This is a genomic window from Reinekea marina, assembly GCF_030409715.1.
Classification (GTDB): domain Bacteria; phylum Pseudomonadota; class Gammaproteobacteria; order Pseudomonadales; family Natronospirillaceae; genus Reinekea; species Reinekea marina.
Map to the genome: position 1 here is coordinate 2,029,681 of NZ_JAUFQI010000001.1, position 57,671 is coordinate 2,087,351.

Below are 57,671 nucleotides of genomic sequence, written 5' to 3' on the forward strand. Positions count from 1 at the left end.
AACCTACCAACCATTTAGATATAAAAATGGTGGAATGGCTTGAAGACTTGTTGCTTTCATTCAAAGGTACGGTGTTATTTGTATCGCATGACCGAGCCTTTATAGATCGTATTGCAACTCGCGTTATCGATTTAGATCGTGGCAAGGTAAGCTCTTTTCCCGCGCCCTATGATACTTATCTAGAGTTTAAGGAAAAAGCGCTAGAGGATGAAGCCAAGCAAAGAGCCCAAGAAGATAAAGTACTTGCCCAAGAAGAAGCGTGGATCAGGCAAGGAATAAAAGCTCGTAGAACGCGCAACGAAGGTCGAGTGCGAGCCCTAAAAGCGATGCGTGCAGAATTATCCCAGCGGCGCTTTCAACAAGGGTCGGCCAACTTTAAAATTGAGATGGACGATAGTTCTGGCAAACGTGTGGTTGAGCTAAAAGATGTCGTTTTTGGCTTTGATGCGTACCCGATCATTAATGGGTTTAGCTCGACTGTTTTGCGTGGTGACAAAATTGCCTTGTTAGGCCCTAATGGCATTGGCAAGACCACCGCGTTGAAACTGTTGCTTGGAGATTTAACCCCAAGCTCAGGAGAAGTTAAAGCTGGGACTCGCTTGCAAGTCGCGTATTTTGACCAAGCTCGAGAAGCGTTAGATCCAGAAAAACAAATTGTAGATGTGGTATCTGAAGGGCGAGATTTTCTTGAGATACAAGGTAAACGAAGGCATGTTATTAGCTACTTAGAAGACTTCTTGTTCGCGCCAGAGCGATTGCGTATGAAAGTTAGGCAGTTAAGTGGCGGAGAAATAAACCGTTTGTTGCTGGCAAAAATGTTTTCGCAGGCCGCGAATGTGTTGGTGCTCGATGAGCCAACCAACGACCTTGACATGGATACATTAGATTTATTGATCGATCGACTCAGTGATTTTGAAGGAACGGTATTGCTTGTGAGCCATGACCGATACTTTATTGACCAATTGGCAACTAAGAGTTGGGCATTTGAAGGTAATGGCGTGGTTCGGGAGTATGCTGGTGGCTATGGCGATTGGAAAGTGCAAGGCGGTAAGTGGCCCGACCTAGACGATAAAGATGCTGTAAAAAAGGCGCAGACAGAAGTAGAAAGCTCCGGCCAAGCTGAAAAAACTAAAGCTCAACCTAAAACGACTAAAAAGAAGCTAAGCTATAAGGAACAGCGAGAATTTGATCAAATGCCAGCCAAGATTGAAGCATTGGAGTTACAAATTGAGACATTGGAAGCAGAAGTCGCTGAGCCAGGGTTCTACAATCAATCACCAGATGTTACAACAACCCGGTTAGGTCAACTAGAGTCCGTTCAGAGTGAATTGAACGAGGCTTATGATCGTTGGGCAGAATTAGAAGGCATGATTAATTAAAATGCTCAAACTTATATTGGAGCCGTAAATGAGTATCACCTATATTTTTAAATTTTTGGAAAACGACTCTGAACTTAAATTCGAAACAGCTGGGGTAAACGAAGAGCGTGTTGAGCGCATCCCAACCGAACCCGCTGAGTGGACAAAGTTAGATTATTGCCAGTGTACAAACTGTCCACTTAAGGCTTCTGAAACCGAGCATTGCCCAGCAGCGCTCGATATTCAGCCTATTGTGGAGGGCTTTAGAGAATTGCCCGGGTTTACTAAAGTCGATGTCACCGTTGTCACTAGTAATCGCGAGTACCATAAAATAACAGGCTTAGAAGAAGGTTTGCGTTCATTAATGGGGCTTGTTATGGCGAACAGTGAGTGCCCAATTTTAAAAAACTTAAAACCGATGGCTTTTACGCACTTGCCGTTTTCCAACCAAGATGAATTTATTATTCGCAGTGTCGGAACCTACTTGTTGCGTCAATATTATAATATGAAAGATCATGAGGAGCCTGATTGGAATTTGGATGGGCTGGTGTCTTTAAATAAAGAGTTGCAACTTGTTAACCAGGCTGTTTGGCAACGTGTGCATTCAGCGTGTGAAGGGGATTCAAACTTAAAAGCATTGCTCAGTTTTTTCACCTTGTCTTCAAGCGTTTCTTACTCTTTAGAATCTCAGCTTTTAAAGCTTAAAAGTAAGTTTTTAGATGAGACAGACCCTTTTAAAGAGTTTGAGCTGCAGCAGGGTGCTAAATAGTCCATGGGTATCGTCGTAATCATCGTTTCTATGCTGGTGGTGGTCGGTTCATTTATGTGGATGCGACCGTCACCAAGAGATCAATACCTTTCGAAAATACGTTCAAAGGCTTTAATGACTGGGTTTCGCATCGGCAGCATGAAAGTGCCCGATACCAGTGAAGAGGGCCGGATTAGTGAGATCAAGCGTATTGTCACCACCTATGCAAAAAACCTTGAAGTAATTAAAGGTCGTTCTTTAGGTTATACCGTTATCCGTACTTCTGGTGAAGCGGGTATCTACCTCCCCGATGGTTGGCAATGGCATGAGCGAGAAGACATGCCGCAAGCTCTCATGGAGCAAGCGGCCTTGTTAGTTAAACCGTTACCCTTATCCATTACATTGATCACGGTCAGTGATTCTCAGGCTGCACTCTCGTGGGATGAAAAAGACCCACAAGTGACCTTTGACACGTTAAGCCAAATCCTATCCCACGCCGCTTCGCTGGTGAACCGAAAAATACAGGGCGAATAATCCGCCCTAACTTAGCCTCTCAAACTGTTGACTTAAAGCTTTGTTGGAGTATTGTGTTAATCAAATCAAACAGTCGTTTGAAACTTGCGTTTGATTTTGTCGCAGACAATGAATTATTCGTCTATAACTGTATAGATTAATGCAATAAAGTTGAAAATAGCGATAACCTAATTCGCAGCCAAACAAAGATAAAATGGAGACAGTTCATGATCTACCAAGGCAATAGTATTTCCGTTAAAGAGCTTGACGGTGGGCTTGCTGAGTTGGTATTTGACTTGAAAAACGAATCGGTCAATAAATTCGACAAAGCCACATTAAGTGAGCTAAACGATGCCACTCAAGCAATTGAAAACTCATCCGCGAAAGGTGTTCTGGTTAGCAGTGCTAAAGACAGTTTCATTGTTGGCGCTGATATCACCGAGTTTTTACAATGGTTTGAGCAAAGCGAAGAAGAAGTGGTTGCTTCGGTACTTCAAGCTAATGAAATATTCAGTCGCTTTGAAGATCTTTCGATTCCAACCGTTGCTGCAATCAACGGCATTGCTCTTGGCGGTGGCATGGAAATGTGTCTGGCTTGTGATTATCGAGTGATGTCTACAGCGGCTAAAGTTGGCTTACCAGAAGTTAAATTAGGCTTGTACCCTGGCTTTGGTGGTACCGTTCGATTGTCTCGTGTTATTGGTGCAGACAATGCGATTGAATGGATTTCTGGCGGTGCTGAAAAACGCCCTGACGCCGCATTAAAAGACGGTGCAGTTGATGCTGTGTTTGCCCCTGAGCAATTGAAAGAAGAAGCGTTGAAGTTGCTGCAGCGCATTGTTGCTGGCGAGTTAGACTTCGAAAACCGTAAAACTGCGAAGAAAGGCAAGCTAGGTTTAAACGCCATTGAATCTATGATGGTTTTTGAAACTGCAAAAGGTTTTGTCGCTGGTAAAGCCGGTAAGCATTACCCTGCGCCTGTAGATGCTATAAAAACCATTCAAAAGCATGCGAATTTTGAACGTGATCAAGCGATTGCTATAGAAGCTAAAGGCTTCGCAAAACTTGCTAAAACGCCTGTTGCTCGGAATCTAATTGGATTGTTCTTAAATGATCAGTCGATTAAGAAAATAGCTAAAGACCACACGGCACTTGCCGGTGATGTGTCCCAAGCCGCCGTATTAGGTGCAGGTATTATGGGCGGTGGTATTGCTTATCAAAGTGCTTATAAAGGCACGCCAATTTTGATGAAAGATATCAACGAACAAGGTATTCAATTGGGCCTTGATGAAGCAACGAATTTGTTAACTAAAGCCGTTCAGCGTAAGCGAATGGACGTAGGCAAAATGGCGCAAACCTTGACGCGCATTCGCCCGACATTGTCTTATGGCGATTTCGGCAACGTAGATGTTGTAGTTGAAGCGGTTGTTGAAAACCCAAAAGTTAAAAAAGCCGTACTGGCCGAAGCTGAATCTCACCTAAAAGAGGGTGCTGTTTTAGCTTCAAACACCTCTACTATTTCAATTACCGATTTAGCAACGGCATTGAAAAAGCCGGAAGATTTCTGTGGTATGCATTTTTTCAATCCAGTGCATAGAATGCCTTTGGTTGAAGTTATTCGTGGCGAGAAAACGTCTGATAAAACTATTGCAACCGTAGTTAAATACGCTCAGAAAATGGGCAAAACGCCTATCGTAGTGAATGACTGCCCAGGCTTTTTGGTTAACCGAGTATTATTTCCTTACTTCGGTGGTTTCGCCATGATGTTGCGAGATGGTGCTGACTTTGAGCACGTAGACAAAGTTATGGAGAAGTTCGGTTGGCCAATGGGTCCGGCTTACTTGCTTGACGTTGTTGGAATTGATACCGGTGTTCACGCTCAAGCGGTTATGGCAGAAGGGTTCCCTGATCGAATGGCGCAAGACTTCCGTTCAGCAATGGCGGTTATGTTCGATGAGAACCGTTATGGCCAGAAAAATAGCCAAGGCTTCTATAAGTACGAGCTAGACAAAAAAGGTAAGCAAAAGAAAGTTTCTGACGAAGTTGCTCATAAACTTGTCGACAGCGTTGTTGAAAGTAAGCAAGAGATGTCCGATGAAGACATCATTAATCGCTTAATGATTCCAATGTGTTTAGAAACTGTACGATGCCTAGAAGACAATATCGTTAATACTCCTGCTGAAGCCGATATGGGCTTAGTGTATGGCATTGGCTTCCCTCCATTCAGAGGTGGTGCATTGAAGTATATTGATGATATGGGCGCGGCGAAGTTCGTCGAACTATGCGATCAGTATTCGTCGCTAGGTAAGCTTTACGAGCCAACGGCGAAGCTTCGTGAGATGGCCGCTAAAAACGAAAAATTCTACGCTTAATAGGAGAGTGAAATAATGAGCTTAAAAGATAATGATGCTGTAATTGTAGATTTCGCTCGAACACCTATGGGTCGTTCTAAAGGCGGTAGCTACCGAAACACTCGTGCAGAAAATTTAAGTGCCGATTTAGTAAATGGATTGTTGGCGCGTAACAGCAACTTAAACCCAGCAGAAATCGAAGATATTATTTGGGGTTGCGTTAACCAAACAAAAGAGCAGGGCTGGAACATTGCTCGTATGATGCAGCTATTAACGGTAGTGCCTCATACGACCTCGGCTCAAACGGTTTCTCGTTTGTGTGGTTCGTCTATGTCGGCTTTGCATATTGCCACGGCAAATATCCAGTCTGATAACGGTGATGTGTATTTGATTGGTGGTGTAGAGCACATGGGTCATGTTGACATGATGCACGGTGTGGATCCTAACCCAAGCTTATCTCACAAGGCTGCGAAAGCCGCTGGCATGATGGGTCTGACGGCTGAATTGCTGTCGAAGATGCATGGCATTTCTCGCCAAGCGCAAGACGAATTTGGATTCCGATCGCACCAGCGTGCGCATCAAGCTACTATGAATGGAAATTTCGATAACGAAATTATTGCCATGAAAGGGCACGATGCGGCTGGAAATCCTTACATCATGAAGCACGATGAAACAATTCGCCCTGAAACCACGATTGAAGGTTTAGCCTCGTTGCGTCCGGCGTTTGATCCAAAAGCCGGTACAGTCACAGCGGGAACTTCAAGCCAAATAACTGACGGCGCTTCGGCAATGTTAGTAATGTCGGCGAAGAAGGCGAAAGAGCTAGGTCTTAAACCACGCGCTGTAGTTCGTTCTATGGGCCTAGCTGGGGTAGACCCTTCCATTATGGGTTACGGTCCTGTACCGGCTACTCAGAAGGCTCTAAAGAAGTTAGGTATGACCATTAACGACATTGACTATATTGAGTTAAATGAAGCCTTTGCCGCGCAAGCGTTGCCAGTGCTTAAAGATCTTAAGCTAATGGACAGAATGGATGATAGCGTAAACATCCATGGTGGTGCGATAGCATTGGGTCACCCATTTGGGTGCTCTGGTGCTCGAATTACCGGTACATTGCTAAATGTATTAGAGCAAAAAGATGCTCAATTCGGTCTGTCTACTATGTGTATTGGTTTAGGCCAAGGTATCAGTACAGTGATCGAACGAGTTTAATCGTTCTTTTCTAATTAAAAACCACTCTTAGGAGTGGTTTTTTTATGCTCGCTATAAATGTTTACGAAGCCGTTTCATCGTCTTCAGACTGGCTTATGTACAGGCCTGAAATAGCATTGGAAACTCTTTTAACTTCAGAATTCTTATCGGGTACGTTGACATCCGTTTTTAACAAAATGTCTTTAGCGCACTTGTAAAAATTAGCCGCCATGGCTAAGTCATTATGATCTCGAGCATCATCTCCTTGGCGAACAAAGGCTTTAAATTCTAATAACACCGTATTAATAACGAGTCGATTTCGATGTTGACGAAACGAATCTTCAGGCATTTCACCTGTTTGATAGAATTCACGCAACAATTTTAGTGTTTGTGAGAAATGCCGTTTCATCAAGAATATTTGCCGATCTGAAGCAGGTATATCAGGTTCTTGAGGATTCTCTTCAAGCGCAGCAATCTTAGCGCGCGTTTGTTCTATGGCTGCTTTTTCGTCCAGTAAATCGGGTGAGTTAGGAATTAAACCTAGGCCTTCAGCGATATTGTTCTCAATGCGTTCAACCAGTTTGTAAAGTAAATTTACATCTCGATCGTAGAGCAAAAGCGATTGTAAAAGTTCATCAATATCGGCTAATTCGCGGCGTATTTCTCTAATCCGCATGCGCCTTCGCTGCAGTTCTAACTCTTTGTTCGTGGCTTTTTTGGCGATGTAAAGAGCGCCAATAATAATGCCAATGAGCAATAATAGTGTAATAAATCCCCAAAAAGACATAGATTTTCCTTGATTTAACGATGTTACTTGACGTGGAAATTTAATCGGTTATAACCTTCGCCGCTTGCGGAAAGTGTAAACCTGAGTTACTTATATAAAAAGAACACATTAGCGGAATTATAGCGCATGGGAAAATCTCTGGTCATTGTGGAATCGCCTGCGAAGGCAAAGACCATAAATAAATATCTTGGCTCAGACTTCATTGTGAAGTCATCAGTGGGTCACATTCGCGATCTGCCGACCAGTGGTCAAAGTAAGCCGGTAGATCCAAAAGCTCGTGCTGCGCAAGCCGCAAAGACACGTAAAATGTCTCCTGAAGAAAAAGCCGTTTATAAAAAGACGAAAGCCCAGGAGCAGCTTATTAATCGTATGGGCATCAATCCAAAAGACGATTGGTCGGCCAATTATCAAATTTTACCTGGCAAAGAAAAAGTAGTCGATGAGCTACGTAGAATTGCGAAAGATGCCGATTGCATTTACCTCGCGACAGATTTGGATAGAGAAGGGGAAGCCATCGCTTGGCATCTTCAAGAAGCCATTGGTCACGAACCTGAGCGATATAAGCGCGTCGTATTTAATGAAATTACGAAGAAGGCTATTAATGAAGCCTTTGAAAAGCCTGGTGAACTTGATATTGATCGAGTTAATGCTCAACAAGCGCGACGATTCTTGGATCGCGTGGTTGGTTTTATGGTGTCGCCGTTACTCTGGGCCAAAGTGGCTCGTGGTTTAAGTGCAGGGCGTGTTCAGTCTGTAGCAGTGCGTTTAATCGTAGCGCGTGAAAATGAAATTCGTAAATTTATTCCGGAAGAGTTTTGGGATTTACACGCCAATCTGGGTACTTCTTTAGGTCGGGTTAAGTTTGAAGTCACAAAATACTTGGGCGAAAAATACCGTCCAGTCAACGAAGATCAATCAAACGAACATGTAAGTCGATTAGAGCAGCAAGCTTTCACTATCACCAAACGTGAAGATAAGCCGACCAGCTCTAAACCTACAGCGCCATTCATTACGTCGACGCTACAACAAGCCGCCAGTACGCGCTTAGGTTTCAGTGTAAAGAAGACCATGATGATGGCACAACGCCTCTATGAGGCAGGTCACATTACTTATATGCGTACAGACTCAACCAATTTGAGTGCTGAGGCTGTTGAGTCGGCTCGAGAATACATACAAAAAGAATTTGGTCCGGATTATTTGCCTAAGGCTCCTATTGTTTATGGCAGCAAAGAAGGCGCTCAGGAAGCTCATGAGGCTATTAGACCTTCTAGTGTAACCCGAAAGAGTTCTTCGCTTTCTGAGATGGAGCGAGACGCTCAGAGGCTATACGAGTTGATTTGGCAGCGATTTGTCGCTTGCCAAATGACGCCGGCCAAATATAAAAGTACCAATTTGTTTGTTGAAACGGGTGGCTACGAATTAAAAGCCAAAGGTCGAGTGTTGGTTTTTGATGGTTTTACACGTGTCATGAAGGGTGGGCAGAATCGAGATGATGTTGTTGAGCTGCCAGATCTAAAAGAAAACGAAACGTTGACATTGGAGCAACTAGAACCGAAGCAGCATTTTACCAAGCCGGTTGCTCGTTATACAGAAGCTTCATTGGTGAAAGAACTGGAAAAGCTAGGTATTGGACGACCGTCTACTTACGCTTCTATTATTTCTACTATTCAAGATCGCGGTTACGCTCGTTTAGAAAGTCGTCGTTTTTATGCCGAAAAAATGGGTGATATCGTAACCGAGCGCCTGACTCATTCATTTTCCGAGTTAATGCAGTATGAATTTACGGCACAATTCGAAGAATATTTGGATGAAATTGCCACCGGAACTAAGAATTGGAAAACGGTACTTAATGAGTTTTACGAGCGTTTTACCGAGCAGTTAGCCAAAGCTGAAGCCGATGAAAGTGAAGGTGGTATGGTCTCTAACGAGCCGACATTGACCGACATTGAATGCCCAAAATGTTCGCGACCGATGATGGTTCGTAATGGCACTACCGGCGTGTTTTTAGGTTGCTCGGGCTATAGTTTGCCCCCGAAAGAGCGTTGCAAAGGTACTTTAAATTTGGTGCCCGGTGAGGAAGCTATTTCAGCCGATGACGATGATGAGGCGGAAGTAAATCAGCTGCGTCAAAAAGAGCGTTGTGGTCTATGTGGCACCGCTATGGATAGCTACCTAATTGATGAAAAGCGGAAGCTACATATTTGTGGTAATAACCCAAGTTGCTCTGGCTTTAAGGTCGAAGCGGGTGAGTTTAAAATTAAAGGTTATGAAGGTCCAAGCTTAGAGTGCGATAAATGCGGCAGTGAAATGCAGCTGAAAAGCGGACGTTTTGGTAAGTATTTCGGGTGTACGAACGAGGAGTGTAAAAATACTCGTAAATTGCTTCGAAATGGCGAAGCTGCGCCACCAAAGATGGATCCAGTGCCCATGCCAGAGCTTAACTGCATTAAGGTGGAAGATACCTATGTATTGCGCGATGGCGCTGCCGGCATGTTTTTAGCGGCCAGTCAGTTCCCTAAAAATCGCGAAACTCGGCCCCCGTTAGTGGCTGAGCTTATCCCGCATAAATCAGAATTGCCTGAAAAATATTTCTATTTGTGTGATGCGCCTGTTGCCGACAGTGACGGTAATCCTTCTGTTATTCGTTTTAGTCGCAAAACTAAAGAGCAATATGTGATGAGCGAAGTTGATGGAAAAGCGACAGGCTGGGCCGCATACTATGACAATGGAAAGTGGGTGGTTCAGGAAAAAGCTAAAGCAAAGCCAAAGGCTAAACCGAAAGCTAAGGCCAAGCCAAAGGCCAAAGCGAAGGCTAAACCTAAAGCAGCAAAGAAAGACGAATAACTTAATTGTTCTGACGTAAAAGCAAAAAAAGCCGCGATACTTTGATGTGTCGCGGCTTTTTTTTGCCCAGATTTCAGTAGATCTAAAGCAAAAAAAAACCGGCTAGTGGCCGGTTTTTTTAAATAGCGATTGCTCTAGATTAATCTAAATCGCGGATCTTTTCGCCTGTATAAAGCTGGCGAGGTCGACCAATGCGGTATGGACCAGAGATCATTTCTTTCCAGTGAGCAATCCAGCCTGGCGTGCGGCCAACCGCAAATATAACGGTAAACATTTCTGTTGGAATACCCAAAGCTTTAAAAATAATACCAGAGTAAAAGTCTACGTTAGGGTATAGCTTTTTCTCTACAAAGTACGGATCTTCAAGTGCAATGGCTTCTAGGCGCTTAGCAATTCTTAGCAATGGATCGTTTTCAATGCCAAGTTCGCTTAATACCTCATCGCAAGCCTTTTTCATAACGCGTGCGCGTGGGTCAAAGTTTTTATAAACGCGATGACCAAAGCCCATCAATCGGAATGGGTCGTTTTTGTCTTTAGCGCGAGCGATGAATTCATCAATGTTTGATTCATCCCCAATTTCGGCCAGCATATTCAAGACGGCTTCGTTCGCGCCACCGTGTGCAGGGCCCCATAGTGCCGCAATACCCGATGCAATACATGCGAAAGGATTGGCACCAGAAGAGCCTGCTAAACGTACTGTTGACGTTGAAGCGTTCTGCTCATGATCGGCATGCAAAATAAAGATTTTGTCCATTGCGCGAGCTAAAACAGGGTTAACTTCATAGTTTTCACATGGGTTGCTGAACATCATGTGTAAGAAGTTGCCGCCGTAGCTTAGATCATTACGTGGGTACGCAAATGGCTGACCAATAGAGTACTTATAGGCCATTGCTGCCAGCGTTGGCATTTTCGAAATCAAGCGATGAGCGGCTACCTCACGGTGTTTCTCATTCGTGATGTCTAAAGAGTCGTGATAGAAGGAGGCTAAAGCACCAACAACCCCAACCATGACCGCCATTGGGTGTGAATCTCGACGGAAGCCGGTAAAGAAATCATGAAGTTGCTCATGAACCATTGTATGGTGCATGATCATATCTTGAAATTTTGCTTTTTCGGCTTCTTTAGGAAGCTCACCGTGCAGCAATAAGTAGCATACATCTAAGTAATCAGTCTTTTCAGCGAGCTGATCAATCGGGTAGCCGCGGTGCGTTAAAATTCCTTTTTCGCCATCAATAAATGTAATTTCAGACTCACAAGATGCGGTAGACATAAAGCCTGGGTCGTAGGTAAAAAGGCCGCTTGCCGCTAAAGATCGAACGTCTATGACGTCAGGTCCTTGCGTTCCAGAGTATACTGGCAGTTCAATAGGGTCTTGTCCTTCAATGACCAGCTTGGCAGTTTTATTAGCCATGAGGTCTCCTCTCTTAGGTAGTTTATAGGCTTAAGAAGCGTTGAAATAATAGGTGTTACAAGGTGCTGTCAGATAGAAAATAGAAATTTGAGCAGCACGAAATTGCGCATAACTATAGAGTTTTACTTTCGAAAGTCAATTTGGTCTTTAGTACCATAAAGTTCATAAAGTTCAAATTAATACTAAAAGACTATCAACGAACCTCGAAAATTGGTCTAAAGTGTCTTAAATGACTAGTAATTGAACAATGCCCGATTATTCAAGCTTGTGATGATAAATTTCTTAAAAACTAATACTAAGAAATGGCTGTAAACGTTTGTAATTCGTGACTTGCATATCTATAATCATCGCGCTTTTGAATTTGGAACATGTTTCAAATTCTGGTCTACCAACTCCCCATTCGTGGGGCCGCATAAGAAAAAACATGAGACTACTGCCGTGAAAAATACTCGTCCCGTAAACCTCGATTTATCGAAGTTCCGATTTCCGGTGACCGCGTTAGCGTCTATTACGCATCGTGTAGCTGGAGTTATTCTATTTGTTGCAATCGCATTTGTGCTTTGGGCACTCACGAAGAGTCTTGAATCTAAAGACGGATTTGAGCAGGTGTCTCAAGTCATGACGCATCCGCTCGCAAAATTTGTAACTTGGGGAATATTGTCTGCAATCGCTTACCACTTTATAGCTGGTATAAAACATTTATTAATGGATGCTGGATTCTTCGAAACCTTGGAGACGGGTCCTATAGCGTCTAAAGTCGTTTTTGTCTTAGCGGCTATTGCAATCTTATCGTTGGGGGTTTGGGTATGGTAACTAGTATTACGAGTTTATCTCGAAGCGGGTTGTTAGATTGGTTAATGCAGCGTGTCTCTGCAGTTGTATTGGCCGCCTACACTGTTTTTCTTTTTGGTTTTTTTGTAACCACATCCGAAGTAACTTTTGAAGTTTGGCAGGCCTTGTTTGCTAACTTCTGGGTTAAGATTTTTACCCTGGCAACTCTACTGTCTTTAGTGGGTCACATCTGGGTAGGTATGTGGACAATCGCAACAGATTACGTAAAAAATGCGTGGACTCGCTTTTTAGTAATCTCAGTAATTGCGCTAACTAACTTTATTTATTTTGTCGTCGGTTTTTCTGCGGTTTGGGGTGTTTAAGAATGGCAACTATTAAAACAATGACTTATGACGCCATCGTAATTGGTGGTGGTGGTGCAGGTATGCGGGCTGCACTTCAATTAGCAGAATCTGGATTAAACACCGCAGTAGTATCAAAAGTATTCCCAACGCGATCGCATACGGTTTCTGCTCAAGGTGGAATTACTTGTGCCATTGCAAGTGAAGATCCAAATGATGATTGGCGCTGGCATATGTACGACACCGTAAAAGGGTCGGACTATATCGGTGACCAAGACGCCATTGAATATATGTGCTCAGTGGGTCCTCAAGCTGTTTTTGAATTAGATCATATGGGTCTACCATTTTCTCGAACAGAAAAGGGTCGTATTTATCAGCGTCCATTTGGTGGCCAATCTAAAGGCCCTGATAACCCAACTCAAGCCTCTCGTACTTGTGCCGCAGCGGACCGCACGGGTCATGCATTATTGCACACGCTTTACCAAGGTAACCTAAAGGCCGGTACCAGCTTCTTAAATGAATGGTATGCCGTCGACCTCGTAAAGAATGCTAAAGGTGCCGTAGTCGGCGTGATCGCTATTGAAATTGAAACGGGCGATATCGTACACATTCAAGCGAAAGCGACGGTATTAGCCACGGGTGGTGCAGGGCGAATTTATGCTTCTACGACCAACGCTTTAATTAATACCGGTGACGGTATTGGTATGGCATTGCGTGCTGGTTTCCCTGTTCAAGACATGGAAATGTGGCAGTTCCACCCCACCGGTATTTATGGTGCCGGTACATTGGTAACAGAAGGTTGTCGAGGTGAGGGTGGTTATTTAATCAACAAAGATGGCGAGCGTTTCATGGAGCGTTATGCTCCAAACGCAAAAGACCTTGCTGGTCGTGACGTTGTGGCTCGTTCTATGGTGATGGAGATTTTAGAAGGACGTGGGGGCGGTGCCGATGGCGATCATGTATTCCTAAAGCTTGATCACTTAGGTGAAGAGCTTCTACAGTCTCGCTTGCCAGGAATTATGGAGTTATCAAAAACCTTTGCTCATGTTGATCCGGCAAAAGACCCGATTCCAGTTGTACCAACCTGTCACTATATGATGGGCGGTATTCCGACGAACGTTGGCGGTCAGGCCATTATGAAAGACAGTCAAGGTCAAGACACGATCGTAGAGGGTCTCTATGCGTGTGGCGAGGCTGCTTGTGTGTCTGTACATGGTGCAAACCGTTTAGGTGGCAACTCATTACTTGATCTAGTGGTATTTGGTCGAGCGGCTGGCATACAAATTGAAGAGTCGTTACGTCAGGGTTTCCAGACTGATGCGGCTTCAGAATCTGATGTTGACCAAGCTATGTCTCGTTTAACTGCATTAGATTCTCGTAAAACAGGTGAAAGTGTCGACCAAGTTAAAAAAGACCTACAAAACACAATGCAACTGCATTTCGGCGTATTCCGGGAAGGCGACAAAATGGCTGAAGGCCGTAAGAAGCTTATCGAAATTCGCGAGCGGGTTGAAAATGTCGTATTGGCTGATCGGTCAAACGCATTCAACACGGCACGTATTGAAGCGTTGGAGTTGTCAAACTTGATGGAAGTTGCAGAAGCAACCGCTATTTCTGCTGATACACGAACAGAAAGCCGTGGTGCTCATGCGCGTTACGACTACGAAGAGCGTGATGATGAAAATTGGTTGTGCCATTCGCTGTTTAACCCAATAGATAAGTCTGTTGGTAAGCGCGATGTTAACTTTAGCCCTAAAACGGTTGAAACATTCCAACCGAAAGTCCGTACCTACTAGGAGTTTATGAGATGAAAGTAAGTATCTATCGATTTAACCCCGAAACGGACAAGCGCCCGTATATGCAGGATTTTGATGTCGAAATCCCAGCCGGTAAAGATCTAATGGTTTTGGATGTTTTGCACTTAGTGAAAGAGCAAGACCCTACTTTATCTTACCGTCGCTCGTGTCGTGAGGGTGTATGTGGCTCTGACGGTATGAACATTAACGGCACCAATGGATTAGCCTGTATTACGTCTTTATCCGATGTAGGCGGCGAGAGCAAAACATTAGTTTTGCGTCCGCTTCCAGGTTTGCCTGTTATTCGTGATTTGGTCATCGACATGAGCACTTTTTATAAGCAATACGAAAAAGTACAGCCATTTTTGATCAATGATACACCCGCTCCTGCGATTGAACGTCTACAATCACCAGAAGAGCGAGAAAAGTTGGATGGCCTATATGAATGTATTCTGTGTGCTTGCTGCTCAACCGCATGCCCATCATTCTGGTGGAATCCAGATAAATTCATTGGCCCATCTGGTTTGTTGCAAGCTTACCGCTTTTTAGTGGATAGCCGTGACACCGCGACAGAAGAGCGCTTGTCTCAGCTGGATGATCCATTTAGCGTATTCCGCTGCCGTGGCATCATGAACTGTGTGTCGGTTTGTCCAAAAGGATTAAACCCAACACGAGCAATTGGTCATATTCGGTCTATGCTACTGAGTAGCGCGACATAAAATAGCATTTAGGCAGTTTCGACTGCCTTTTCGCTGCTCTTTTATTGTTTTGGGTTGGTGGTTGCTGTAAATCACCAACACTTTATTAAGTTTGAACATATAGGGTTCACTAATGCAAAACGCCTCAATGGAAGAACTCTGGTTGTCTTCTCATTTTTCGGGTGGCAACCAAACCTATTTAGATGAATTGTTTGAAGCCTACCTGGCCGATCCTAACTCTGTACCGGAGCAATGGCGCTCTGTATTCGATAAACTCCCAAATATTAATGATGAAGTGACAACTGATACGCCACATCAGCCGGTACGTGATCACTTTTTGTTGATGGGTAAAGCGCCTAATTTAGCCGCCGATACATTAGCTCCTGCGATCGTAACTGAGCATGAGCGCAAACAAGTCAGAGTGCATCAATTAGCCACCGCTTATCGTTTTCGTGGCCATCAGCAATCTAAACTTGATCCTTTAAATTTAGTTGAGCGGCCAAAGGTACCCGATTTAGACCTGAGCTTTCATGGTTTATCGGATGCCGATTCGGACACGGTTTATCAATGCGGTAATTTCTATTTTGGTAAAACGGAAGCTCCGCTTAAAGAAATATTAGCTGACTTAGAAAGTACTTACTGTTCTTCTGTAGGGGCTGAGTTTACTCACATTGTAAACACTGCTGAGCGACGCTGGATAGAGCAGCGAATGGAATCAGTTCGTTCTAAGCCAGAATACAGTGTAGAAGCCAAGAAGCATATTCTTGAACGTCTCGGCGCAGCTGAAGGTATGGAGAAGTTTTTGGGCTCCAAATACCCAGGCACCAAACGCTTTGGTTTAGAAGGTGGCGAAGCACTTATCCCGTTAATGGATGAGTTAATTCAGCGCAGTGGTTCTTACGGTGCGAAAGAAGTTGTCATTGGTATGGCTCACCGCGGCCGCTTGAATATGTTAGTAAATATTCTAGGTAAGAACCCAAGTGATTTGTTCGAAGAATTCGAAGGTAAGTCATTCTTATCCGAAAGCCAAGGCTCTGGCGATGTGAAATACCATCAAGGTTTCTCGTCTAATGTCATGACTTCCGGTGGCGAGCTACATTTAGCCTTAGCCTTCAACCCGTCTCACTTAGAGATTGCCGCACCTGTAGTTGAAGGTTCGGTTAGAGCTCGTCAAGATCGCCGCAATGATGCAACTGGCGAATTAGTTGTGCCTGTTAACATCCATGGTGATGCCGCGTTTGCGGGCCAGGGTGTTGTAATGGAGACATTCCAAATGTCTCAAACACGCGCTTATGGCACGGGCGGTACCGTACATATTGTCATCAATAACCAAGTTGGTTTTACCACTTCTAAGCAAGAAGATGCACGCTCGACTGAGTACTGCACTGATATTGCTAAAATGGTTCAAGCGCCTATTTTCCATGTAAACGGTGACGACCCAGAAGCCGTGGTTTTTGTTACGCAAATGGCCATTGATTACCGTCAACAGTTTAAACGCGATGTTGTTATTGATCTGGTTTGCTATCGTCGACGCGGTCATAACGAAGCTGACGAGCCGGCGATGACACAGCCGATAATGTACAGCATTATTCGCAAACATAAATCTACCTTTGAACTGTATGCGTCTAAATTAGTTGAAACAGGTGTAGTTACACAAGACTATGTTAAGCAAGTTGCTAACGATTACCGAGATGCATTAGAAAGTGGCGAGCACGTTGCTAAGGCTTTAGTCAAAGAACCTAATTCTGAGTTGTTTGTAGACTGGACACCGTATCTAAATCAGCCTGTTGTTGATGATTTTGATTCAGGTATGGATTTAAAAGAACTTCAAGCGCTGGCAAAGAAAATTAACACCACGCCTGAAGGCTTTAGCATGCAACGTCAAGTTAATAAGATCATTGAAGATCGAATTAAAATGGCAAACGGTGCTTTGCCTGTCAACTGGGGGTTCGCTGAGACACTTGCTTATGCAACAGTCATCGAAAATGGCCAGCCAGTTCGTATTACAGGACAAGATGTTGGTCGTGGTACTTTTGTGCATCGACATGCTGTTTGGCATAACCAAAAAGACGGTAGTACCTACGTTCCGTTGGCACATTTGTCTGAAGATCAGCCTAAATTCCAAATTTACGATTCTTTCTTATCAGAAGAAGCCGTTTTAGCGTTTGAATATGGCTATGCAACGACGATGCCTAACGCAATGGTTGTTTGGGAAGCTCAATTTGGTGATTTTGCCAATGGCGCTCAAGTAGTGATAGATCAGTTTATAACGTCAGGAGAGCATAAGTGGGGCCGATTATGCGGCTTGACGATGCTGTTGCCTCATGGTTATGAAGGTCAAGGACCTGAGCATTCTTCTGCTCGACTTGAACGTTTCCTTCAGTTGTGTGCTGAGCAAAATATTCAAGTAATTATGCCAACGACACCAGCGCAAGTTTTCCATATGCTGCGCAGACAAGCGATACGTAATTTGCGTAAACCGCTCGTCGTTATGTCACCAAAGAGCTTGTTACGTCATAAAGACGCAACTTCGAGCTTAGAAGAACTGGCTAATGGCAAGTTTGAAACTGTTATCAGCGAAGTAAATGATAAAGTTGATCCTAAAAAAGCTAAACGACTCGTGCTTTGTTCCGGAAAAGTTTATTACGATTTAGTCGATAAACGCGAAAAAGAGCAAGCTTACGATGTCGCCATTGTACGAATTGAACAACTTTACCCATTCCCTGAGCAACGATTACTCGATGTGGTTAAAACATTCAAACGCGTTGAAGATGTGGTGTGGTGCCAAGAAGAGCCGATGAACCAAGGCGCTTGGTATTCCAGTCAGCATCATATGCGTAAAGTAATCAATGAAGTAAATAACAGTTTATATCTTCGATACGCAGGTCGAGAAGCTTCTGCTTCTCCTGCTGCAGGTTATATGGCGTTGCACTTAGAGCAACTTGAAAAATTCTTAAACGATGCGATTCTGAATGTTCAGTAATCGCCAGGTAAAGACTTAAAGGATTCTTAAATGGCTATTGAAATTAAAGCACCACAATTCCCAGAGTCTGTTGCAGATGGTTCAATTGCAACATGGCACAAACAGCCTGGCGAGCCAGTTTCTCGTGATGAGCTTTTGGTAGATATTGAAACCGATAAAGTAGTTTTAGAAGTCGTTGCTCCAGCTGATGGAACACTGACTTCATTGGTTAAAAATGAGGGTGACACAGTATTGAGCCTTGAAGTTATTGCTCAGTTCGAAGCAGGTGCCGTAGATCAGGCCGCTCCGGCTGAAGCAGCACCTCAAGCACCAGCGGCTGAAAGCGCTGAGCAAAGCCCTTCTGAAGATGCGCCAATGAGCCCAGCAGCAAGAAGGTTAGCGGAAGAAGCGAATTTAACCGCCGCTGCGATTCAAGGCACAGGAAAGGGTGGCCGTATTACCAAAGAAGATGTGGTAAAAGCAGCCTCTACAGCAGCACCAGCACAAAGTGCCCCAGGCATGATTCCTGCGGAATCTAGTGCCGCAGCTGCACCTGTTGCGGCGGGTGCGCGAACAGAAAAACGTGTACCTATGACTCGCTTGCGTAAGCGTATCGCAGAGCGTTTATTAGAAGCAACAAACGAAACAGCAATGTTAACGACGTTTAACGAAGTTAACATGAAACCGATTATGGATCTGCGTAAGCGCTATAAAGATCAGTTTGAAAAAACTCATAACGGTACTCGTTTAGGCTTTATGTCGTTCTTTGTAAAAGCAGCAACTGAAGCGTTGAAGCGTCAACCAGAAGTGAACGCCTCTATTGATGGTGACGACATTGTGTACCACGGGTACCAGGATATTGGTGTCGCCGTATCCAGCAACCGTGGTTTGGTTGTACCTGTGTTACGCGATACCGGTCGTATGAGCTTAGCTGGTATTGAAAGCACCATTCGTGATTTCGGTGAACGCGCCCAAGCAGGTCAGTTAGGTATCGATGAAATGCAAGGTGGTACCTTTACGATTTCAAATGGTGGTGTGTTTGGTTCATTAATGTCGACGCCAATTTTAAACTTGCCGCAAGCCGCAATTTTAGGCATGCATAAAATTCAAGAGCGTCCAATGGCTGTGAATGGCAAAGTTGAAATTTTACCAATGATGTACTTAGCCCTTTCTTATGATCATCGTTTAATTGATGGTAAAGAAGCCGTTACATTTTTGGTAGCCATTAAAGACATGTTAGAAGATCCAGCTCGCATTTTACTAGAGCTGTAAAACTTTAAATTAAATAAACTTGGGTGATAAACTCACCTAAGTTAATTCACAAAAAAAGGGTAACAATTGCCATGGCAAATCAATTTGAAGTGGTTGTGATTGGATCAGGACCGGCAGGTTATGTAGCCGCGATCAAAGCAGCTCAATTAGGCAAGAAAACCGCTATTATTGAAAAGTGGGTTAAGAAAGATGGTGAGACGACTTGGGGCGGTACTTGCCTTAATGTCGGTTGCATACCATCTAAAGCATTATTACAGTCTTCTGAGATGTATGCTGAAGCAAACCACGGTTTAGATGTTCATGGTATTGATGTTAAGTCTGTGAAAATGGACGTAGCAAAAATGCTAGAGCGTAAAGATGGCATTGTTAATCAGCTTACGACAGGCATTGCTGGCCTTCTAAAAGGTAACGGAGTTACCACTATTGAAGGCAAAGGCGAATTAAAAGCCAATAAAGTTGTAGAAGTAAATAAAAAAGACGGTTCTGTTGAATCTATTGAAGCTGAGAACGTTATTTTAGCCATGGGTTCAGTGCCGGTTGATATCCCACCAACACCTTTAGATGGTGCCACTATTGTAGATTCTACGGGTGCGCTTGAATTCCCAGAAGTGCCAAAACGTTTAGGTGTAATTGGTGCGGGTGTTATTGGTCTCGAGCTTGGCTCAGTATGGTCACGTTTAGGTTCTGAGGTGGTCGTTCTTGAAGCTATGGATACTTTTTTAGCAACGGCCGATCGTGCAATTGCTAAAGATGCGCTTAAAACTTTTGTTAAACAAGGGCTAGATATTCGTCTGGGCGCTCGTGTAACAGGCTCTAAGAAGAAAGGTAAAAAAGTTGAAGTTACCTTCCAAGATTCGGAAGGCGAAAAAACGGAAACTTTCGACAAACTAGTCGTTGCTGTAGGTCGTCGACCATACACTGAAGGTTGTTTATCAACTGATTGTGGTGTGAAGCTTGATGAGCGAGGCTTTATTTTTGTTGATGACCAATGTCGTACAACAGTTCCTGGCGTTTATGCGATAGGTGATGTTGTTCGTGGTCCTATGCTGGCGCATAAAGGCTCTGAAGAGGGCATCATGGTTGCTGAAATTATCGCTGGCCATAACGCTCAAATGAACTACGATGCAATTCCAAGTGTTATTTATACTCACCCGGAAATCGCCTGGGTAGGTAAAACCGAAGATGAGCTAAAAGCCGAAGGTGTTGATTATAAAGCGGGTGCTTTTCCATTTGCCGCAATTGGCCGGGCGCAAGCAGCCAATGCTACAGAAGGGCAGGTTAAAATTTTAGCCGATGCTAAAACTGATCGTGTGCTAGGTATGCACATTTTTGGTTTGAATGCTTCTGAAATGGTTGCTCAAGGTGTAATTGCATTAGAGTTTGCCTCAAGTGCAGAAGATTTACAGTTAACTTGTTTTGCGCACCCAACATTATCTGAGGCAGTACATGAAGCCGCGCTTGCGGTAGATAATATGGCGATTCATAAAGTTAATCGTAAAAAGCGTAAGTAAATTTAATTAAGAACGGAGAATTGTCTCCGTTCTTTGTTTCAATGACCGAGCTAAATTCGAAGAAACTTATAGCTATAACAAATTCCTCAATTGCTCCAATTAAAAAACGGAAAAGATAATGAACCTTCATGAATATCAAGGTAAACAGCTTTTCAGAGAATACGGTCTTCCGGTTTCTGATGGCTTCGCTTGTGACACTCCAGAAGAAGTGGAAGCAGCGGTAGGTAAAATCCCAGGCGATATGTGGGTTGTTAAGGCTCAGGTTCATGCTGGCGGTCGCGGTAAGGCTGGCGGTGTAAAACTGGTCAAATCGGCTCAAGAAGCTAAAGAGTTTGCAGCGCATTGGTTAGGTAAGAACTTAGTTACTTTCCAAACTGATGAAAATGGTCAGCCAGTAAGCAAAATTTTAGTTGAGTCTTGCACAGACATCGCTAACGAATTGTATTTGGGTGCCGTGGTAGATCGTGCGACTCGTCGCATTGTATTCATGGCTTCTACAGAAGGCGGTGTTGAAATTGAAACCGTTGCTGAAGAAACGCCAGAGAAAATTCTTAAAGCTGAAATCGATCCAATGGTAGGCGCTCAGCCATACCAAGCACGTGATATCGCATTCCAGCTTGGCTTAAAAGGCCAGCAAATTAAACAGTTTACCCATATCTTCTTAGGATTGGCTAAGTTGTTTGAAGAGAAAGATTTAGCGTTATTAGAAATTAACCCGTTGGTTATTACTGATGAAGGCAACTTGCATTGCCTAGACGCTAAAATGGTAGTAGATAGTAATGCTCTTTACCGTCAGAAAGAAATCGCAGCAATGCGTGATCCTTCGCAAGAAGATCAGCGTGAAGCTGATGCGGCGGAATGGGAATTAAACTATGTAGCTCTAGATGGTAACATCGGCTGCATGGTTAACGGTGCTGGCCTAGCAATGGGTACAATGGACATCGTAAACCTTCATGGTGGCAAGCCAGCAAACTTCCTAGATGTAGGTGGCGGCGCAACTAAAGAACGTGTTGCAGAAGCATTCAAAATTATATTATCTGACGAAAATGTTGCGGCTGTATTTGTTAACATTTTTGGCGGTATCGTACGTTGCGATATGATTGCTGAAGGTATTATCGGTGCCGTTGAAGAAGTCGGCGTTAAGGTTCCTGTCGTTGTGCGCTTAGAAGGTAACAACGCAGAATTAGGTTCTAAGAAATTAGCAGAAAGCGGCTTAAATATTGTTGCAGCTGGTTCTTTAAAAGAAGGCGCTGAAAAAGTCGTCGCCGCAGCCGGAGGTGCAGCATGAGCGTATTAATCAATAAAGACACTAAAGTAATTTGCCAAGGTTTTACTGGTTCACAAGGTACATTCCACAGTGAACAAGCGATTGAATACGGAACGCAAATGGTGGGCGGTGTTTCTCCTGGTAAAGGCGGTACTACTCATCTAGGTCTACCTGTATTTAATACTGCGCGTGAAGCCGTAGAAGCTACAGGTGCACATGCGTCTGTTATCTACGTACCTGCGCCATTCTGTAAAGATGCAATCATTGAAGCGGCCGAAAGTGGCGTTGAATTGATTGTATGTATTACCGAGGGTATTCCTACAATCGACATGTTAGAAGCCAAAGAATATGTTGATCGTAAAGGCGTTAAAATGATTGGTCCTAACTGCCCAGGTGTTATCACTCCAGGCGAATGTAAAATCGGTATTATGCCAGGTCACATTCACTTGCCAGGTAAAGTTGGTATTGTTTCTCGCTCAGGTACTTTAACGTATGAAGCGGTTAAACAAACCACGGATCATGGTTTTGGCCAGTCTACTTGCGTAGGTATTGGGGGTGATCCAATTCCTGGCGCTAACTTTATCGACATTTTAAAAATGTTCGAAGAAGATCCAAAGACAGAAGCGATTGTTATGATCGGTGAGATCGGCGGAACGGCAGAAGAAGAAGCGGCTGCTTACATTAAAGAAAATGTAACTAAGCCAGTTGTTTCTTACATTGCAGGTGTTACAGCCCCTCCAGGTAAGCGTATGGGCCATGCTGGTGCGATTATTTCTGGCGGTAAAGGTACAGCCGATGAGAAGTTCGCTGCATTAGAAGACGCAGGTGTTAAAACTGTGCGCTCTTTAGCTGATATTGGCGACGCATTAAAAGAAAAAGCTGGCTGGTAAGCTAGTTCTTTTGTGATAAAGGCGGCTTTTAGCCGCCTTTTTTTTAAATTAAATAAAGTTACCTGTAATTGCTATGAATTTTATTCTAATAACTAAAAAGTGCACTCCGTATATTGTGGCAGTGTTAAAAATTATCTGTTGGTTGATTGTCTATTCAGCTTTAGCTAGCGGATTAGGCGGTTTAAATTCGGATAAAGGTCAATTTTATTTCGAAGTTCCGTTAATATTGCTTATTTGCTTACCTATATATTTTGGTTTGGAGGGGCGAGTAAAATTTCCAAGCTTCTTTGCGCTTTTGCCTATATTAATTTTGTATTTATTTTTGGATTTTTTTTACTTCAATATGGGGCGGCTTTTTAAGTTAAACGATATTGCAGAATTTAACGAGTTGATTGGTGTTTTGAGCTGGATTGGAATAGTTGCCTTAATGTTAGTTTTTATTGGGGCATTCAGTTTGTTTGCATTTTTAGTAATGAAAGTATCATCGAAAATAATAATGCTTTCTAGTTTTCCTTTAGTGGTTTTCATTGGGCTTTTGTATATTAAGCCATCATTCATTGTAAGTTTTATTGATCAATTTTCCTTTAAGGTTCACCATGTTGTACTGGAGAAAAATGTAAAAGACAATGGTCGAATTGTTACGTTGTTTTATCTGGAGGCATTACGGAACCAAGCTTTAGAAGATGTTGAAGTGAAAGAAGGTTGGCTAGATGGTGAAATTGCAAACATCAGCGATACATTAAAAAATAGCCCAAAACGTAATATTCATTTAATTGTAATGGAATCCCTTCTCGATCCTTATTTATTTTCAGGTATCGAATTGCCTGATAACTATCTTTCTCCTTGGATGAAAAACCTAACAAATTATCGCAATTATTCATTGTCTCCTGCATATGGCGGCTCTACTGCTCAAGCCGAGTTTGAATTGTTATGTGGTGCGCCTGCATTATCTCAATATGGGACAATTGAATTCAATCAATTCTCAGGATATGAAACATCTTGTTTGCCCAATTGGCTTAAATCCTCAGGATATACTGCAATATCCCAGAATGCATATAAACCGAGCTATTTTAATAAGTTGAATGCTTATAAAAGTACTGGCTTTGAAAACTCATTCTTTCCAAAAGAATATTTAGTAACCGGTGATTCGCATTTAAGCACACAATTAACAGGCTCTGCTGGGGAGTATATGTTTGACTCTGACTTTTTTGAACAAGCCATTGATCATTTCCTAGAGAGTCATAAAAGTACTTTTGGTCTGAACTATATGCTTGGAGTATATGGGCACTATAACTTCTATTTTGATGAAACTAGATTTCAGCCAGTCGTTGATTTAAAGAGTACGGAGTTTGAAGGTATTGAAAATATTGTTAATCAATATTATTACAGGGCGATTTCTATTGAAGAAAACGTAAAAAGTTTGATTGATAGAGACCCAAATTCATTGATTTTAGTTGTTAGTGACCACCTTCCTTTGTCGCCAACAACTAAGGAGTATTACACAGAGCGTGGTTATCCAGATCCATATTTAAATGTGTTTTATTTCTTTGATCGAGGAAAACCAATAAAGTATGAGGGTATCTATAATCATTATGATCTACCTTGGTTGTTGATCAATAGGCTTTCAAGTAATCGATGTGAATTATGTTCATTAGGTAGAGAAATAAAGTCAAATCGGTATACGCAAGTTTTGGCTAATGCAATGATTGGTGAGAACTAGTTGTTTAAATAAGGTGAGTTCTAGTAAATCAGAACTCACCTTATTAAAAGTTACTTAACTATCAACTCTGGTCCCATAATTAAATAGGGTAACCAAGTAGATATAATGGGTACGTAAGTGACGAGAATTAAGAAAATCATTAATACGCCCACAAATGGCAGGGCGGCTCTAACAACTTGAGATAAACTCATGCCAGTTATTCCGGAGGTGACGAAAAGGTTTAATCCTATGGGTGGTGTAATCATGCCTATCTCCATGTTTACTACCATCATAATTCCAAGGTGGATAGGGTCTATTCCTAGCTCCATAGCAATTGGGAACACGACAGGAGCAACAATGACTAAAAGCCCTGATGGTTCCATAAATTGACCGCCAATAAGCAGTAAAATGTTTACGGCAATCAAGAATGTAAACCAGTTAAATCCGATTCCGAGCATCCATTCGGTTATAAGTTGTGGTATGCGTTCAGCTGATAACGTATGAGCAAACAATAGGGCGTTAGCTATAATAAACATTAACATGACCGTCGTTTTGGTGCCTTCAAGAATGACATCCCTTGACTGCCCACCGAATATGCCTGGTAAAAAGTTGCGCGCTAATAACCCTAAGTTGCGTAGCCAAATGGTAGTAGCACCACCTAAGGCCGGTAATAGCCTAGCACCGCTGAATTTACGCCACTGAAAATAAGCTGCGCCTAAAACTAGGCTTATGATTGTTAACGTAATGGTGTGTTTACTTTGAAAGCCTAACTCAGAATTCCCAACTGCGAAGAATGTAAGGATTGCTGAAACGATAAAGAAAGACACCGCGTACGTTGTCGCTTGAAAACCAAGTTTTGCAATTTCAGAATCAGAATCTTCTACCCAAGGAACGCCAGATAAAGGTCCCATATCACGATACACAAAAAGTGCAACGATCATTGCGTAGATTGCTGCAACGATGGCCGCTTCAGTTGGGGTGAATACTCCTCCGTAAATACCCCCCATTATTATCACGACTAAAAACAAGCCCCAACCGGCTTTTTTTCCAGCGTGTAACCAATGGAGTAATCCTTTCCATTCTTCAGCGGGCAAGTTTTTGCGCCGTGCAACAATGTAGATGGCAATCATTAACATTAAACCCGCTATGATGCCGGGAATTACACCGGCCAAAAACATTCGCCCAACAGAAACATCTGTTGCTGCAGCGTAAACGACCATGACGATAGAAGGTGGGATTAATATGCCCAGTGTTCCTGCGTTAGCAATGATCCCTGACGCAAATTCTTTGCTGTAGCCGACTTGGCGCATTCCTACAATAGCGATAGAGCCAATAGCGACAACGGTTGCAGGAGAAGAGCCAGATAAAGCCGCAAACATCATACAGGCAAGCACAGAAGCCATTGCCAAGCCACCACGGAAATGCCCGACGGACGCAATAGCAAAATCTATTAGCCTTTTTGCAACGCCCCCCGTCGACATGAATGCTGAAGCAAGCACAAAGAAAGGAATGGCAAGTAAGGTATAGTGGTTTCCAACCCCGAATAATGAGATAGCTACAGACGATAAAGAGTCGTGAGAAATAAACGTTACAAACAAAATGGAGGAAAGACCTAACGAAATACCGACCGGCACGCCGGCAAATAGTAAACCCAACACCATTGTGAATAAAATTAAAGCTTCCACATTAGTCTCCCGCCAAAATATTTTTATTTTCTTCAACTAATTCTTCAGCTTCATGTGCGCTGATGAGTGCTGCTCGCTTGCCCGTTAAAATGTCTACAAATGCTTGTGTTCCTCTTAGGACTAGTAAGGCTAAGCCTAGTGGTAAGGCAAGTAACACAACCCAACGATGAACGCGGTGTTGAAGTCCGAATAGCTCTTGAGCCCAAGCGGGGTAGCGCAGTTCTTCAGCGCCAATACCAATTTTGTACATTTTCGCCCAGTATTCAATGGCACCGCCACGTACATCAACTCCCAGCATGGCAACCCAAGTGCTGTCGAGTAAAATTAAGCCGTAGGCTATTACGCATACGGCACCAAATAAACTGAGTGTTTTTTCCGCTGGTTTAGGAAGTGCTTTGAGTACAATGTCTACTCCCAAATGTAGGTTTGTTTTAATGCCATAGCTCATTCCAAACAAAATTAACCATGAAAACATCAGCGTATTAAATTCTAGTGCGGCTGACCAACCGGTATTAAAACCGTATCGTGCTATAACCTGACCAAATGATACGGCCATTATTGAAACAATAATTAACACCAAGAAGTTTTCTTCTAGTCGATGCATGATTTTGTAAAATCTAAGCTCAAGTAGCCATAAAGCGGCTACGAGGCAAAGTAACGTTATGTGAGGCCAATAACTCGACATGGCTGCTCCTCGTTAGCGGTTGGATTGCAAAAAGTAATGACGGTTTAAATTTTTAGTTGTAACCGGTGGGAATAGGCTGCAATAAGTATCGCAGCCTATAGTCATAGAATTACTTAAGAGCCTGCAGCGGCGTTAATTAAGTCTTTACCGATGGCTTTTTCAAATTGTTTCCAAACAGGTTTCATTGCATTCACCCATTTTTCGCGTTGGGCTGCATTTAATACGTTGATGACACCACCGCCGTTTAAAATATTCTGACGGTTATTGGCTTCTTTTTCTTTCACTTCTAGGTTAGCTTGAAGCGTGACATCATTAGCAATGGCGATAAATTGCTCGCGAACATCATCATCTAGGCTATCTAAAAACTCACGAGAGGTCATGAACAAATATGCCAATAATTGATGGTTGGTTTCCGTGACACTGTCCTGAACTTCGAAGAATTTTTTAGTATAAATATTCGACCAAGTATTTTCCTGACCATCTACAACGCCAGTTTGAAGCGCGCCATAAACCTCTGAGAACGCCATAGGTTGTGGCGACGCGCCCATTGCTTTAATCATTGCCTTAGCAACATCGGATGTTTGTACTCGGAATTTTAGCCCTTTCGCATCCGTTGGTTCTATTAATGGTTTGTTGGCTGAGAAGTACTTCATGCCCGACATCCAATAACCTAAACCTACAAAGCCTACATCTTCCATTTCATTGAGTAAGCCCATGCCTTCTTTCGATTGTGTAAAGCGAATGGCAGCATCAATGTCTTTAAAGATAAACGGCAAGTCAAACACACCGAATTTTTCAGTATAAGAACCAAATTTGGAGAGCGAAGGCGCTAAAAGTTGAACATCACCTAATAAAAGTGCTTCTAATTCTTTACTGTCACCAAACAAGGTGCTGCTTGGGTATACTTCTACACACATTTTACCATTGAGTTCTTTGTTTACACGCTCTGCGAAGTTGTTTGACGCAACTACCTTAGGGTGCGTTGTGCCACCCGTTACGTGGCTCAGCTTTACAACAGTTTCACCTGGGTCGCAGTTCGCAGCAGCTAAAGAAGCGGTAGCACCAAAGGTAACGGTAGCCAAAACTTGTGCTAGTTTTTTAATAGTCATTGAATTGCCCTTATTGATTTATTGTTTTTGTTTAACAAAACCGTGCAACTGGTTCGAAGCGCGGAATTGGAAAGTAAAATAGCAATAGGTGTGCCAAACAGCTAATACATACGAAGAAGTAGGGCTACTCATGATTAAAGATCCATTTCATGTGTAGGAGATGACACATGAACAGCAGATCGATGATAGCTAGTGGGTAGCTAGCTACCCATCATGTCTTGTGGATCAATCAATTGATCTGTCTGAATGGCCAGTCTTTTAATCTTGTCGTAGAGACCTTTGCGAGATAACCCTAAGGATAAATAGGTTTCTTTTAGAGAGCCGCCATTTTTTATCAATTCGTGTTCAATGACTGTTTTCTCATATTGCTGAAGGCGTGTGGCTAAGTCACCCGATTGGGACTCTTCTCTAGTTTCAATAAAACCGTTCCACATGCCCAAAACGAACCGATCTGCGTAGTTTCTTAACTCGCGAACGTTACCCGGCCAAGGGTATCTACATAATTGATCTACTAAGTTAGGTGATATTTCTGGTATATCTCTGCGGTATTTGCTTCTTGCAATCCTTGATAAGTGAAAAAATAGCAAGGGAATATCCTCTGTCCGCTCGCGTAGAGGCGGAATATTGAAACGTATTACGTTTAAACGGTAATACAAATCCATTCGAAACTCTTGGTTGTTGGAAAGGGTTTCTAGGTCTTCTTTGGTGGAGGCTATAAAGGTTACATCTAGATTGACGGATTTATTAGAACCTAACGGTTCAATCGTCCTTTGTTCAATCGCTCGTAAAATTTTTGCTTGTAAATCCAAAGGCATTGAATCGATTTCATCTAAAAATACTGTACCGCCCGCGGCATACTCAAGTTTACCAATCCGCTTTTTTGTCGCTCCCGTAAACGCTCCTTGTTCATGACCGAATAATTCACTTTCAATGATATCCGCGGGTATGGCTGCGCAATTAATGGCTACAAAGGGTTTTTCTTTTCTTTGAGAGAAATCGTGAATGGCTCGAGCCACAACTTCTTTTCCTGACCCTGTTTCTCCAATAATTAGGCTGTCTACATTGGTCGTAGACAGGGCTAAAATTTGTTCGCGCAGTAAAGCCATCTTTGGTGATCTGCCGACTAGGCGCTGACTGATAGGATTATGATCATCAATAGTTTCTCGTAAGCTTCGATTTTCTAATACTAAACGTCTTTTCTCAATTGCGCGCTTAACAACTTCGACTAAGCTTAAAATAGGGAAGGGTTTTTCGAGAAAATCATAAGCTCCTTTTTGAATCGCTTCAACCGCTAACGGTACATCGCCATGACCGGTCATTAGAATTACAGGAATGGCGGAATCTATTTCAATGGCTTTCGATAGAAAATCCATTCCGGTCAAATCTGGCATCATAATATCGCTGATCACCACACTGAATGAATCACTTGATAGGTGTGAAAGAATTTCTCGCGCAGCAAGATCTGTTCGAACGTTAAACCCTTCTAGCTCCAACCCCTGTTGAAGCGCATGGATCAAATCATTGTCATCATCCGTAAGCCAGATAGTCGCTTGAACCGATAATTCTGTTGTTCTTGTCATTGTTATTCAGTGCTCTTCACTTAATTGTGATTATTGTTTGGAAGGGAAATAGTAAAGCAAGCCCCACCTAATTGTGATTGACGGGTAACTATTTTGCCACCATGAGATTTAATGATGTCTTTAACGATGGATAACCCTAATCCTAGGCCGGCTCCAGATTTCTTTGATGTAAAAAATGGTTCGAATATAGAGTCTCGGTTAGCTGAGTCTATGCCGTCTCCTGAATCTTCTACTGATATGTCTATATACGCTTCAGTTATTTGAAAACTCACTAAAACCTGAGGTGAACTTAAATGATGCTGCGCATCGGTTACCGCATCTATAGCGTTACTGAGTAAATTAAGCATCACTTGGCTCAGTTGAATCGCATTGCCATAAACCTTCGCGGTTTTCGGTACTTGGTGCTTTAAAATAATTTTTTTTGATTTAACTCGAGGTTGTACCAACATAAATGCTTCTTCTACACAGGCGTACATATTTACAATGCTTTGTTTTTCAGAAGGTTTACGTGCAAAAGACATTAATGTTTTTGAAAGATCACCAAGACGTGCGGTTTGTTGTATTATTCGTTCAAAATTATCCATCGCTTGTTCATACTTATTGAGCCTTAAAAACTTTAGTCCATTTTCAGCATAAGTACGCATTGTTGCCAAGGGTTGATTGTATTCATGGCTTAAATTAGTGCTCATTTGGCCTATAGCCGCCAGCTTAGCGGAATGAATGAGCTCTTGTTGCGTGGTTTTTAATTGTTGTTCGGTTAAGATTCGTTCAGATACTTCCTTTCTTAAGCGCTCGTTAGTATTTCTTAACTCAGCCGTTCTCACATCAATTTCGTGTTCGAGTTCTTGTGCATGTTGGATTTCTTTTTGTTGAATTAATAATAATTTCTCTCGTCGCTTTGTGATCAGTGTGAAGATGCCAATAATAATAAAACAGATAAGCAGCGAGCTGAGAAGGGTGAACCGAATGATTGATTGTTTATCAATATAGGATTGTGCTGAAACCGTCCAGCCTAGCGTGTGGAGATCGATATGGCTGATAACGTGATGGTTTGTTTCTTTGAGTTGTTCAGTTTTAAGGAGCTTTTTGCCTATGAGTTGTTGGTCGCTGGCCATCACGATTTGGTTGTTGCTGTCGGTTGCTATCAAATTGGCCGTAGCTATTGCCCATGATTGTGCCACTGGCTCTAAGTTAACCATAAAGACCAGAATGCTTTCTGGGTAATTATTGAGTCGATACAGAGAAGAGAATCCATACAGCGATTGGTTATCTTCAATGGTTAAATGTTGGCGACCCAATTTAGCCTCAAGTGGCGAGCTGGCAAGCTGCTTTAGGACGTTTTCACTATACATTGACCTACTGAGTGATTGTGCCGAAGCCAGAATGTGTCCTTGTTCATTTAGAATCAAAGTATCAAAAGCGCCAGAAATATAGTTCAGTTGCCTTAACCAAGATTCAGTTTGAGTCAGATTACTGCTTGAAGGTATCCATTTAGTTTTATCGCCATGCTGCCCCATAAGAACGGGTAAAAGGCGAAACTTTTCTAGATGACTTTCCAAAATTTGAACTTGAAGCTCAAGTTGATGATTGACGTCTTGTTCTGTGGCAATGGTAAGGCGTGCTAAAGCGCGAGCATAGCCAAATTGCAAAATTATAAGAATAGATAACATACACAAAGCCACCGCCATGAGCCACGATTTACTATGCCGAGACCAATATTGAGGCTTTGTTTTAGGGGTAGTTGAGAGTTTCAAGGTGTATTACTTCTTTTTTAATTGAAGCATATCACCAATGAAGAAGAAAATAACGCATCACGCCATTGATGCGTATTTATTGGCTGGTTAACGAAATAACCTTAATCGTCTTTAGGATCTTTAGGAGAAACAACTTCCCCTTCAATAACATCTCCACTTTTAAACTGTGATTGGTAGCGATGAAAATGAGAGGGTGTTTTGAACAGTGGTTTGCCGGTAATCGCTATTTTTATTTTATTGGCAATAGCAACAATAATGGCAAGCACCGCTAGGCCTATGACAACAATGAGACCAATCCATAATAAAGCTGCGACAACAACGAGTGAAATCACTAAAAAAATAGCTCGTTGCCAAGGTGGACGTTGTTTAATTTGAATATGTAGCAAAATAAGACCTATAAATACTTGATGTACTCAAATGATGCGTTCAAGGCTTGGGTATTTCAAGTGAATCTCCCAAGCCGAAAGTCACTTTATCCGTGTCTCTTGTGCAAAGCTTGATTTAATGGGACTAATGCCAGCATTATGCCACCAATCACAAAATAGACGAGAATAAATAACAGGCCACTGTGACGTCCAATGGCGTCGCTGATTGGTCCAAAGGTCATACCGATAATAATGGCAAAGCGACCAAAGGTTCCCCACAGTCCAAACAATAAAGCAGAGTCTTTAGGCATGGCCAGTAACCCTACAACTGCGCGACTGGCAGATTGAGTAGCGCCCATTGCGCTGCCTGCAATAAAAGCCACTACAACGAAGAGGTTGTTGATTTCCATGCCAGTTAAGGTCACAAGTGGGTCTAGGAAGTAAATGCCCAAAATTCCAGCTATCCACCATCCTAGGCTTAGAAAAATGGTTTGCTTTGAGCCAATTCTGTCTTCGATAAAGCCAAACCCTACTGCACCAAGCATGGAACTTACTTGCAAGGTTGCACCAATGAGTAATAGTGCGGTGCCGTTAATACCAATTTCTTCTTGAGCATAAATGCCAAAAAACTTTACAACAACCGCTATTCCGGCGCTGTACATCATAAAAGCCAGGAAGAATTTAAACAGGACAGGGTAGTCTTTAATGATGTTTTTCATGTCTAAAATTCTAGCAACGGCGGCCCGAAACAAAACACTAAAATTAGCTTGTTCAAAGCCTGGCTTCGGAGTTGCTCTTTCTTTTACAAACAAAAAGGTAGGAAGTGCGCCAAGAAAGTAAAACAGGGCGATAAAGACCATCGCCATTTGATTTTGACTTACAAAGAGATCGTAATCGGTGATTTTATCGGCCGTGATAAAACTCGCCATTAGCAGTAAGCTTAAAAGGCCGCCGACATATCCAATACCCCAGCCAATTCCGCTGACTTTTCCCATGTTCTTATCGGTCGCTAATTCCGGCAAAAAGCTAGCAATAAATGATTCAGAAAGCATCCAAGCGGTGTTGCTCAATACTAATAAAGTTAAACCAAACCAAAGGCTGCCTGGACCCACAAAAAATAGCGCTGCCGTAGAAAAGATTGATATGAAGGTACAAACCGCCAAATATTTTTTCTTTTTTCCGCTGTAATCGCACAATACTCCGACCAACGGAGCAAGAAATATAGCTAACGTAGTTGAAATGGCGACAGCGAGCGACCAAAAGGTGTTTTTCATGTGAGCGAGTTCAGGCGGCACAATATAGGAGACAAAGAAGGCGCTGTAGATAAAAGTGACAACAACAGTGGTGTAACTACTGTTGGCAAAATCGTACATGGCCCAGCCAAATATTTCGCGTTTTTTAACAGGTTGAGTAGCAGCTTGGTTGTTCATTCAATGCTTCCTAGCAAATAATTATTTTTTTAGAGGGTTGAGTGTGCCCGAATGGAGAAAAAAACAAAAGAAAATGGGCATCAATTCCATTTAAAAAACAAATCAACCCTTGAAATATTCTCTGAGAGCCCCAAATCTGGAGCCTAGTATAACGTTCAGTATTAATTAGGATGGAAAAATGTCTGAAACAAATCAAGAATCGCTCAGCTTTCAAACAGAAGTAAAGCAATTGCTGCATCTCATGATTCACTCTCTTTACTCGAATAAGGAGATTTTTCTTAGAGAGCTGGTGTCCAACGCTTCGGATGCCTGCGATAAATTGCGCTTTCAAGCATTAAAAGATGACTCTTTATTAGCGGATGGAGCCGACTTTCGGGTTCGCATCAGCTCGGATAAAGAGGCCAATACCTTAACCATTGAAGATAATGGTATTGGCATGACTCGCGAAGATGTCATCAATAACCTAGGTACTATTGCTAAATCGGGTACGGCAGATTTCTTAAAAAATCTATCGGGTGATGAAAAGAAAGATTCTCAGTTAATTGGCCAATTTGGAGTAGGTTTTTATTCTTCTTTCATTGTTGCCGATAAAGTCGATGTGTATTCCCGTAAAGCAGGCGTTTCTGCAGAAGAAGGTGTACATTGGAGCAGTGAAGGAGAAGGCGAGTTTACTCTAGCCGATGTCGAACTTCCTAGCCGTGGCACCAAGTTAGTCCTTCATTTAAAAGCCGATCAAACTGAATTTGCGGATTCGTGGCGCCTACGCAGCTTGGTTAAAAAATATTCGGACCACATTTCTGTACCGGTCCAAATGTTGGAAGATAAGCCAGCCGATCAAGAAGATGATAAAACAGTAGAAGCGCCTCAGTGGGAAAATGTTAACAGTGCTCAAGCCTTGTGGACTCGTGCACGAAGTGAAATAAAAGATGAAGAATATCAAGAGTTATATCATCATATTTCCAGCGATTACGGCGATGCAGTGACATGGAGCCATAACAAAGTAGAAGGTAAGCTAGATTACACAAGCTTGTTATATGTGCCTGAAAAAGCACCCTTTGATATGTGGAATCGTGAACGAGTACGTGGTCTGAAGCTATATGTGAATCGCGTCTTTATTATGGACGATGTCGAGCAATTCTTACCGCTGTACTTGCGCTTTATTAAAGGTGTGGTTGATTCAAATGACCTACCGTTGAACGTTTCTCGAGAAATTTTGCAAAGCGACAGTACTATTGAGTCCATTAAAACGGCCTTAGTTAAACGCGTTCTAGATATGCTGGATAAGCTGGCTAAAAAACAGCCAGAGAAATACCAGGCGTTTTGGGATGAGTTTGGCCAAGTATTAAAAGAAGGTCCGTCGGAAGACATGGCTAATAAAGAAAAAATAGCCAAGTTATTGCGTTTTGCAACCACTCATACTGGAGAGAGTAAACAAGATCAATCTCTATCGGCTTATATTGAGCGCATGAAAGAAGGTCAAGAGAAAATCTACTATGTTTGCGCCGATAATCACCAAACTGCGAAAAACAGTCCGCATTTAGAGGTTTTCCGCAAGAAGGGCATTGAAGTGTTGTTATTGTCTGATCGAATTGATGAGTGGTTAATGGGCTACTTACAAGATTTTGATGGCAAGCAAATCGTCGATGTGGCTCGAGGCGGGTTGGATCTTGGTGATATTGAAACAGAAGAAGAGAAGAAAGCTCAGGAAAAGGCCAATGATGAGCACAAAGAACTCTTAGAGCGTATTAAAGCTGAGTTTAAAGACGAAGTTGAAGATGTTCGCATGACGCATCGCTTAGTCGAAAGCCCAGCGTGTATTGTAGTTGGCGATAACGACATGGGTGCTCAAATGCGCCGTATTATGGAGGCAGCAGGGCAGCAGGTGCCAGATTCAAAGCCTATTCTGGAATTAAACCCTGAACACCCATTAGTAGTACGATTAGAATCTGAACAAAACGAAGAGCGTTTTTCAGATTTAGCCAGTATTTTACTTGAGCAAGCCCGTTTAGCCGAAGGTACACAATTGAGTGACGCGGCTGGTTTTGTTTCAAGATTAAATAAACTATTGCTTGAGATGTCTGCATAGATTGTCTTTTCGCAAGCCTACTCATGCCGCTATTGTTTCGTTACAATAGCGGCATGTTTTTTGGAGAAGTAACCATGTTTTATAAAATTGCTACAGGCACCGCGGCTCTACTAATGGCCGGCTCGGCATTCGCTGGCGGCGCAATTGACTTCGGGCTATCAAATACTTCGGTACGTATTGAGCACGATGCAGCCATGGTAGGAACCGGTGCGCACTTTACTGTAGGCGGTGTTTACAATGAAACAAACCAAAGTTCGGCTATTTTGGCGGGGTTTAACGCCGTAGATGCAACAATGGCCAACAAAGAAATGATTGGCGGAATTGGGTTTAAAGCGATGGGGTTAAGCAACACCGTTGCAGACTTTGCCGTAGGTTTAGGGGTGGGCGGCTTTGTTCGCTGGCAACCCGATTTTATGAATGGTTTAGGCTTTGAAGGACAGGCTTACTTTTCACCCAGTATTTTAAGTTTTGGTGATTTAACGTCGGCTAATGAGCTTGTGGCACGTGTGACTTACAAAGTTCTGCCTCAAGCAAGAGTGTTTTTAGGTTATCACGATTTACGCGGCGAGTACGACATATCTGGAGAAGCCGAAACTGGACTGGTAGATTCAACGGTCCATCTTGGCTTTAGAATGACTTACTGATGCTCAGTGCAACGGCTTCTACAAACTTGCTTCAAAAGCACCTTAAGGTGCTGCTGAGGCAATGGCATGAAACAGCTGAGGCTGATGTAAAAAGCACCTTAGAGTTAGCCTTCGTTTTAATGCTAAATAGGGCTCTTGCACAGTTATTGGAAGAGGAAAAGTCGTACGAGAATCCAAGTGTAGAAATAGAGTTTTCTGATTTTACATCCTTTGTAAAAAACATCTCATCCAAGGGTAATTTATCGCCATTACAAGCTGAATTATGCAGCGCCATGCAAGACTCTAATCATTGGATAAACAGTTGGTATAAAGCTTGGAAACTCTTGGCTTATAACGCACAAAATGCACGTGCGAATATTCCAGCCATGATAGTTAAAGAGTCGCATGGTCAATTGTTGCTAGATTTAGATGGCTGGTTTGAACAATTTAATGGGTTGGTAGAAAGCTTACGAATCCAAAACGAATATTGCTAAGTATTAAGTAGTGGTTATGGAAAAAGTTTGGGAAATAGCACAGTTAGCCGATGGTTCTTACGTATTACGTAGTTCAGATGAAGAATCTGCGCCGCTAGTGAAAATTCAATTTTCGGCTGACGCTAAAGAAAACTTAGGTGAGCTAATTCACGATGTTGCCAAGGCAATGATCGGAGCCGGTGTAGAGGTGGCAACTGGTTCTTTTGAAGCCGAAGAAGTAGAAGAAGAGCGACACATTATCCATTAACATATAGAGTGCCGCTATCGCGTCGCTAGTTTTTGATACTGGTTGTAGTATCCCACCACTTTAGCAACGTAATTTTGAGTTTCTGGGAAGGGTGGAATACCCTTATACCGTCTGACAGCGCCTTCCCCTGCGTTGTAGGCCGCTAAAGCCAGTCGAGTATTGTTGTACTTTCGAAGCAAGTACCGAAGGTGCTTTGTTCCTGCATAGATATTTTCTTTTGGATCATAGATATTTTTAACATTGTAAATCGCTGCGGTAGAGGGCATTAATTGCATTAACCCAATTGCGCCTTTGTGAGATTTAGCTTGAATGTTAAATGCCGATTCTTGTTTGATGACAGCCTTTATAAGCTCTGAGTCTATACCGTATAAGTAGGCTGCATTGTTAATGTGCTTTTCAATGAGAGCTCTATTCTTTTCATTATCTTGATAGCGTAACGCAGTACCAGCTGTGTTCGCATTTAACCGGTTATTTTCAAGTTCGTAACCTGTTAGATTTATCGGTCGATCGGTTACTATGCGTTCGCCAGTGGGTGATATATAAATGAATAGATTGCTGGCAAATAAGCAAGGAGCCGCAAGAACAGCGGCTATTGCGATACTAAATTCAAATATCTTCTTCAAAGTAAAAAGCTCCCAAATTAACGAGAGTGCAAAAAACACTCGGTAAATGCTTGTCTTTGGTGGCCAATACTGTGCTGTATTCAAATGCTTGGCTGCTATCTATTATTTGACTCACCAGTGCAGGGCAAGGTTCAAGCTCATTGCCATCGACCAGTAAGCGGTTTTCGTAGTAAGCAAAACGGCTAGCTGAGTTTTTTATGAGTGCGTGTGATTGCCAGTGCTCCATAAATCGATCAAAATTCCAATCACCACTGTTTACCGCCGTATCATCGTATTTAGGTTCGGTCATGTATTGGCCGAGCCAGTTAGAAATCAGTGATTTATCGTTACTGATTTCTCTAATAATTGACTGGATTCTTTGTATATCCGATTCTTTAATTTCACTTGAGGCGCTTTGTCTATTCTCGATTCCAGCGTCACTGTAACGTTGAAAATCGTTTAAGTGGTCGGATAAAAAATGGCCAAAATCTATCATGACTTCGGCTTTTGAAGGCGCCCTAAAGCCAACAGAATAAGTAATGCTATTCTCTACTGAAGTGCCCCAGTGTGCCAGAGCCGGAGGAAGATAAAGCATATCGCCTGGCTCTAACACCCAGGACTCCTGTTCTTCAAATGTAGATAGAACTTTGACAGGTAAATTTTCAATTAATTCACTTTCATCGTTACATAATTGTCCGATCTTCCATTCACGTCGGCCTTCACCTTGAATAAGAAAGACATCGTATTGATCAAAGTGAGGTCCAACGCCACCACCTTTCGTTGCAAAGCTCACCATAATGTCGTCAATACGCCATGAAGGTAAAAAAGAGAAGGCGTTGCGCAAAGACTCCATGTCATCATCCCAGTGGTCTACCGCTTGAACCAACAGCGTCCAGTCTTCTTCCCCTAAATTGGACCATATATCATCATCAAAAGGACCATTCTTCAGTGACCATTTCTCGCTGGCTCGATCCAAGCTGATGATTCGAGACTCAACCTTCGGCTCTGTCGCTAACCCTGCTAAATCATCACCCGACAATAAAGTTTCGGCTTCTGGTAACGCCCCGCGAATAAGCACAGGGCATTGTTGCCAATAGTTTTTAAGAAAGTCGTCAATATCGAAATTTTGCAATGTCACGATGAATGCCTATTCAATAGATTAAGTTAATATTAGCAGTCTTTGAGTACTTGTGCGGATAGAGCGAAAAGAAGTGAGTTCCCCTGCGCTAGGCTAACGCCTACGCAGAGGTTAAACGGTTAAATGCGTTTCGCTTGATCGATGGCGTTGCCGATGTATGACGCGGGGGTCATAGCTAAAAGATCTTTTTTAGCTTGCTCAGGAAGATCTAATTGATTAACAAAATCTATCATCATGTCTTTTGTAATAGCTTTGCCGCGCGTAAACGCTTTAAGTTTCTCATAGGGTTCTTCTATATTGTAGCGTCGCATTACGGTTTGGATGGCCTCTGCCATCACTTCCCAAGCGTTATCCAAGTCTTGAGCAAGGCGCTGTTCGTTCACCTGTAGCTTGCTAATGCCCTTAAGGGTGGCTTGGTAAGCTATTAAGCTGTGTGCTAAGCCTACGCCCATTGTTCGCAATACTGTGGAGTCGGTAAGGTCTCGTTGCCATCTAGAGATGGGCAGTTTAGCACCTAAATGCTGCATAACGGCATTAGCAATGCCTAGGTTACCTTCTGAGTTTTCAAAGTCGATTGGGTTAACCTTATGCGGCATTGTTGAGCTGCCAACTTCACCCGCAATGGTTTTTTGCTTAAAGTAACCTTGAGAGATATAGCCCCAAATGTCCCGGTCGAAATCTATAACAATGGTGTTGAATCGAGCGATAGCATCATAAAGCTCAGCAATGTAATCGTGAGGCTCAATTTGGGTAGTATACGGATTCCAATGTAGGCCTAAAGATTCAATAAATAGGTTGGCGTTGGATTCCCAATCAATTTCAGGGTAGGTGGCTAAATGTGCATTATAGTTTCCGACCGCGCCATTTATTTTGCCAAGATACTCAATAGCTTCAATGTGCTTAATTTGGCGGTCTAATCGATACGCTACGTTAGCAAACTCTTTGCCGACGGTTGTCGGAGAAGCCGTTTGCCCATGAGTTCGCGAGAGCATTGGAATGTGAGCAAGCTCCCGAGCGACAGTTTTAATCGCTGAAGATACTTCGCGCAACTGCGGTAAAACCACTGTTTTCATGCCATTTGCTAGCATAAGCGCATGAGATAAATTATTGATGTCTTCCGAAGTACAAGCAAAATGAACAAACTCTTGATGTTCTTTCAGCTCATCGTGCGCGGCAAGTTTATCTTTTAGAAAATACTCTACGGCTTTTACATCATGGTTGGTTGTACTCTCGATGTCTTTTATCGACTGAGCATCATTTTCTGAAAAGTTTTCGATGATTGAGTCTAAATATTGATTGGCCTCTGCGCTAAAGGCGGGGAGTTCGGTAATGCTCGGGTGGTTTGAAAGCTGTTGAAGCCAACGTACTTCCACTTCTACTCGGTATCGAATTAAGCCGAATTCACTGAAATATTGTCTAAGTGAAGCCGTTTTGTTGCCATACCGCCCATCAATAGGAGATATTGCCGTTAGTGCAGAGAGTTCCATCATTTAGTTTGCCTTGCGAAGGTAAATGTAGACTTTAAAAGCGCGGCGATTATACCGAAAATTATGAATTAGGCCAGTTGAGAAAGGGCGTTAACAGCACGTTGTAATCTTGCTCGGCTGGTTAAGAAATGCCATCTTCGTCCACCAGAGTGTCGCCATAATAGCGCGCATCGAACGCCATAAAGCAATAAGGTTCGAACTTGATCGGCTACTTTAGAGTCTTTTAGGTGGTTTGGGTTGCCGGTAACACGGATTCGAAAATTTAACTTGCTTACACTGTTTTGGTAGCAAGAGGCCGTCGATGCAAGAATAGACTCATGCAAATAATCATTAAAGTAAGCTTGCTGGTCTACCGCTCTGTCTAAACCATTGGCTAATTCAGACATAAGTTCTTTACGTTTAGAGAGCTTTCCTTGAACGGTCACAATAGACATGGCGTATTGAAGTACTTCTTTGTTAATGCCTTGGCCGTTTTTAGACAGAGCATTGTTCAATTGCTCAGACCCATTTTGAAATAGGGCATAGTCAGGAAACAGTTCTTCATAAGAGCCTGGGTTTAAAGTCAAAATTGTTTTAACGGCATGTTCGAGAAGGTCCTTATTGATTTGACCGTCTTTTGCGATTTTGTCGACTAAATAAGCTGCTTGAAAGACACCTGACAATGCAAGCGCTTGGTGTTTGTCGTTTGTTGACATCTAATTAACAATCCTCAGTTATTATTTTACAGCGATGAGCAGCGATACATGATATTACTTCCAGGTAGCTTCTATAACACCACCGCCTAAGCATACCTCGCCGTCGTAAAAAACGGCCGATTGACCCGCTGTAATCGCTCTTTGCGGTTCTTCAAAGTCGACTTGAAATTGACCATTTTCTAACTTAGACAGAGTGCAAGCCTGATCCGGCTGTCTGTAGCGATGTTTACAAACAACAGTTATAGGCAGTTTAGGTTCTTTTTCATCTACCCAGTAGATATTAGAAAGGCTTAAATGGTTGGTAAAGAGGCTTTCATTGTCTGTTCCTTGAACAACAATGAGGCGATTATTCTCTAAATCTTTAGCGCTGACAAACCAAGGCGCTTCGCCGTATTTTGTACCGCCGATGCCTAAGCCTTGTCGCTGCCCAATGGTGTAGTACATAAGCCCTTGGTGCTGCCCAATAACATCGCCCGATTCAGTTTGAATGTCGCCAGGTTGTGCCGGAATATATTGTTTCAAAAAATCGCTGAATCGTCGCTCGCCAATGAAGCATATCCCGGTGCTGTCTTTCTTTTTTGCAGTCGCCAATTGATACTTCTCTGCGATGGCCCTGACCGCAGGCTTTTCGAGTTCACCAACAGGGAAGAGCGTTTTCTCTAATTGGGAATGACCGACAGCATGCAGAAAATACGATTGATCTTTGTTGTTGTCTAGGCCTCTTAAAAGCTGCGCTCTACCGTCTACCGTGTGGGTTCTTGTGTAATGCCCAGTGGCTATTTTATCTGCACCCAGCGCCATCGCGTAATCTAAAAATGCTTTAAATTTTATTTCACGATTGCACAGAATATCGGGGTTCGGAGTTCGGCCCGCTTTGTACTCTTCTAGGAAGTGTTCAAAAACATTATCCCAATATTCAGAAGCAAAATTTGCCGTATGCAAGTGAATGCCGAGTTTATCCGATACCGCTTGAGCATCGGCTAAGTCTTCCTTAGCTGTACAATACTCGGTACCATCGTCTTCATCCCAGTTTTTCATGAATAAACCTTCCACTTGATAACCTGCCTCCAGCAATAATGCCGCAGTAACGGACGAATCGACTCCGCCAGACATACCGACAATAACTTTGGTGGATGCGTTTAAGCTCATACAATAAGGCTCCAAGTGAAGTGAAATATTCGATTAAGTTTGGTTAAATGGGTCTTGAACTTCAGACTTCAAGCGATTTTATCACAGCATTCACAAGTCTTTTGCAATTGATGAGTGAATATTTGAATTTAACTCCTTTAAACTAGTGTTCAGAACACAGTAAACTCATTTCTTAAGCATTAAGAAATATTGACCCATAGAAAACAGGATTTCCATATGATCATTAAGCCTAAAGTTCGCGGATTTATCTGCACGACAGCTCACCCACAGGGATGTGCTGAAAATGTTAAAGAGCAAATCGCTTACGTTGAGCAACATAAATCTGGCAAAGAAGGGCCGAAAAACGTGTTGGTCATTGGTTGCTCAAATGGTTATGGCTTAGCATCTCGAATTACCAGTGCTTTTGGGTTCGGTGCAAATACCTTAGGGGTTATGTTCGAAAAAGAGCCTACTGAACGGCGCGCTGCCTCAGCCGGTTGGTATAATACCCGAGCGTTTGAAATAGCCGCACAAGAAAAAGGGTTGTTTGCAAAGTCACTTAATGCTGACGCCTTTTCGAATGAAGCAAAAGAAAGCGTGATCGCTGAAATTAAAGAAAATATGGGGCAAGTCGACCTTGTTGTTTATTCTTTGGGCGCTCCTCGGCGTAAAGACCCTAACTCAGGCGAAGTTTACTCTTCAACCTTGAAGCCGATCGGAGAAGCCGTAACTCGTAAGAATCTCAATACTGATACAAGAGTCGTATCTGACCTCACTCTAGAGCCAGCTTCCGAAGAAGAAATTGCCAATACCGTTAAAGTGATGGGCGGTGAAGACTGGGAGATGTGGATGGACGCTCTGGCACAAGCTGATGTTCTTGCACCGGGCGTGATAACAACTTCTTATACCTATATTGGTCGCGAACTAACTTGGCCAATTTATGGCGGAGCAACCATTGGTAAAGCAAAAGAAGATTTAGATCGAGCGGCAAAAGCCATCTCTAAAAAACTAGAAGCAGAAAAGGGCGGTAAGGCCTATGTTTCTGTTTTGAAAGCGCTTGTTACTCAGTCTAGCTCGGCCATTCCTGTTATGCCGTTGTATATTTCAGCGCTTTATAAAGTTATGAAGGAGAATGGCACCCACGAAGGCTGTATTGAGCAGATTTTCGGGCTGCTGGATGATCAGCTCTACGGTCAGAGTGAATTGAATTTAGACGATGTTGGTCGAATTCGAATGGAAGACAACGAGCTGAAAGATGATGTGCAACAAAAAGTTGCCGAAATATGGGCTCAAGTAAATACGGAGAATCTTGACGAAATTACCGATTTTTCGGGTTATCAGGCTGAGTTTTTCCGTTTGTTCGGCTTTGGTTTTGATTCGGTCGACTACGATGCCGACGTTGATCCGGTCGTTTAGGTGGCTTTTTAGACGTGAAAGCAGTCTTAGGGCTGCTTTTTTTAGCTTTCCACTTTATACCGTTATCTGATAATAATTGTTTGTCGATTATTCGACTTTCGCCGGGCTTTAGGTCATCCAATCTCAATTTACCTATCGAAAAGCGAACTAACCTGAGCGTTGGGTGCCCAACTGCTGCAGTCATTCTTCTAACTTGCCTGTTTTTACCTTCTGTAATGGTAAGTTTGATCCAAGAGGTGGGTATATTTTTTCGCTCACGAATCGGTGGATTACGCTCCCAAAGCCAAATTGGCTCATCTACAATCATAGCTTCGCAAGGCTTTGTTATGCCATCTTTAAGCTCTAAACCGCTTTGTAGTTGAAGGAGACTCTCGTCTGAGGGTAGTCCTTCTACTTGCGCATAGTAGGTTTTAGGGACTTTATGTTTTGGATCCATCATGGCGTGCGTTAGTGCACCGTCGTCAGTCAGCAACAGTAAACCTTCAGAATCATAATCGAGTCTACCAGCGCTGTAGATGCCGGGCGTTGAGATGTACTTTGCTAGCGTCTCTCGGCCTTCAGAGTCGGTAAATTGGGTCAGCACTTGGAAAGGTTTGTTAAGCAGTAAATATGTCGGCACGCCGGTCTCTTTTTATGGGAAATCATGAACGTATACGGAAAAGTAATGCAAATATCATACTTCAGTTGAATTACTTTCAATTGAACAACTGATATAATGCGTCGCGAAAATTATAAGCGTTCTTAGCGTAAGCATCCAGATGACACCTACTCTGGAGCGAAAAATACAACCACAGGAAGTTTTATGACTGATAATAAAGCCAAAATTATTTATACCCAAACCGATGAAGCGCCAGCGCTAGCGACTTATTCGTTATTGCCTATCGTAGAAGCGTTCACTAAAGCGGCCGGGGTAGAAGTAGAGACGCGCGATATTTCATTAGCGGGTCGAGTTATTGCTAATTTTCCAGAGTTCCTTACGGAATCACAGCGAATTGGCGATGCTCTTACAGAGTTGGGCGCATTAGCTAAAGAGCCCGATGCTAACATTATCAAGTTGCCTAACATCAGCGCGTCGATGCCACAGTTAATTGCTTGCATAAAAGAGCTTCAAGCAAAAGGTTATGCATTACCTGATTACCCGAGCGACCCTCAAACGGATGAAGAAAAAGACATCCAGGCTCGTTACGACAAAATTAAAGGCAGTGCAGTAAACCCAGTTTTGCGTGAAGGTAACTCAGATCGACGTGCGCCAGGTTCTGTGAAGCAATATGCACGTAATAATCCGCACAGCATGGGTGCATGGGATAAAAACTCTAAAACTCATGTTTCTAGCATGACAGATGGTGATTTTTACAGCAACGAAAAAGCGACAACTTTAGCCTCTGATACTCAAGTAAATATTGAATTTCACGGTGCAGATAACAGCGTTAAAACGCTAAAAGAAGGTTTAAACCTAATAGCTAAAGAAGTCATCGATTGTTCAGTGATGAAAGCAGGCGCTTTACAGTCGTTTATTGCTGAGCAAATTGCAGATGCAAAAGCGAAAGATGTGCTGTTCTCTTTACATATGAAAGCCACCATGATGAAAGTCAGCGACCCAATTATATTTGGTCATGCGGTTTCTGTATTCTATAAAGATGTTTTTGAGAAGCACGCAGACACCATTAATGAATTAGGTGTTGATGTTAACAACGGTATTGGCGATCTTTATAAAAAGATCGAATCTTTACCTGAAGCAAAGCAGGCTGAAATAAAAGCCGATATTGAAGCTGTTTATGCAAATTCGCCAGAAATGGCCATGGTTGACTCAGACAATGGTATTACCAACTTACATGTACCGAGTGATGTAATTATCGATGCTTCAATGCCTGCGATGATTCGTACGTCGGGCCGTATGTGGGGGCCTGATGGTCAGCCAAAAGATACTAAAGCTGTAATCCCTGACCGCTCTTATGCGGGTGTTTATCAAGCCACCATAGATTTCTGTAAAGAAAACGGCGCTTTTGATCCTCGTACCATGGGTACTGTACCGAACGTCGGTCTTATGGCTCAAAAAGCTGAAGAATACGGTTCTCATGATAAAACGTTCGAAATGGAAGCCGCCGGAACCGTAAAGGTTGTAGACACAGATGGTTCAGTTTTACTAGAGCAACCTGTAGAAGCAGGCGATATTTTCCGTATGTGCCAGGTGAAAGATGCTCCAATTCAAGATTGGGTGAAGCTAGCCGTTTCGCGCGCAAAAGACACAGGATGGCCAGCAGTTTTCTGGTTAGACGCTAACCGAGCGCACGACGCAGAACTTATAGCGAAAGTTGAGGCGTACTTAAAAGATCATGATACGCAAGGCTTAGATATTCAGATAATGGCGCCTGTTGCTGCCACTGAGTATACTCTTAAGCGTATGAAGGCAGGTGAAAACACTATTTCTGTAACGGGTAACGTATTGCGTGATTACCTTACAGACTTGTTCCCAATTTTAGAGTTGGGTACCTCTGCAAAGATGCTCTCAATTGTACCATTGATGAATGGCGGTGGCTTGTTTGAAACTGGCGCAGGCGGTTCTGCACCTAAGCACGTTCAGCAATTTGCTAAAGAAAATCACCTTCGTTGGGATTCGTTAGGCGAGTTTTTGGCCTTAGCGGTTTCTCTGGAGCATTTAGGTAAAACCTTCAGCAATGAAAAAGCGCTTATTTTAGGCAAAACGCTGGATGCAGCCACGGCTAAGTTCCTAGAAGAAAATAAGAGCCCTTCACGTAAAGTGAAAGAAATTGATAACCGTGGAAGTCACTTCTATTTGGCAACGTATTGGGCGCAGCAATTAGCCGCGCAAACAGAAGATGCTGAGCTTGCGAAGCAATTCGCTGTGGTTGCCGAAACGTTGGTTTCTCAAGAAGATGAGATCATGGAAGAGCTTAATAGTGTTCAAGGTTTGCCAGTTGATATGGATGGATATTACCAGCCAAATGCTGAGTTAGTCTCGAAAGCTATGCGGCCAAGCAAAACCCTAAACTCTGCATTGGAGTTAATTAAGTAGAGTTTTTAGCTTTAAAAAAAAGCCCGGCTATTGCCGGGCTTTTTTATATAATTTGGTCAAGAAGGCTCTTTAACTTCCTCGGCAGGTACATGCGCTGTTTCAGTGCTTTGCTCAGCGCCGATTAGCTGAATATTTACAGCGTGAATTCCTCGGTCTGATTTCACTGTTTCAAACTCGACATCTTGTCCAGCTTTAAGCGTTTTATAACCTTCCATTTGGATAGTCGAAAAATGAGCAAATAAATCTTCTTTATGCTCATCGCAGACGATGAAACCAAACCCTTTGGCATTATTGAACCATTTTACTTTCCCTACTGGCATAGCGGACCCCTTACGATACTGAATGTAAAAGTCACTGCCGACATCGTACAACTACAACCGAATCGTCAACAAACTTCGTTAGTTAACCGCGATTTAACTGAACACCCGTTCAGTTAGTGAGCGATTAATTTAAGAAACCTTATACAATACCGTTGAAAGTTTGAAGTCAACCCCAATTTAACGACTTATGACGGAGTACACGTTACAATTGTAGATTGGATCAAAATAATGCTGTTTTAATTGAATGGCTCGGTTTCTTTAGCTAGGTTTACTAAACAATGTTCAAAAATAGAAAGACAATGAATTCAGCAACGGTACAGCCTTCTGGCCTAGAATTTGTAACAAAGTTATCAGGTGACAATAATCCATCATTTGATGATGAGGGCTCAATCGCTGTGCAGCATTCTGAGCCTGAAACCAAACAACCGTCACTTTATCGGGTTGTTTTACTAAATGACGACTATACTCCAATGGAGTTTGTGGTATTAATTCTCGAACAGTTCTTCCAAATGAATCGAGAAAAAGCCACTCAAGTTATGTTAGCCGTACATACTCAAGGCAAAGGTGTATGTGGGGTCTATACTAAAGACATTGCCGAAACAAAAGCAGCTCTTGTTAATGATTTTGCGCGTGAAAGCCAGCACCCGCTGCTGTGTGAGGTTGAACGCTTAGACGACTAAGCAATCGTTGAGGAAAGGTGATTACCATGTTAAGTAAAGATTTAGAGTTGACCCTCAACAGTGCCTTTAAAGAGGCACGTGCAAAACGTCATGAATTTATGACGGTTGAGCACCTGCTGCTTGCGCTGTTAGATAATCATGCTGCAGCAGATGTGTTAAGTGCTTGTGCTGCAGATATACCGCAATTAAGGCGAGATTTAGTTGAATTTATAGATTCAACGACGCCGCTGATTCCTAAAGAAGATGAAGAGCGGGAAACTCAGCCAACCCTGGGCTTTCAACGTGTATTGCAGCGTGCTGTTTTTCATGTGCAGTCATCGGGCAAAAAAGAAGTAACCGGGGCCAATGTATTAGTGGCTATTTTTAGCGAGCAAGAGAGTCAAGCGGTTTACTTTTTGAAACAGCAAAGTGTGTCTCGCATTGATGTCGTTAATTACATTGCTCATGGTATTAGTAAAGTTCAATCAGATGAAATGGGCAGCCAAGACTTTAATACCGAGCAGCAAGGCGAAGAGGGCGGCGCTGAAGGCTCAGCTAACCCTCTGGATAGTTTTGCCTCGAACCTGAATGAAGTGGCCGCCAGCGGGCGTATCGATCCTCTGGTCGGGCGCGACTATGAAGTGGATCGTGTCGTTCAAATTTTATCACGCCGCCGTAAAAACAACCCATTATTAGTTGGTGAAACCGGTGTCGGTAAAACGGCCATAGCGGAAGGCTTGGCCAAACGAATTATTGATAAAGATGTGCCCGACATAATGCTCGATGCGCAAGTTTACTCTCTCGATTTAGGCGCTCTGCTTGCAGGCACTAAATACCGTGGAGATTTCGAAAAGCGATTAAAAGCGTTATTGGCCGAATTGAAAAAACGAGAAAAGTCGATTCTGTTTATCGATGAAATTCACACCATTATTGGAGCTGGCGCTGCCTCCGGTGGGGTTATGGATGCCTCCAATTTACTAAAGCCCATGTTAAGTTCCGGAGAGCTCCGTTGTATGGGCTCTACAACTTACCAAGAATTTAGAGGTGTTTTTGAGAAAGATTCGGCATTGGCTCGTCGCTTTCAAAAAATAGACGTTAATGAACCTTCTGTCGTTGAAACCTATAAAATTTTAAAGGGTTTGAAATCTCGTTTTGAAGATCACCATCACTTACGTTACACCGATGGAGCATTGAGAGCGGCCGCTGAATTAGCCGACAGGTACATAACTGATCGTCACTTGCCAGATAAGGCGATTGATGTCATTGATGAAGCCGGCGCAGCAGAGCGATTAAAGTCTGTTAGTAAGCGTAAAAAATCGATTGGCGTCGTCGATGTTGAGAAGGTCGTTGCTTCTATAGCTCGCATACCAGCCAAATCAGTGAATAAAGACGATAAAACAATGCTGTCGAATTTAGAGCGCAATTTAAAAATGACAGTATTCGGCCAAGATGATGCAATTGAAAACATATCAGCGGCGATAAAACTTTCTAGAGCTGGGTTAAAGTCGGTCGATAAACCTATTGGCTCTTTCTTGTTTTCTGGCCCGACCGGTGTCGGTAAAACCGAAGTGACGAAGCAATTGGCTGAATCTCTTGGAATTGAACTGATTCGTTTTGATATGTCTGAGTATATGGAGCGCCACACTGCGTCTCGTTTGATTGGTGCGCCTCCAGGGTATGTTGGATTCGACCAGGGTGGACTATTAACCGACGGAGTAAATAGGCATCCACACTGTGTGCTGTTACTCGATGAGATCGAAAAAGCGCATCCAGATGTTTTTAACTTACTGCTTCAAATTATGGATCACGGCACGTTAACCGACAGTAACGGTCGTAAGACTGATTTTAGGAATGTGATTTTAATCCTAACCAGTAACGCGGGCGCTCAAGAAATGGGTCGTCGCTCGGTAGGTTTCACAACTCAAGATAACAGCACCGATGGAATGGAAGTTATCAATCGAACGTTCACACCTGAGTTTAGAAACCGTTTAGACGGCATTGTGCAGTTTAAACCGCTTACACAAGATGTAGTGCTCAGTGTGGTTGATAAGTTCTTGGTTGAGTTGCAGGCTCAGTTAGACGATAAACGTGTGCAGCTTGATATTGATCAGAGTGCCCGCGATTGGTTGGCCGTTGAAGGGTATGACCCTGCAATGGGCGCGCGTCCAATGGCTCGCTTGATTCAAGAGAAAATTAAGCGTCCACTGGCTGATCTCATTTTGTTCGGCTCGTTAGCGCAAGGTGGAACAGCTAAGATTACCATTGTAGATGGTGAGCTCAGCTTGATTTGCGAAGACGAACTAACGGAAGCTTAACGGCTTTCGTTTAAACACAAAAAAAGCACCTTTTCGGTGCTTTTTTTTGGGTTTGCAGAAGAGACTAGCGAGCGCGGTAAACAATGCGGCCTTTTGTTAGGTCGTAAGGTGTTAATTCAACCTTAACTTTGTCTCCAGTTAAAATACGAATATAGTTTTTACGCATTTTACCGGATATATGAGCCGTAACAACGTGCCCATTCTCTAATTTAACGCGGAACATAGTATTTGGAAGGGTGTCTAAGATTTCACCTTCCATTTCAATTACATCTTCTTTTGCCATATTGCCCTTTGCAGACCTTTGATAATTTAGGAACGGCGCGAATTCTGCCTGAAAAACCTCCAATTAGCAAAAATTTATTGCAAATAAACTAGGTTAAAGGCTAATTGAATCAATAGATTGCCACTTTTTGTCTTTTAAAAGCTCAATGGGTTGGTACTTTGTTTTGTATTCCATTTTTTGGCAACCCTCTACCCAATAGCCAAGGTACAAATAGGGTAGATTATTCATTTTAGTCACTTCTATTTGAGCCAAGATACTGAACGTACCAAGTGAACGCTTATCGTAGTCTGGGTCGAAGAAGGTATAGAGAGCTGAAAGTCCACTGGGAATTTTATCGGTCACGGCAACAGAGATCAGCTTTTCTCCCTCGAATAGTCTAATTTGAAAGGAAATATCAGGTCGACAAGTTAAAAAGTCAGTGTAGCTCTCAGGATTGGTAGGATACATGTCACCGTCTTTATGGCGAATATTGATGTATTTTTCAAAAAGATCGTAGTCTTCTTGCCTAAATTCCGATGGGGCGATTTTAACGTTTAAATCTCTATTTTTATTAAATATACGTCGCTGTTGTTTGCTCATATTAAATTGAGCCACAGGAATTCGCGTTGCGATACAAGCCGAACATGTGCCGCAATCTGGGCGATATAGGTGCTGACCACTGCGACGAAAGCCTGAATGAGTTAATTCTTCATACAGTTGCTCAGAAAAATTATGTGCCGGGTCAACAAAAATGGTCCGTGAGAGTTGGTCGGGCAAGTAGCTGCATTTATGTTCGCCAGTGCGATATAGGGCAATTGTATCGCCCGTTGATTGAGTTGAATTGCTCATGGCGTAGTAAAGGCTCTATTTAGGTAATCGGTTAAGTTGACAACATTGTTGAACGGCAGTTTTACGCGAGCACTGGGCAATTGCCGTTCGAAAACGTCACGTTCAATTAAGTTAGCGCCCATACTGGCTAAATACGGGTTGTAAAGTTGGCAATCAATCATTGTTAAGCCGTGTTGCTTACCCCATTCACTGAGTGCAATAAACGCGTATTTCGAAGCGTTAGACGTTAATGAAAACATGCTTTCACCATAAAAAACAGATTCAATCGCCACTCCGTATAAGCCGCCTACGAGCCTTTCTTGTTGAAAAACCTCAATAGAATGCGCCCAGCCTTCTTTATGTAAATCTACGTAAGCGTTTCTCATTTCCTCGATGATCCAAGTACTATCTGATGTAGAGCGTGGCTTGGAACATTGGTTTATTACATCAGCAAAGCACTGGTTGACTTTAATTTCAAGCGACTGAGTGCGAAAATGCTTTCTTAGCGAACGAGAAATATGAGCCTGTCCGGGTGTTAAAACCATGCGTGGGGAAGGAGACCACCATAAAATCGGCTCTCCGTCACAATACCAGGGGAAAATTCCCTTAGAATAGGCACTTAATAGCCATTCAACGGACAATTGCCCGCCAGCGGCTAAAAGCCCATCCGGCTCTGTGAGTGCGAGTGAAGTGTCTGGAAAATTAGGCGCTTGTTCAGCTTGTAGCCAGCTTAGTTGTGGCATAAAAAGGTCACTAATTCAAAGAGTTAGTGGTATCTTATAGTCTAATTTCACAGTTACAACATCAGAAAGGGGACCTTTTGTCCGAACGTTTTAATTCTTATAAATCAGATGGCCGCTTAGGCGAAATGAAAACTCGCTTTATACACGATGCTATGTGGATACTTTCGTTAGCATTCGGGTTGTTTTTGCTGCTTGCTTTATTAAGCCATAATCCTTCTGACAATGGTTGGGCTTATGCGTCCTCTCAAGCTCAAACTACAAATTTGGCCGGTGAAGCCGGTGCCTGGGTGTCGTCTTTTCTGATTACCTTGTTTGGAGCCTTCAGTTATGGTTTGCCTGCCATTGCATTTTATCGGGCTTGGTGTGTGTTTCGCGATCGCAAAAATCCAGAACCATGGAATCCACTCATATTATGTTTAAGAGCGGTTGGCTGGGTTGTATTTGTTATTGTCAGTTGTGCCTTGTTAACAGTGCATGTTGGCAGCGCTACAGAAGGCAGTGCGGGCGGGTATTTAGGCATTACGTTTTCAGAATGGTTTTTCCCATTATTTGGTTTAACTGGCAGTACCTTAATTTTGCTATTGATTGGTTTTTTATCGCTAACCCTCGCGGCACACATCTCATGGTTGCAAGTAGTTGATGGCATTGGTAAGCGAGTATTTGATGCAGGTCTTTGGTTAAAAGAAAGATGGCAGAAACGCCTAAAATTAGCCTCAGAGCAGGCCGAAGTTAAGCGGGTAGTCACCCAAAGAAAACAAAATTTAGAAGTTCAATTAGAGAAGCAATCTAAACGCAAGCCGCCGCAAATAAAGCCGCTAAAGAAAAAGACAGTACATAAAAGTGAGCGCAGTGTAAAAGAGCAACAAAAATCGTTGTTCGACGATTCAATCCCATCTGGAAGTCTTCCAGAGCTAAATCTGCTCACCAGCTCTGAAGGAGATCCGACGCACGGCTACAGTGCAGAAGCGCTAGAGGCGATGTCGCGTTTACTTGAAATAAAATTAAAAGACTTTGGCGTATCTGCTGAAGTAACTGAGGTAGCGCCAGGCCCTGTAATTACTCGATTCGAAATTCAGCCTGCACCTGGTATTAAAGTCTCTAAAATAACCAATCTAGCCAAAGATCTGGCTCGGTCAATGGCCATTGTCAGTGTGCGTGTTGTTGAGATTATCCCAGGCAAAACAACCGTTGGTATCGAAATTCCGAACGAACAGCGCGCCATTGTGCGTTTAAATGATGTACTCGCATCAGATTTGTACGATAAAGCTAAAAGTCCGCTCACATTAGGGCTGGGGCATGATATATCAGGTTCTCCTGTAGTAGCTGATTTGGGCAAAATGCCGCATTTATTGGTTGCAGGTACTACAGGTTCGGGCAAATCCGTCGGGGTTAACTCTATGCTTTGCAGCTTGCTATTCAAAGCAACACCTGAAGAAGTACGGTTAATTTTAGTCGATCCCAAAATGTTGGAACTGTCAGTCTATGAAGGCATACCACATCTACTGACGCCCGTTATTACTGATATGAAAGAAGCCGCAGCCGGATTGCGTTGGTGTGTTGCTGAAATGGAGCGCCGATATCAGCTTATGGCCGCTGTAGGCGTTCGAAATATTGGAGGCTTTAATAAAAAGGTAACTGAGGCGGCAAGAAACGGTGAGCCTATTATTGATCCGCTTTACGATCCACTCCAGTCATTAGAGCCGGGTGCGCCAGCACCAGAGCTTGAGGCGCTGCCATATATTGTCGTCGTGATTGATGAGTTTGCCGACATGATGATGATTGTTGGTAAAAAAGTTGAGGAGTTAATCGCACGATTAGCCCAAAAAGCGCGTGCCGCGGGCGTTCATTTAATCCTGGCAACACAACGTCCTTCGGTTGATGTGATTACTGGATTAATTAAGGCAAACATACCAACCCGAATAGCCTTTCAGGTATCGAGCCGAATCGATTCTCGAACCATTCTAGATCAGGGTGGAGCAGAGCAGCTGCTTGGCCATGGTGATATGTTGTATATGCCACCAGGCACCAGCTTACCTGAACGTATTCACGGTGCGTTTGTTGATGATGATGAAGTTCACGCCATTGTTGCTGAGTGGAAGCGTCGAGGTGAGCCAAATTATTTAGAAGAGATTACCCAAGCAGGCGATACCGAAATTCCTGGCGTTCCAAATTTTGAAGACAGTGACAACCCTGAATCGGATGCCTTGTTTGATGAGGCCATTGCTTTCGTAACTCAAACTCGAAAAGCTTCGATTTCTTCTGTTCAGCGAAAGCTAAGAATTGGTTATAACCGAGCAGCGAGACTTGTCGAAGCAATGGAAAATGCCGGTGTAGTCAGTGCTCCTGGTCATAACGGTGCACGCGAAGTTCTCGCGCCACCTCCGCCACCTATGTAAAGGATTCAAATGAGACTTTTATCAGTAATATTTACCTGTTTAATCACAATGCAATATAGTTTCGCCGACAGTTTAGCTAAAAATAATTTAATTTCACGGCTACAGCAGACGGATACTCTGCGAGCCAACTTTATTCAACGGACCTTACAAGCAAATAAACAAGTTATTGAAGAATCGACTGGTCTACTAACTGTTTCCAGACCTATGAAGTTTTTTTGGGAGGTACTAGAGCCAGCTCCCCAACAAATTATTTCTAATGGTGAAACTTTGTGGGTTTACGACCCTGATTTAGAACAGGCTACTTACCAAGCTGTAAATGAACAGCTTATGCAATCACCAGCCATGATACTTGCACAGCCAAACACAACCCTTACTGAGCAATATGAAGTGTTAGAGGCTGGCGATGATACTTTTACTGCCTATAAACTTTATCCTTTGGATGAGTCCGCTTTGATTTCGGAACTGACCATTCTTTATAAAGAAGGTGTGATAGCAGAGATTCGAATCTTAGATGAACTCGATCAACAAACATTGATCATTTTTAGCGATGTAGACGTCAATGTTGCCGTAAGCGATGTTTTTTTCGAGTTTAAAGCACCAGAAGGCACGGACTTGTTTGAGCAAATGTAATGCAAGATTTATTTAGTGAGCCAACTGAAGGTTACCGTCCACTAGCCGAAATTTTACGTCCAAGTGATATTTCAGGTTATGTCGGTCAAGAGCATATATTAGCGAATGGCAAGCCGTTACGAAAAGCGCTGGATCAAAAAAATATTCACTCGATGATTTTTTGGGGGCCTCCTGGCGTAGGTAAAACCACCCTTGCTCGAATACTCTCGTCCGCAGTCGACGCTCATTTTGAAACATTATCGGCTGTACAAGCGGGTGTAAAAGATATCAAGATTGCCGCCGAAAAGGCCAAACAAGCCAAGCTTCGAGGCGATAACAGCATTTTGTTTATAGACGAAATTCATCGTTTTAATAAGTCTCAGCAAGATGCTTTATTGCCTTATGTAGAAGATGGTACTTTTATTTTTGTTGGAGCAACCACCGAAAATCCAAGCTTTGAATTAAATTCAGCGCTTCTCTCAAGGGCCAGAGTGTATGTATTAAAAGCATTGTCCCATGAGAACTTTATTGATTTATGGCAAAAGGCCAAGGCACAAGACTCAAGGGTTAATCAATTAGATTTAAACGATGAGGCATTAGCTCAGCTGATTCATTATGCCGATGGCGACGCACGCCGATTTTTGAATATGATTGAAATAGCGCTAGATTTCTTTACCGAAGGCCAATCGGTTAACGCAACCAACATCGCAGAGCTCTTGCAAGCACAACCAAGAAAGTTTGATAAAGGTGGCGAGCAATTTTACGATCAAATTTCAGCCTTTCATAAAAGTGTTCGCGGCTCTTCAACAGATGGAGCACTGTATTGGCTATGTAGAATGCTCGATGGTGGTATTGATCCTATTTACCTAGCCAGAAGAATGGTTCGAATTGCTTCAGAAGACATCGGTAACGCCGATCCCAGAGCACTCACATTGGCTCTCAATGCATGGGATACTCAAACACGGCTAGGATCACCTGAAGGTGAGTTAACCTTAGCTCAATGTGCGATATACTTAGCCAGTGCACCTAAGTCGAATGCCGTTTATAAGGCGTTTAATGAAATGAATGCATTGATCAAGTCACAACCAAGTTTTGACGTTCCTTTGCATCTTCGAAACGCACCCACAGCCTTAATGAAAGATCTCGATTATGGCACTGAGTATCGCTATGCTCATGACGAACCTGATGCTTATGCAGCTGGAGAAACCTATTTGCCTTCGGAGTTAGGCCGATTAAATTTGTATCAACCGGTTTCAAGAGGTCTAGAAATAAAAATTGCACGAAAACTAGAGCATCTGCAGAAGCTAGATGAAGATGCTGCTTCACGAAAGGACTCTAAATGACCTATATGAATATTTGGCATTGGCTCATCATAGGGCTTGGAGGTGGCGTTGGTGCAATGGGGCGATTTGCCCTAACTACTTACATTAATCGTCTACACGGTAGTTTATACCCGTGGGGAACCTTTGTTGTGAATGCGCTAGGTTGTTTTATAATGGGCTTGGCTTTTGTGTTCTTCACTTTAAAATACCCGAACCTTCCTATTGGATGGCGAGGATTCGTATTAGTCGGCTTGTTAGGGGCTTTTACGACGTTTTCAAGTTTCGCGCTTGAAGGCTTAACGTTGCTACAGCAACATCAATATACCTTAGCGTTGCTCTACATGATCGCTTCGGTCATTATTTGTATCATTGCGGTGGCCATCGGGTTTGGCGCCGGGAAATTAATTTTTTAACTGTAAGGATAAGTACTAAATGCTGGATATAAAGCAGCTCAGACTCGATATAGACACTATAGCGACCCAATTAAAAGTTAAAGGTTATACCTTGCCAGTTGAAGCTTTTCAGTCGCTTGAATCGAGTCGTAAATCCCTACAGATTGAAACAGAGCAGTTACAAGCCGAGCGTAAAAAAGCCTCTAAAGCTATTGGTGAATACGTACGTCAAGGCATGAGCGCCGATGAAGCTAAAGCTAAAGTTCAAGAAACGTTAGATGGTATTGCCGCTACATTAAGCACTAAAGAAGCTGAATTAAAAGAAATTCAAAGCAAAATTGATGACATTTTATACAGTATTCCAAACATTCCTGACGCATCTGTGCCAGAAGGCAAAGATGAGGAAGATAATGTAGAAGTCGCAAAGTGGGGCGATCCTAAACAATTCGACTTTGAGGTAAAAGATCACGTAGATGTGGGTGCATCTTTAGGAGGGTTAGATTTTGAAACCGCCGCTAAACTAACCGGAAGTCGTTTTGCGGTCATGCGCGGTCCTGTCGCTAAACTGCACCGAGCGTTGACACAATTTATGCTGGATGTCCAAACAGAAGAGCATGGCTATGCTGAAACAGCTGTACCATTTATGGTGAACAAGGATTCCTTGTTTGGCACTGGGCAACTGCCAAAATTTGGTGAAGACCTGTTTAAGCTTGATTTTGAGCAAGAATATTATCTCATTCCAACGGCAGAAGTGCCCTTAACAAACACTGTGCGAGGCGACATATTAGAGCCTAAAGAGCTGCCCATTAAAATGGTGGCACATACGCCTTGTTTTCGATCTGAAGCGGGTTCTTATGGCCGAGATGTTCGTGGAATGATTCGTCAGCATCAATTTGAAAAAGTTGAGTTAGTTCAAATTGTTGAGCCTTCTAAGTCTTTTGAGGCATTAGAAGAGCTAACAGGCCACGCTGAAGCTATTTTGCAAAAGTTAGAGCTGCCTTACCGTAAAGTGGTACTTTGTGGCGGCGATATCAGTATAGGCGCGGCGAAAACTTACGATTTAGAGGTTTGGCTTCCGGCTCAAAATACTTATCGTGAAATATCTTCATGCTCTAATATGACTGATTATCAAGCTCGACGCATGCAAGCGAGGTTCCGTAATCCAGAAACGAAGAAAACAGAACTTGTTCATACGTTAAACGGGTCTGGATTAGCCGTAGGGCGCACCTTAGTGGCGATTTTAGAGAACTATCAAACTGCAGATGGCTTGATTGTTCCTGACGCTTTACGAAACTATATGGGCGGGAAAGAATTCATCCCGAACGCATAAATATCCCAGAAAGGCTGAGTTGATCTCAGCCTTTTTTATACCTCATTGAATTTAAAAATACCGAAAGAAAGGTTTATTTAAGATGGAATATTTTCCACTGTATCATCGTTTTACCAATGAAACAGTTCTTGTTGTGGGCGGTGGTGATATTGCATTGCGCAAAATCACCTTAATCACGAAAGGGGATGCTCGTGTTAAAGTGGTGGCACCCAATATTAGGCCTGATATTCAAGATAACCCACAGTGCGACTGTCATTTAAAAACGTTCGAAGCTCAAGATTTAGACGGTGTTAAGCTGGTTATTGCGGCCACTGAAATAGCAGAGCTTAATCAGCAGGTAAGCCAGTTAGCAAAATCGAAAGGGTTACTTATAAATGTGGTTGATTCGCCCGAGCTTTGTAACGTAATTTTTCCGTCTATTGTAGATCGCAGCCCCTTAGTCATTGCCATTACTTCAAGTGGGAAAGCGCCTGTATTAGCACGTTCGGTGCGCGCTAAGCTCGAAA

The 57,671-nt window shown here is 42.8% G+C and carries 51 protein-coding genes (2 of these 51 only partly in view); 31 read left to right on the plus strand and 20 right to left on the minus strand.

The features are described 5' to 3' along the window. From QWZ13_RS10770 to fadA, 5 genes are all read left to right on the plus strand, one after another. Positions 1–1,379, plus strand: partial view of an ATP-binding cassette domain-containing protein gene (locus QWZ13_RS10770; protein WP_290281774.1) — the 3' portion only. The gene continues 565 nt to the left of window position 1, outside the view; 1,379 of the gene's 1,944 nt are visible here — the last part of the coding sequence; its start codon lies beyond the left edge, outside the window; the stop codon is at positions 1,377–1,379. Positions 1,380–1,407: 28 nt separating this feature from the next. After that, positions 1,408–2,127: a DUF6901 family protein gene (locus tag QWZ13_RS10775; protein WP_290281775.1), complete on the plus strand. Its 720-nt coding sequence runs from the start codon at positions 1,408–1,410 to the stop codon at positions 2,125–2,127. A 3-nt stretch (positions 2,128–2,130) separates the two neighbouring features. After that, the gene (locus tag QWZ13_RS10780) at positions 2,131–2,640 is read left to right on the plus strand and encodes a hypothetical protein (RefSeq protein WP_290281776.1); all 510 of its coding nucleotides are present in this window, start codon (positions 2,131–2,133) and stop codon (positions 2,638–2,640) included. Between the two features lie 206 nt (positions 2,641–2,846). After that, positions 2,847–4,991, plus strand: coding sequence for a fatty acid oxidation complex subunit alpha FadB (gene fadB, locus QWZ13_RS10785; protein ID WP_290281777.1), 2,145 nt, complete (start codon positions 2,847–2,849; stop codon positions 4,989–4,991). A gap of 15 nt (positions 4,992–5,006) precedes the next feature. Beyond that, on the plus strand, positions 5,007–6,182 hold the full coding sequence (fadA, locus tag QWZ13_RS10790; RefSeq protein WP_290281778.1) for an acetyl-CoA C-acyltransferase FadA: 1,176 nt from the start codon (positions 5,007–5,009) through the stop codon (positions 6,180–6,182). Between the two features lie 61 nt (positions 6,183–6,243). Here fadA and QWZ13_RS10795 read toward each other — a convergent pair whose 3' ends face one another. Then, positions 6,244–6,948 (minus strand): hypothetical protein, encoded by a 705-nt coding sequence (locus tag QWZ13_RS10795; RefSeq protein ID WP_290281779.1) that lies wholly within the window; start codon positions 6,946–6,948, stop codon positions 6,244–6,246. 126 nt (positions 6,949–7,074) lie between these two features. On the opposite strand from QWZ13_RS10795, the gene topA reads away from it, so the two are divergent. Further along, positions 7,075–9,792, plus strand: a complete 2,718-nt coding sequence (gene topA / locus QWZ13_RS10800) for a type I DNA topoisomerase (protein ID WP_290281780.1) — start codon at positions 7,075–7,077, stop codon at positions 9,790–9,792. A 139-nt stretch (positions 9,793–9,931) separates the two neighbouring features. On the opposite strand, the gene gltA is transcribed toward topA, so the two are convergent. After that, entirely contained in the window at positions 9,932–11,203 is a 1,272-nt protein-coding gene (gltA, locus tag QWZ13_RS10805) for a citrate synthase (protein ID WP_215999590.1), read from the minus strand. A 330-nt stretch (positions 11,204–11,533) separates the two neighbouring features. On the opposite strand from gltA, the gene sdhC reads away from it, so the two are divergent. From sdhC to sucD, 9 genes are all read left to right on the plus strand, one after another. Beyond that, positions 11,534–12,016, plus strand: a complete 483-nt coding sequence (sdhC, locus tag QWZ13_RS10810; protein ID WP_353958979.1) for a succinate dehydrogenase, cytochrome b556 subunit — start codon at positions 11,534–11,536, stop codon at positions 12,014–12,016. After that, positions 12,010–12,357, plus strand: coding sequence for a succinate dehydrogenase, hydrophobic membrane anchor protein (sdhD, locus tag QWZ13_RS10815; protein ID WP_215999592.1), 348 nt, complete (start codon positions 12,010–12,012; stop codon positions 12,355–12,357). The genes sdhC and sdhD overlap by 7 nt, the downstream gene beginning before the upstream one ends. Before the next feature lie 2 nt (positions 12,358–12,359). Then, entirely contained in the window at positions 12,360–14,132 is a 1,773-nt protein-coding gene (sdhA, locus tag QWZ13_RS10820) for a succinate dehydrogenase flavoprotein subunit (RefSeq protein WP_215999593.1), read from the plus strand. An 11-nt stretch (positions 14,133–14,143) separates the two neighbouring features. Beyond that, the gene (locus tag QWZ13_RS10825; protein WP_215999594.1) at positions 14,144–14,851 is read left to right on the plus strand and encodes a succinate dehydrogenase iron-sulfur subunit; all 708 of its coding nucleotides are present in this window, start codon (positions 14,144–14,146) and stop codon (positions 14,849–14,851) included. A gap of 112 nt (positions 14,852–14,963) precedes the next feature. After that, entirely contained in the window at positions 14,964–17,813 is a 2,850-nt protein-coding gene (locus QWZ13_RS10830; RefSeq protein WP_215999595.1) for a 2-oxoglutarate dehydrogenase E1 component, read from the plus strand. A 30-nt stretch (positions 17,814–17,843) separates the two neighbouring features. Then, positions 17,844–19,064 (plus strand): 2-oxoglutarate dehydrogenase complex dihydrolipoyllysine-residue succinyltransferase, encoded by a 1,221-nt coding sequence (odhB, locus tag QWZ13_RS10835; RefSeq protein ID WP_290281781.1) that lies wholly within the window; start codon positions 17,844–17,846, stop codon positions 19,062–19,064. A 71-nt stretch (positions 19,065–19,135) separates the two neighbouring features. Further along, complete coding sequence (lpdA, locus tag QWZ13_RS10840) at positions 19,136–20,575, plus strand: dihydrolipoyl dehydrogenase (RefSeq protein WP_290281782.1); 1,440 nt, start codon at positions 19,136–19,138, stop codon at positions 20,573–20,575. A gap of 118 nt (positions 20,576–20,693) precedes the next feature. Beyond that, a complete protein-coding gene (sucC, locus tag QWZ13_RS10845) occupies positions 20,694–21,863 on the plus strand; it encodes an ADP-forming succinate--CoA ligase subunit beta (protein ID WP_290281783.1) in 1,170 nt (389 codons plus the stop codon). Next, a complete protein-coding gene (sucD, locus tag QWZ13_RS10850; protein WP_290281784.1) occupies positions 21,860–22,732 on the plus strand; it encodes a succinate--CoA ligase subunit alpha in 873 nt (290 codons plus the stop codon). Before sucC ends, sucD begins: the two co-directional genes overlap by 4 nt. Before the next feature lie 333 nt (positions 22,733–23,065). Here sucD and QWZ13_RS10855 read toward each other — a convergent pair whose 3' ends face one another. Beyond that, entirely contained in the window at positions 23,066–23,290 is a 225-nt protein-coding gene (locus tag QWZ13_RS10855; protein ID WP_290281785.1) for a hypothetical protein, read from the minus strand. Between QWZ13_RS10855 and QWZ13_RS10860 the strand changes: the two genes are divergently transcribed. Continuing rightward, positions 23,268–24,452, plus strand: coding sequence for a sulfatase-like hydrolase/transferase (locus tag QWZ13_RS10860; RefSeq protein WP_290281786.1), 1,185 nt, complete (start codon positions 23,268–23,270; stop codon positions 24,450–24,452). The two genes, QWZ13_RS10855 and QWZ13_RS10860, sit on opposite strands and share 23 nt — an antisense overlap. Before the next feature lie 50 nt (positions 24,453–24,502). Here QWZ13_RS10860 and QWZ13_RS10865 read toward each other — a convergent pair whose 3' ends face one another. The 7 genes from QWZ13_RS10865 to QWZ13_RS10895 all read right to left on the minus strand — a co-directional run bounded on the left by QWZ13_RS10865 (position 24,503) and on the right by QWZ13_RS10895 (position 33,039). Beyond that, positions 24,503–26,116, minus strand: a complete 1,614-nt coding sequence (locus QWZ13_RS10865; protein WP_290281787.1) for a TRAP transporter large permease — start codon at positions 26,114–26,116, stop codon at positions 24,503–24,505. Position 26,117: 1 nt separating this feature from the next. Further along, entirely contained in the window at positions 26,118–26,801 is a 684-nt protein-coding gene (locus tag QWZ13_RS10870) for a TRAP transporter small permease (RefSeq protein ID WP_290281788.1), read from the minus strand. A 113-nt stretch (positions 26,802–26,914) separates the two neighbouring features. Beyond that, complete coding sequence (locus QWZ13_RS10875) at positions 26,915–27,910, minus strand: TRAP transporter substrate-binding protein (RefSeq protein ID WP_290281789.1); 996 nt, start codon at positions 27,908–27,910, stop codon at positions 26,915–26,917. A 200-nt stretch (positions 27,911–28,110) separates the two neighbouring features. Continuing rightward, entirely contained in the window at positions 28,111–29,490 is a 1,380-nt protein-coding gene (locus tag QWZ13_RS10880) for a sigma-54-dependent transcriptional regulator (RefSeq protein ID WP_290281790.1), read from the minus strand. A gap of 20 nt (positions 29,491–29,510) precedes the next feature. Beyond that, positions 29,511–31,244, minus strand: a complete 1,734-nt coding sequence (locus QWZ13_RS10885) for a sensor histidine kinase (protein WP_290281791.1) — start codon at positions 31,242–31,244, stop codon at positions 29,511–29,513. Positions 31,245–31,345: 101 nt separating this feature from the next. After that, a complete protein-coding gene (locus tag QWZ13_RS10890) occupies positions 31,346–31,630 on the minus strand; it encodes a hypothetical protein (protein WP_290281792.1) in 285 nt (94 codons plus the stop codon). 86 nt (positions 31,631–31,716) lie between these two features. Continuing rightward, positions 31,717–33,039, minus strand: a complete 1,323-nt coding sequence (locus QWZ13_RS10895; protein WP_290281793.1) for an MFS transporter — start codon at positions 33,037–33,039, stop codon at positions 31,717–31,719. Positions 33,040–33,217: 178 nt separating this feature from the next. On the opposite strand from QWZ13_RS10895, the gene htpG reads away from it, so the two are divergent. The 4 genes from htpG to QWZ13_RS10915 are packed head-to-tail and all read left to right on the plus strand — an operon-like array spanning position 33,218 to position 36,489. Next, positions 33,218–35,125, plus strand: a complete 1,908-nt coding sequence (gene htpG / locus QWZ13_RS10900; protein WP_290281794.1) for a molecular chaperone HtpG — start codon at positions 33,218–33,220, stop codon at positions 35,123–35,125. 23 nt (positions 35,126–35,148) lie between these two features. Continuing rightward, positions 35,149–35,769, plus strand: coding sequence for a YfaZ family outer membrane protein (locus QWZ13_RS10905; protein WP_290281795.1), 621 nt, complete (start codon positions 35,149–35,151; stop codon positions 35,767–35,769). After that, a complete protein-coding gene (locus QWZ13_RS10910; protein ID WP_290281796.1) occupies positions 35,769–36,242 on the plus strand; it encodes a hypothetical protein in 474 nt (157 codons plus the stop codon). The genes QWZ13_RS10905 and QWZ13_RS10910 overlap by 1 nt, the downstream gene beginning before the upstream one ends. Before the next feature lie 16 nt (positions 36,243–36,258). After that, positions 36,259–36,489: a hypothetical protein gene (locus tag QWZ13_RS10915; protein ID WP_290281797.1), complete on the plus strand. Its 231-nt coding sequence runs from the start codon at positions 36,259–36,261 to the stop codon at positions 36,487–36,489. 14 nt (positions 36,490–36,503) lie between these two features. Here the strand turns inward: QWZ13_RS10915 and QWZ13_RS10920 are convergent, their stop codons facing one another. The 5 genes from QWZ13_RS10920 to mnmA all read right to left on the minus strand — a co-directional run bounded on the left by QWZ13_RS10920 (position 36,504) and on the right by mnmA (position 41,560). After that, a complete protein-coding gene (locus QWZ13_RS10920; RefSeq protein ID WP_290281798.1) occupies positions 36,504–37,112 on the minus strand; it encodes a lytic transglycosylase domain-containing protein in 609 nt (202 codons plus the stop codon). Beyond that, on the minus strand, positions 37,096–38,229 hold the full coding sequence (locus QWZ13_RS10925; RefSeq protein ID WP_290281799.1) for a cupin domain-containing protein: 1,134 nt from the start codon (positions 38,227–38,229) through the stop codon (positions 37,096–37,098). Before QWZ13_RS10925 ends, QWZ13_RS10920 begins: the two co-directional genes overlap by 17 nt. A gap of 119 nt (positions 38,230–38,348) precedes the next feature. Then, positions 38,349–39,716: an adenylosuccinate lyase gene (gene purB, locus QWZ13_RS10930; RefSeq protein WP_290283339.1), complete on the minus strand. Its 1,368-nt coding sequence runs from the start codon at positions 39,714–39,716 to the stop codon at positions 38,349–38,351. A 68-nt stretch (positions 39,717–39,784) separates the two neighbouring features. Then, positions 39,785–40,411, minus strand: coding sequence for a high frequency lysogenization protein HflD (gene hflD, locus QWZ13_RS10935; RefSeq protein ID WP_290281800.1), 627 nt, complete (start codon positions 40,409–40,411; stop codon positions 39,785–39,787). A 54-nt stretch (positions 40,412–40,465) separates the two neighbouring features. After that, entirely contained in the window at positions 40,466–41,560 is a 1,095-nt protein-coding gene (gene mnmA, locus QWZ13_RS10940) for a tRNA 2-thiouridine(34) synthase MnmA (protein ID WP_377362096.1), read from the minus strand. A 216-nt stretch (positions 41,561–41,776) separates the two neighbouring features. On the opposite strand from mnmA, the gene fabV reads away from it, so the two are divergent. Then, the gene (gene fabV, locus QWZ13_RS10945; RefSeq protein ID WP_290281802.1) at positions 41,777–42,955 is read left to right on the plus strand and encodes an enoyl-ACP reductase FabV; all 1,179 of its coding nucleotides are present in this window, start codon (positions 41,777–41,779) and stop codon (positions 42,953–42,955) included. Here the strand turns inward: fabV and QWZ13_RS10950 are convergent. Continuing rightward, positions 42,858–43,574 carry a pseudouridine synthase gene (locus QWZ13_RS10950; RefSeq protein ID WP_290281804.1) on the minus strand — a complete coding sequence of 239 codons (717 nt, stop codon included), beginning with the start codon at positions 43,572–43,574 and terminating at the stop codon, positions 42,858–42,860. The two genes, fabV and QWZ13_RS10950, sit on opposite strands and share 98 nt — an antisense overlap. A 183-nt stretch (positions 43,575–43,757) precedes the next feature. Between QWZ13_RS10950 and QWZ13_RS10955 the strand changes: the two genes are divergently transcribed. Continuing rightward, positions 43,758–45,989, plus strand: a complete 2,232-nt coding sequence (locus tag QWZ13_RS10955) for an NADP-dependent isocitrate dehydrogenase (RefSeq protein ID WP_290281805.1) — start codon at positions 43,758–43,760, stop codon at positions 45,987–45,989. Between the two features lie 56 nt (positions 45,990–46,045). On the opposite strand, the gene cspD is transcribed toward QWZ13_RS10955, so the two are convergent. Then, positions 46,046–46,309, minus strand: a complete 264-nt coding sequence (gene cspD / locus QWZ13_RS10960; RefSeq protein ID WP_290283340.1) for a cold shock domain-containing protein CspD — start codon at positions 46,307–46,309, stop codon at positions 46,046–46,048. Between cspD and QWZ13_RS10965 the strand changes: the two genes are divergently transcribed. From QWZ13_RS10965 to clpA, 3 genes are all read left to right on the plus strand, one after another. Continuing rightward, positions 46,241–46,426: a hypothetical protein gene (locus QWZ13_RS10965; protein WP_290283444.1), complete on the plus strand. Its 186-nt coding sequence runs from the start codon at positions 46,241–46,243 to the stop codon at positions 46,424–46,426. The two genes, cspD and QWZ13_RS10965, sit on opposite strands and share 69 nt — an antisense overlap. A 161-nt stretch (positions 46,427–46,587) precedes the next feature. Then, a complete protein-coding gene (gene clpS / locus QWZ13_RS10970; protein ID WP_290281806.1) occupies positions 46,588–46,989 on the plus strand; it encodes an ATP-dependent Clp protease adapter ClpS in 402 nt (133 codons plus the stop codon). A gap of 26 nt (positions 46,990–47,015) precedes the next feature. Beyond that, on the plus strand, positions 47,016–49,283 hold the full coding sequence (gene clpA / locus QWZ13_RS10975; RefSeq protein WP_290281807.1) for an ATP-dependent Clp protease ATP-binding subunit ClpA: 2,268 nt from the start codon (positions 47,016–47,018) through the stop codon (positions 49,281–49,283). A gap of 64 nt (positions 49,284–49,347) precedes the next feature. Here the strand turns inward: clpA and infA are convergent, their stop codons facing one another. The 3 genes from infA to aat all read right to left on the minus strand — a co-directional run bounded on the left by infA (position 49,348) and on the right by aat (position 51,116). After that, complete coding sequence (infA, locus tag QWZ13_RS10980) at positions 49,348–49,566, minus strand: translation initiation factor IF-1 (protein WP_215999621.1); 219 nt, start codon at positions 49,564–49,566, stop codon at positions 49,348–49,350. A gap of 93 nt (positions 49,567–49,659) precedes the next feature. After that, positions 49,660–50,394 carry an arginyltransferase gene (locus QWZ13_RS10985; protein WP_290281808.1) on the minus strand — a complete coding sequence of 245 codons (735 nt, stop codon included), beginning with the start codon at positions 50,392–50,394 and terminating at the stop codon, positions 49,660–49,662. Beyond that, positions 50,391–51,116 (minus strand): leucyl/phenylalanyl-tRNA--protein transferase, encoded by a 726-nt coding sequence (gene aat, locus QWZ13_RS10990; RefSeq protein ID WP_290281809.1) that lies wholly within the window; start codon positions 51,114–51,116, stop codon positions 50,391–50,393. Before aat ends, QWZ13_RS10985 begins: the two co-directional genes overlap by 4 nt. A gap of 77 nt (positions 51,117–51,193) precedes the next feature. Here aat and QWZ13_RS10995 point away from each other — a divergent pair, with 77 nt between their 5' ends. The 6 genes from QWZ13_RS10995 to cysG all read left to right on the plus strand — a co-directional run. Next, the gene (locus QWZ13_RS10995; RefSeq protein ID WP_435407004.1) at positions 51,194–53,512 is read left to right on the plus strand and encodes a DNA translocase FtsK; all 2,319 of its coding nucleotides are present in this window, start codon (positions 51,194–51,196) and stop codon (positions 53,510–53,512) included. A 9-nt stretch (positions 53,513–53,521) separates the two neighbouring features. Continuing rightward, positions 53,522–54,142: an outer membrane lipoprotein periplasmic chaperone LolA gene (gene lolA, locus QWZ13_RS11000; RefSeq protein WP_290281810.1), complete on the plus strand. Its 621-nt coding sequence runs from the start codon at positions 53,522–53,524 to the stop codon at positions 54,140–54,142. Further along, positions 54,142–55,464: a replication-associated recombination protein A gene (locus tag QWZ13_RS11005; protein ID WP_290281811.1), complete on the plus strand. Its 1,323-nt coding sequence runs from the start codon at positions 54,142–54,144 to the stop codon at positions 55,462–55,464. Before lolA ends, QWZ13_RS11005 begins: the two co-directional genes overlap by 1 nt. After that, the gene (gene crcB, locus QWZ13_RS11010) at positions 55,461–55,856 is read left to right on the plus strand and encodes a fluoride efflux transporter CrcB (RefSeq protein WP_290281812.1); all 396 of its coding nucleotides are present in this window, start codon (positions 55,461–55,463) and stop codon (positions 55,854–55,856) included. The genes QWZ13_RS11005 and crcB overlap by 4 nt, the downstream gene beginning before the upstream one ends. Before the next feature lie 19 nt (positions 55,857–55,875). Continuing rightward, positions 55,876–57,165 carry a serine--tRNA ligase gene (gene serS, locus QWZ13_RS11015; RefSeq protein ID WP_290281813.1) on the plus strand — a complete coding sequence of 430 codons (1,290 nt, stop codon included), beginning with the start codon at positions 55,876–55,878 and terminating at the stop codon, positions 57,163–57,165. Positions 57,166–57,247: 82 nt separating this feature from the next. Beyond that, on the plus strand, positions 57,248–57,671 hold the 5' end (the start) of the coding sequence (gene cysG, locus QWZ13_RS11020; RefSeq protein WP_290281814.1) for a siroheme synthase CysG. Its footprint extends 941 nt past the window's final position; only the first 424 of its 1,365 coding nucleotides appear in the window; the start codon lies at positions 57,248–57,250; its stop codon lies beyond the right edge, outside the window.

Bases quoted from the DNA above. Each gene is read 5' to 3' on its own strand.
- QWZ13_RS11005 (WP_290281811.1), top strand. From the start codon at position 54,142: ATGCAAGATTTATTTAGTGAGCCAACTGAAGGTTACCGTCCACTAGCC.
- QWZ13_RS10830 (WP_215999595.1), top strand. From the start codon at position 14,964: ATGCAAAACGCCTCAATGGAAGAACTCTGGTTGTCTTCTCATTTTTCG.
- sdhA (WP_215999593.1), top strand. From the start codon at position 12,360: ATGGCAACTATTAAAACAATGACTTATGACGCCATCGTAATTGGTGGT.
- clpS (WP_290281806.1), top strand. From the start codon at position 46,588: ATGTTCAAAAATAGAAAGACAATGAATTCAGCAACGGTACAGCCTTCT.
- infA (WP_215999621.1), bottom strand. From the start codon at position 49,566: ATGGCAAAAGAAGATGTAATTGAAATGGAAGGTGAAATCTTAGACACC.
- aat (WP_290281809.1), bottom strand. From the start codon at position 51,116: ATGCCACAACTAAGCTGGCTACAAGCTGAACAAGCGCCTAATTTTCCA.
- QWZ13_RS10855 (WP_290281785.1), bottom strand. From the start codon at position 23,290: ATGAATGATGGCTTAATATACAAAAGCCCAATGAAAACCACTAAAGGA.
- hflD (WP_290281800.1), bottom strand. From the start codon at position 40,411: ATGTCAACAAACGACAAACACCAAGCGCTTGCATTGTCAGGTGTCTTT.
- mnmA (WP_377362096.1), bottom strand. From the start codon at position 41,560: ATGAGCTTAAACGCATCCACCAAAGTTATTGTCGGTATGTCTGGCGGA.
- QWZ13_RS10825 (WP_215999594.1), top strand. From the start codon at position 14,144: ATGAAAGTAAGTATCTATCGATTTAACCCCGAAACGGACAAGCGCCCG.
- QWZ13_RS10985 (WP_290281808.1), bottom strand. From the start codon at position 50,394: ATGAGCAATTCAACTCAATCAACGGGCGATACAATTGCCCTATATCGC.
- QWZ13_RS10905 (WP_290281795.1), top strand. From the start codon at position 35,149: ATGCCGCTATTGTTTCGTTACAATAGCGGCATGTTTTTTGGAGAAGTA.
- QWZ13_RS10795 (WP_290281779.1), bottom strand. From the start codon at position 6,948: ATGTCTTTTTGGGGATTTATTACACTATTATTGCTCATTGGCATTATT.
- gltA (WP_215999590.1), bottom strand. From the start codon at position 11,203: ATGGCTAATAAAACTGCCAAGCTGGTCATTGAAGGACAAGACCCTATT.
- QWZ13_RS10965 (WP_290283444.1), top strand. From the start codon at position 46,241: ATGCTCATCGCAGACGATGAAACCAAACCCTTTGGCATTATTGAACCA.
- sucC (WP_290281783.1), top strand. From the start codon at position 20,694: ATGAACCTTCATGAATATCAAGGTAAACAGCTTTTCAGAGAATACGGT.
- serS (WP_290281813.1), top strand. From the start codon at position 55,876: ATGCTGGATATAAAGCAGCTCAGACTCGATATAGACACTATAGCGACC.
- QWZ13_RS10780 (WP_290281776.1), top strand. From the start codon at position 2,131: ATGGGTATCGTCGTAATCATCGTTTCTATGCTGGTGGTGGTCGGTTCA.
- QWZ13_RS10880 (WP_290281790.1), bottom strand. From the start codon at position 29,490: ATGACAAGAACAACAGAATTATCGGTTCAAGCGACTATCTGGCTTACG.
- QWZ13_RS10915 (WP_290281797.1), top strand. From the start codon at position 36,259: ATGGAAAAAGTTTGGGAAATAGCACAGTTAGCCGATGGTTCTTACGTA.
- clpA (WP_290281807.1), top strand. From the start codon at position 47,016: ATGTTAAGTAAAGATTTAGAGTTGACCCTCAACAGTGCCTTTAAAGAG.
- QWZ13_RS10775 (WP_290281775.1), top strand. From the start codon at position 1,408: ATGAGTATCACCTATATTTTTAAATTTTTGGAAAACGACTCTGAACTT.
- QWZ13_RS10910 (WP_290281796.1), top strand. From the start codon at position 35,769: ATGCTCAGTGCAACGGCTTCTACAAACTTGCTTCAAAAGCACCTTAAG.
- odhB (WP_290281781.1), top strand. From the start codon at position 17,844: ATGGCTATTGAAATTAAAGCACCACAATTCCCAGAGTCTGTTGCAGAT.
- fadA (WP_290281778.1), top strand. From the start codon at position 5,007: ATGAGCTTAAAAGATAATGATGCTGTAATTGTAGATTTCGCTCGAACA.
- purB (WP_290283339.1), bottom strand. From the start codon at position 39,716: ATGGAACTCTCTGCACTAACGGCAATATCTCCTATTGATGGGCGGTAT.
- fabV (WP_290281802.1), top strand. From the start codon at position 41,777: ATGATCATTAAGCCTAAAGTTCGCGGATTTATCTGCACGACAGCTCAC.
- fadB (WP_290281777.1), top strand. From the start codon at position 2,847: ATGATCTACCAAGGCAATAGTATTTCCGTTAAAGAGCTTGACGGTGGG.
- crcB (WP_290281812.1), top strand. From the start codon at position 55,461: ATGACCTATATGAATATTTGGCATTGGCTCATCATAGGGCTTGGAGGT.
- cspD (WP_290283340.1), bottom strand. From the start codon at position 46,309: ATGCCAGTAGGGAAAGTAAAATGGTTCAATAATGCCAAAGGGTTTGGT.
- sucD (WP_290281784.1), top strand. From the start codon at position 21,860: ATGAGCGTATTAATCAATAAAGACACTAAAGTAATTTGCCAAGGTTTT.
- topA (WP_290281780.1), top strand. From the start codon at position 7,075: ATGGGAAAATCTCTGGTCATTGTGGAATCGCCTGCGAAGGCAAAGACC.
- QWZ13_RS10895 (WP_290281793.1), bottom strand. From the start codon at position 33,039: ATGAACAACCAAGCTGCTACTCAACCTGTTAAAAAACGCGAAATATTT.
- htpG (WP_290281794.1), top strand. From the start codon at position 33,218: ATGTCTGAAACAAATCAAGAATCGCTCAGCTTTCAAACAGAAGTAAAG.
- QWZ13_RS10870 (WP_290281788.1), bottom strand. From the start codon at position 26,801: ATGTCGAGTTATTGGCCTCACATAACGTTACTTTGCCTCGTAGCCGCT.
- sdhD (WP_215999592.1), top strand. From the start codon at position 12,010: ATGGTAACTAGTATTACGAGTTTATCTCGAAGCGGGTTGTTAGATTGG.
- lpdA (WP_290281782.1), top strand. From the start codon at position 19,136: ATGGCAAATCAATTTGAAGTGGTTGTGATTGGATCAGGACCGGCAGGT.
- QWZ13_RS10875 (WP_290281789.1), bottom strand. From the start codon at position 27,910: ATGACTATTAAAAAACTAGCACAAGTTTTGGCTACCGTTACCTTTGGT.
- QWZ13_RS10955 (WP_290281805.1), top strand. From the start codon at position 43,758: ATGACTGATAATAAAGCCAAAATTATTTATACCCAAACCGATGAAGCG.
- lolA (WP_290281810.1), top strand. From the start codon at position 53,522: ATGAGACTTTTATCAGTAATATTTACCTGTTTAATCACAATGCAATAT.